The organism is Paenibacillus foliorum, assembly GCF_013141765.1.
Taxonomy (GTDB): domain Bacteria; phylum Bacillota; class Bacilli; order Paenibacillales; family NBRC-103111; genus Paenibacillus_S; species Paenibacillus_S foliorum.
In genome coordinates this window covers 288,358-344,190 of sequence record NZ_WHOD01000055.1, presented here as the reverse complement: position 1 = coordinate 344,190, position 55,833 = coordinate 288,358, and the positions used below count along the sequence as shown (strand labels likewise).

General features: G+C 41.7%; 63 protein-coding genes and 1 pseudogene (1 of these 64 only partly in view). 11 read left to right on the top strand and 53 right to left on the bottom strand.

What is annotated here, in order from left to right:
- Nucleotides 1-96 precede the first annotated feature (96 nt).
- The 19 genes from GC093_RS14830 to GC093_RS14740 form a co-directional block, all read right to left on the bottom strand.
- Complete coding sequence (locus tag GC093_RS14830; protein ID WP_171652640.1) at nt 97-732, bottom strand: 2OG-Fe(II) oxygenase; 636 nt, start codon at nt 730-732, stop codon at nt 97-99.
- A gap of 386 nt (nt 733-1,118) precedes the next feature.
- Entirely contained in the window at nt 1,119-1,787 is a 669-nt protein-coding gene (locus tag GC093_RS14825; protein ID WP_171652639.1) for a carboxylesterase family protein, read from the bottom strand.
- A 21-nt stretch (nt 1,788-1,808) separates the two neighbouring features.
- Nucleotides 1,809-3,344 carry an extracellular solute-binding protein gene (locus GC093_RS14820; protein WP_171652638.1) on the bottom strand — a complete coding sequence of 512 codons (1,536 nt, stop codon included), beginning with the start codon at nt 3,342-3,344 and terminating at the stop codon, nt 1,809-1,811.
- A 502-nt stretch (nt 3,345-3,846) separates the two neighbouring features.
- A complete protein-coding gene (locus GC093_RS14815; protein WP_171652637.1) occupies nt 3,847-4,620 on the bottom strand; it encodes a VanW family protein in 774 nt (257 codons plus the stop codon).
- Between the two features lie 716 nt (nt 4,621-5,336).
- Nucleotides 5,337-5,831: a DinB family protein gene (locus GC093_RS14810; protein ID WP_171652636.1), complete on the bottom strand. Its 495-nt coding sequence runs from the start codon at nt 5,829-5,831 to the stop codon at nt 5,337-5,339.
- Nucleotides 5,832-6,224: 393 nt separating this feature from the next.
- A complete protein-coding gene (locus GC093_RS14805) occupies nt 6,225-6,722 on the bottom strand; it encodes a VOC family protein (protein ID WP_171652635.1) in 498 nt (165 codons plus the stop codon).
- A 255-nt stretch (nt 6,723-6,977) separates the two neighbouring features.
- Nucleotides 6,978-7,745, bottom strand: coding sequence for a hypothetical protein (locus tag GC093_RS14800; protein WP_171652634.1), 768 nt, complete (start codon nt 7,743-7,745; stop codon nt 6,978-6,980).
- Between the two features lie 321 nt (nt 7,746-8,066).
- Complete coding sequence (locus GC093_RS14795) at nt 8,067-8,465, bottom strand: GNAT family N-acetyltransferase (protein WP_171652633.1); 399 nt, start codon at nt 8,463-8,465, stop codon at nt 8,067-8,069.
- 204 nt (nt 8,466-8,669) lie between these two features.
- Nucleotides 8,670-9,191: a redoxin domain-containing protein gene (locus tag GC093_RS14790; RefSeq protein WP_171652632.1), complete on the bottom strand. Its 522-nt coding sequence runs from the start codon at nt 9,189-9,191 to the stop codon at nt 8,670-8,672.
- Nucleotides 9,188-9,943, bottom strand: a complete 756-nt coding sequence (locus tag GC093_RS14785) for an ABC transporter ATP-binding protein (protein WP_171652631.1) — start codon at nt 9,941-9,943, stop codon at nt 9,188-9,190. The genes GC093_RS14790 and GC093_RS14785 overlap by 4 nt, the downstream gene beginning before the upstream one ends.
- The gene (locus GC093_RS14780) at nt 9,936-10,754 is read right to left on the bottom strand and encodes an ABC transporter permease (RefSeq protein WP_171652630.1); all 819 of its coding nucleotides are present in this window, start codon (nt 10,752-10,754) and stop codon (nt 9,936-9,938) included. The genes GC093_RS14785 and GC093_RS14780 overlap by 8 nt, the downstream gene beginning before the upstream one ends.
- The gene (locus GC093_RS14775) at nt 10,751-11,302 is read right to left on the bottom strand and encodes a nitrous oxide reductase accessory protein NosL (RefSeq protein ID WP_171652629.1); all 552 of its coding nucleotides are present in this window, start codon (nt 11,300-11,302) and stop codon (nt 10,751-10,753) included. The genes GC093_RS14780 and GC093_RS14775 overlap by 4 nt, the downstream gene beginning before the upstream one ends.
- Nucleotides 11,299-12,651: a right-handed parallel beta-helix repeat-containing protein gene (locus GC093_RS14770; protein ID WP_216624635.1), complete on the bottom strand. Its 1,353-nt coding sequence runs from the start codon at nt 12,649-12,651 to the stop codon at nt 11,299-11,301. The genes GC093_RS14775 and GC093_RS14770 overlap by 4 nt, the downstream gene beginning before the upstream one ends.
- Nucleotides 12,648-13,031, bottom strand: coding sequence for a FixH family protein (locus GC093_RS14765; protein ID WP_171652627.1), 384 nt, complete (start codon nt 13,029-13,031; stop codon nt 12,648-12,650). Before GC093_RS14765 ends, GC093_RS14770 begins: the two co-directional genes overlap by 4 nt.
- Nucleotides 13,032-13,075: 44 nt before the next feature.
- A complete protein-coding gene (locus GC093_RS14760; RefSeq protein WP_171652626.1) occupies nt 13,076-14,941 on the bottom strand; it encodes a CopD family protein in 1,866 nt (621 codons plus the stop codon).
- Complete coding sequence (locus tag GC093_RS14755; RefSeq protein WP_171652625.1) at nt 14,935-15,213, bottom strand: hypothetical protein; 279 nt, start codon at nt 15,211-15,213, stop codon at nt 14,935-14,937. The genes GC093_RS14760 and GC093_RS14755 overlap by 7 nt, the downstream gene beginning before the upstream one ends.
- Nucleotides 15,214-15,361: 148 nt before the next feature.
- Nucleotides 15,362-15,721, bottom strand: coding sequence for a c-type cytochrome (locus GC093_RS14750; RefSeq protein ID WP_171652624.1), 360 nt, complete (start codon nt 15,719-15,721; stop codon nt 15,362-15,364).
- A gap of 20 nt (nt 15,722-15,741) precedes the next feature.
- Entirely contained in the window at nt 15,742-16,395 is a 654-nt protein-coding gene (locus tag GC093_RS14745; protein ID WP_171652623.1) for a response regulator, read from the bottom strand.
- A 2-nt stretch (nt 16,396-16,397) separates the two neighbouring features.
- On the bottom strand, nt 16,398-17,219 hold the full coding sequence (locus GC093_RS14740) for a sensor histidine kinase (protein ID WP_171652622.1): 822 nt from the start codon (nt 17,217-17,219) through the stop codon (nt 16,398-16,400).
- Between the two features lie 206 nt (nt 17,220-17,425).
- On the opposite strand from GC093_RS14740, the gene GC093_RS14735 reads away from it, so the two are divergent.
- Nucleotides 17,426-17,791 carry a c-type cytochrome gene (locus tag GC093_RS14735; RefSeq protein ID WP_171652621.1) on the top strand — a complete coding sequence of 122 codons (366 nt, stop codon included), beginning with the start codon at nt 17,426-17,428 and terminating at the stop codon, nt 17,789-17,791.
- A 465-nt stretch (nt 17,792-18,256) separates the two neighbouring features.
- The gene (locus tag GC093_RS14730; RefSeq protein WP_171652620.1) at nt 18,257-18,874 is read left to right on the top strand and encodes an SCO family protein; all 618 of its coding nucleotides are present in this window, start codon (nt 18,257-18,259) and stop codon (nt 18,872-18,874) included.
- 33 nt (nt 18,875-18,907) lie between these two features.
- Here GC093_RS14730 and GC093_RS14725 read toward each other — a convergent pair whose 3' ends face one another.
- On the bottom strand, nt 18,908-19,759 hold the full coding sequence (locus tag GC093_RS14725) for a cytochrome c oxidase assembly protein (RefSeq protein WP_171652619.1): 852 nt from the start codon (nt 19,757-19,759) through the stop codon (nt 18,908-18,910).
- A 205-nt stretch (nt 19,760-19,964) separates the two neighbouring features.
- Between GC093_RS14725 and GC093_RS14720 the strand changes: the two genes are divergently transcribed.
- Nucleotides 19,965-20,258: a response regulator gene (locus tag GC093_RS14720; protein WP_171652618.1), complete on the top strand. Its 294-nt coding sequence runs from the start codon at nt 19,965-19,967 to the stop codon at nt 20,256-20,258.
- A 536-nt stretch (nt 20,259-20,794) separates the two neighbouring features.
- On the top strand, nt 20,795-20,971 hold the full coding sequence (locus tag GC093_RS14715; protein WP_171652617.1) for a hypothetical protein: 177 nt from the start codon (nt 20,795-20,797) through the stop codon (nt 20,969-20,971).
- 341 nt (nt 20,972-21,312) lie between these two features.
- Here GC093_RS14715 and GC093_RS14710 read toward each other — a convergent pair whose 3' ends face one another.
- The 5 genes from GC093_RS14710 to GC093_RS36905 all read right to left on the bottom strand — a co-directional run bounded on the left by GC093_RS14710 (nt 21,313) and on the right by GC093_RS36905 (nt 24,419).
- Nucleotides 21,313-22,179, bottom strand: coding sequence for a DUF6454 family protein (locus GC093_RS14710; protein ID WP_216624634.1), 867 nt, complete (start codon nt 22,177-22,179; stop codon nt 21,313-21,315).
- A 67-nt stretch (nt 22,180-22,246) separates the two neighbouring features.
- The gene (locus tag GC093_RS14705; RefSeq protein ID WP_171652616.1) at nt 22,247-22,393 is read right to left on the bottom strand and encodes a hypothetical protein; all 147 of its coding nucleotides are present in this window, start codon (nt 22,391-22,393) and stop codon (nt 22,247-22,249) included.
- Between the two features lie 112 nt (nt 22,394-22,505).
- A complete protein-coding gene (locus tag GC093_RS14700; RefSeq protein ID WP_171652615.1) occupies nt 22,506-22,952 on the bottom strand; it encodes an NUDIX hydrolase in 447 nt (148 codons plus the stop codon).
- Nucleotides 22,953-23,348: 396 nt separating this feature from the next.
- Nucleotides 23,349-23,582, bottom strand: a complete 234-nt coding sequence (locus GC093_RS14695) for a hypothetical protein (protein ID WP_171652614.1) — start codon at nt 23,580-23,582, stop codon at nt 23,349-23,351.
- A gap of 762 nt (nt 23,583-24,344) precedes the next feature.
- Nucleotides 24,345-24,419, bottom strand: coding sequence for a hypothetical protein (locus GC093_RS36905; protein ID WP_376768653.1), 75 nt, complete (start codon nt 24,417-24,419; stop codon nt 24,345-24,347).
- 229 nt (nt 24,420-24,648) lie between these two features.
- Here GC093_RS36905 and GC093_RS14685 point away from each other — a divergent pair, with 229 nt between their 5' ends.
- Complete coding sequence (locus GC093_RS14685) at nt 24,649-25,404, top strand: hypothetical protein (protein ID WP_171652613.1); 756 nt, start codon at nt 24,649-24,651, stop codon at nt 25,402-25,404.
- A 102-nt stretch (nt 25,405-25,506) separates the two neighbouring features.
- On the opposite strand, the gene GC093_RS14680 is transcribed toward GC093_RS14685, so the two are convergent.
- The 4 genes from GC093_RS14680 to GC093_RS14665 all read right to left on the bottom strand — a co-directional run bounded on the left by GC093_RS14680 (nt 25,507) and on the right by GC093_RS14665 (nt 28,199).
- The gene (locus tag GC093_RS14680) at nt 25,507-25,971 is read right to left on the bottom strand and encodes a GNAT family N-acetyltransferase (RefSeq protein ID WP_216624633.1); all 465 of its coding nucleotides are present in this window, start codon (nt 25,969-25,971) and stop codon (nt 25,507-25,509) included.
- A 223-nt stretch (nt 25,972-26,194) separates the two neighbouring features.
- Nucleotides 26,195-26,749, bottom strand: coding sequence for a DinB family protein (locus GC093_RS14675; protein ID WP_171652611.1), 555 nt, complete (start codon nt 26,747-26,749; stop codon nt 26,195-26,197).
- Between the two features lie 146 nt (nt 26,750-26,895).
- Complete coding sequence (locus GC093_RS14670) at nt 26,896-27,321, bottom strand: ester cyclase (RefSeq protein ID WP_171652610.1); 426 nt, start codon at nt 27,319-27,321, stop codon at nt 26,896-26,898.
- 182 nt (nt 27,322-27,503) lie between these two features.
- On the bottom strand, nt 27,504-28,199 hold the full coding sequence (locus tag GC093_RS14665; RefSeq protein ID WP_171652609.1) for an SH3 domain-containing protein: 696 nt from the start codon (nt 28,197-28,199) through the stop codon (nt 27,504-27,506).
- 310 nt (nt 28,200-28,509) lie between these two features.
- On the opposite strand from GC093_RS14665, the gene GC093_RS36635 reads away from it, so the two are divergent.
- On the top strand, nt 28,510-29,706 hold the full coding sequence (locus tag GC093_RS36635) for a sensor histidine kinase (RefSeq protein ID WP_216624632.1): 1,197 nt from the start codon (nt 28,510-28,512) through the stop codon (nt 29,704-29,706).
- 184 nt (nt 29,707-29,890) lie between these two features.
- On the opposite strand, the gene GC093_RS14655 is transcribed toward GC093_RS36635, so the two are convergent.
- The 9 genes and pseudogenes from GC093_RS14655 to GC093_RS36900 form a co-directional block, all read right to left on the bottom strand.
- Nucleotides 29,891-30,484: a YdeI/OmpD-associated family protein gene (locus GC093_RS14655; protein ID WP_171652607.1), complete on the bottom strand. Its 594-nt coding sequence runs from the start codon at nt 30,482-30,484 to the stop codon at nt 29,891-29,893.
- 443 nt (nt 30,485-30,927) lie between these two features.
- The gene (locus GC093_RS14650; protein ID WP_171652606.1) at nt 30,928-33,183 is read right to left on the bottom strand and encodes an ATP-binding cassette domain-containing protein; all 2,256 of its coding nucleotides are present in this window, start codon (nt 33,181-33,183) and stop codon (nt 30,928-30,930) included.
- Between the two features lie 402 nt (nt 33,184-33,585).
- A complete protein-coding gene (locus GC093_RS14645) occupies nt 33,586-34,008 on the bottom strand; it encodes an SRPBCC family protein (RefSeq protein ID WP_171652605.1) in 423 nt (140 codons plus the stop codon).
- Nucleotides 34,005-34,225 (bottom strand): annotated as a pseudogene (locus GC093_RS14640) (ArsR/SmtB family transcription factor); the annotation flags it as partial. The pseudogene GC093_RS14640 and the gene GC093_RS14645, both read right to left, overlap by 4 nt.
- 672 nt (nt 34,226-34,897) lie before the next feature.
- On the bottom strand, nt 34,898-35,467 hold the full coding sequence (locus GC093_RS14635) for an MBL fold metallo-hydrolase (protein ID WP_171652604.1): 570 nt from the start codon (nt 35,465-35,467) through the stop codon (nt 34,898-34,900).
- Nucleotides 35,468-36,066: 599 nt separating this feature from the next.
- Entirely contained in the window at nt 36,067-36,165 is a 99-nt protein-coding gene (locus GC093_RS35950; RefSeq protein WP_246314304.1) for a YjcZ family sporulation protein, read from the bottom strand.
- 270 nt (nt 36,166-36,435) lie between these two features.
- A complete protein-coding gene (locus GC093_RS14630; RefSeq protein WP_171652603.1) occupies nt 36,436-37,047 on the bottom strand; it encodes a zinc dependent phospholipase C family protein in 612 nt (203 codons plus the stop codon).
- 725 nt (nt 37,048-37,772) lie between these two features.
- Nucleotides 37,773-37,985, bottom strand: a complete 213-nt coding sequence (locus GC093_RS14625) for a sporulation protein Cse60 (protein WP_171652602.1) — start codon at nt 37,983-37,985, stop codon at nt 37,773-37,775.
- A gap of 50 nt (nt 37,986-38,035) precedes the next feature.
- Nucleotides 38,036-38,215, bottom strand: a complete 180-nt coding sequence (locus GC093_RS36900) for a sigma factor-like helix-turn-helix DNA-binding protein (RefSeq protein WP_376768651.1) — start codon at nt 38,213-38,215, stop codon at nt 38,036-38,038.
- Nucleotides 38,216-38,449: 234 nt separating this feature from the next.
- On the opposite strand from GC093_RS36900, the gene GC093_RS14620 reads away from it, so the two are divergent.
- Together GC093_RS14620 and GC093_RS14615 are read left to right on the top strand one after the other, a co-directional pair.
- Entirely contained in the window at nt 38,450-38,566 is a 117-nt protein-coding gene (locus GC093_RS14620; protein ID WP_171652601.1) for a paeninodin family lasso peptide, read from the top strand.
- Nucleotides 38,567-38,859: 293 nt separating this feature from the next.
- On the top strand, nt 38,860-39,009 hold the full coding sequence (locus tag GC093_RS14615; RefSeq protein WP_171652600.1) for a hypothetical protein: 150 nt from the start codon (nt 38,860-38,862) through the stop codon (nt 39,007-39,009).
- Between the two features lie 687 nt (nt 39,010-39,696).
- Here the strand turns inward: GC093_RS14615 and rpiA are convergent.
- The 4 genes from rpiA to GC093_RS14600 form a co-directional block, all read right to left on the bottom strand.
- The gene (gene rpiA, locus GC093_RS14610; RefSeq protein ID WP_171652599.1) at nt 39,697-40,383 is read right to left on the bottom strand and encodes a ribose-5-phosphate isomerase RpiA; all 687 of its coding nucleotides are present in this window, start codon (nt 40,381-40,383) and stop codon (nt 39,697-39,699) included.
- A gap of 290 nt (nt 40,384-40,673) precedes the next feature.
- Nucleotides 40,674-41,120 carry a DinB family protein gene (locus tag GC093_RS14605; RefSeq protein ID WP_171652598.1) on the bottom strand — a complete coding sequence of 149 codons (447 nt, stop codon included), beginning with the start codon at nt 41,118-41,120 and terminating at the stop codon, nt 40,674-40,676.
- A gap of 121 nt (nt 41,121-41,241) precedes the next feature.
- Nucleotides 41,242-41,376 (bottom strand): hypothetical protein, encoded by a 135-nt coding sequence (locus GC093_RS36410; protein ID WP_281365241.1) that lies wholly within the window; start codon nt 41,374-41,376, stop codon nt 41,242-41,244.
- Complete coding sequence (locus tag GC093_RS14600) at nt 41,376-42,161, bottom strand: DUF817 domain-containing protein (RefSeq protein WP_171652597.1); 786 nt, start codon at nt 42,159-42,161, stop codon at nt 41,376-41,378. Before GC093_RS14600 ends, GC093_RS36410 begins: the two co-directional genes overlap by 1 nt.
- Nucleotides 42,162-42,550: 389 nt before the next feature.
- Here GC093_RS14600 and GC093_RS14595 point away from each other — a divergent pair, with 389 nt between their 5' ends.
- A complete protein-coding gene (locus GC093_RS14595; protein ID WP_171652596.1) occupies nt 42,551-42,982 on the top strand; it encodes an SRPBCC family protein in 432 nt (143 codons plus the stop codon).
- 494 nt (nt 42,983-43,476) lie between these two features.
- Here the strand turns inward: GC093_RS14595 and GC093_RS14590 are convergent, their stop codons facing one another.
- The 5 genes from GC093_RS14590 to GC093_RS14570 all read right to left on the bottom strand — a co-directional run bounded on the left by GC093_RS14590 (nt 43,477) and on the right by GC093_RS14570 (nt 47,413).
- Nucleotides 43,477-44,037, bottom strand: a complete 561-nt coding sequence (locus GC093_RS14590; protein WP_246314301.1) for a P-loop nucleotide/nucleoside kinase family protein — start codon at nt 44,035-44,037, stop codon at nt 43,477-43,479.
- A 33-nt stretch (nt 44,038-44,070) separates the two neighbouring features.
- Nucleotides 44,071-44,544: a pentapeptide repeat-containing protein gene (locus tag GC093_RS14585; protein ID WP_171652594.1), complete on the bottom strand. Its 474-nt coding sequence runs from the start codon at nt 44,542-44,544 to the stop codon at nt 44,071-44,073.
- A gap of 172 nt (nt 44,545-44,716) precedes the next feature.
- The gene (locus tag GC093_RS14580; RefSeq protein ID WP_171652593.1) at nt 44,717-45,367 is read right to left on the bottom strand and encodes an HAD family hydrolase; all 651 of its coding nucleotides are present in this window, start codon (nt 45,365-45,367) and stop codon (nt 44,717-44,719) included.
- A 98-nt stretch (nt 45,368-45,465) separates the two neighbouring features.
- Nucleotides 45,466-46,596 (bottom strand): stalk domain-containing protein, encoded by a 1,131-nt coding sequence (locus GC093_RS14575; RefSeq protein WP_171652592.1) that lies wholly within the window; start codon nt 46,594-46,596, stop codon nt 45,466-45,468.
- 634 nt (nt 46,597-47,230) lie between these two features.
- The gene (locus GC093_RS14570; protein WP_171652591.1) at nt 47,231-47,413 is read right to left on the bottom strand and encodes an aspartyl-phosphate phosphatase Spo0E family protein; all 183 of its coding nucleotides are present in this window, start codon (nt 47,411-47,413) and stop codon (nt 47,231-47,233) included.
- 589 nt (nt 47,414-48,002) lie between these two features.
- Between GC093_RS14570 and GC093_RS14565 the strand changes: the two genes are divergently transcribed.
- Nucleotides 48,003-49,205 carry a macrolide family glycosyltransferase gene (locus GC093_RS14565; protein WP_171652590.1) on the top strand — a complete coding sequence of 401 codons (1,203 nt, stop codon included), beginning with the start codon at nt 48,003-48,005 and terminating at the stop codon, nt 49,203-49,205.
- 249 nt (nt 49,206-49,454) lie between these two features.
- Here GC093_RS14565 and GC093_RS14560 read toward each other — a convergent pair whose 3' ends face one another.
- The 6 genes from GC093_RS14560 to GC093_RS14535 form a co-directional block, all read right to left on the bottom strand.
- The gene (locus GC093_RS14560; protein ID WP_171652589.1) at nt 49,455-50,465 is read right to left on the bottom strand and encodes a zinc-dependent alcohol dehydrogenase family protein; all 1,011 of its coding nucleotides are present in this window, start codon (nt 50,463-50,465) and stop codon (nt 49,455-49,457) included.
- Between the two features lie 110 nt (nt 50,466-50,575).
- The gene (locus GC093_RS14555; protein ID WP_171652588.1) at nt 50,576-51,019 is read right to left on the bottom strand and encodes an SRPBCC family protein; all 444 of its coding nucleotides are present in this window, start codon (nt 51,017-51,019) and stop codon (nt 50,576-50,578) included.
- Nucleotides 51,020-51,609: 590 nt separating this feature from the next.
- Entirely contained in the window at nt 51,610-52,380 is a 771-nt protein-coding gene (locus tag GC093_RS14550) for a DUF1868 domain-containing protein (RefSeq protein ID WP_171652587.1), read from the bottom strand.
- Between the two features lie 81 nt (nt 52,381-52,461).
- Complete coding sequence (locus GC093_RS14545) at nt 52,462-53,280, bottom strand: carbohydrate ABC transporter permease (RefSeq protein WP_171652586.1); 819 nt, start codon at nt 53,278-53,280, stop codon at nt 52,462-52,464.
- On the bottom strand, nt 53,273-54,166 hold the full coding sequence (locus GC093_RS14540) for a carbohydrate ABC transporter permease (protein WP_216624631.1): 894 nt from the start codon (nt 54,164-54,166) through the stop codon (nt 53,273-53,275). The genes GC093_RS14545 and GC093_RS14540 overlap by 8 nt, the downstream gene beginning before the upstream one ends.
- 43 nt (nt 54,167-54,209) lie before the next feature.
- Entirely contained in the window at nt 54,210-55,520 is a 1,311-nt protein-coding gene (locus GC093_RS14535) for an ABC transporter substrate-binding protein (RefSeq protein WP_171652585.1), read from the bottom strand.
- Nucleotides 55,521-55,743: 223 nt separating this feature from the next.
- Between GC093_RS14535 and GC093_RS14530 the strand changes: the two genes are divergently transcribed.
- Nucleotides 55,744-55,833: the 5' portion of a cache domain-containing sensor histidine kinase gene (locus GC093_RS14530; RefSeq protein ID WP_171652584.1), read on the top strand. The gene runs 1,677 nt beyond the window's last position; 90 of the gene's 1,767 nt are visible here — the first part of the coding sequence; its start codon is at nt 55,744-55,746; its stop codon lies beyond the right edge, outside the window.

Here is a 55,833-nt window from a genome sequence, read left to right as displayed (position 1 = left end):
GAAAAAAAGGAGCTGCTTAAAGCAACTCCTCCACTCTCTTTCTCCGTTGGTTGAATCAAATATCCAGGATGACTGATGAATTTGAATTTCGTACTTTTAAATGTTGCGATGTCTTTGTCTTCTCATCCACTGGGTGGCTACCCACTTTTCCCCGATTGCGACGGGATTTCCTGCATGTAATGTTAGTTCATTTAAGCTATCATCGTTATAAAAATATTCAAAATAGACGGCACTGCCTTTTTTCGGTGTTACTGCAAAACGAAGCGAAGGGAAATACGTTTCGCCACCTTTTTCCACGTCATTTAAATACATCACCAGTGTGCTGATGCGATTGTTTTGAACATTTCCGGAATTAAAATAGTCGAAATGAGGCTGATACTGTTCCCCAGCTTTATAATGTAAAATTTGCAGCGGTTCAGCATGTGAAATCGGTATATTCATCAGTTCAGAAACTCTTGTCTCAATTTTTTGAATCAATTCATTTTCGCTTTCCTCAAAAAACATGTTTCGGCTTGTTCTAATATCGCTTACAACGTGAGATTTGCCGATTTTAGCTCGCTGCATTCTGTTGTTAGCTAATTCAATCAACGCGTCACATTCTGTGTAACTAAGTACATTGTCCAATATTAAAATAAGTGGTTCATCCATTTTGCCGACAATATGAATCTCTTTATCCTTAGCAATAATTTTGTTTCCAAATGAATTGAATATCGTCTGCTCTATAATGGCCATCGTTGCATCCTCCAGTATTGATTACTGAGGAAGTAATCGTTGATCTAAACAGTTCTTCATAGAATCGGAAATACCTTCCATATTTTTTAAAAATTATTATATTGCAATTTTATTTAGAACATATCAGGTTGTTCTTAGCGATTCGAGCGACTCCTTCTTTGGCAATATTTACTAGACGGCAGAAAGAAGGCTGTATTGGAGTATGATTCCTAACACACCTGAGGAAATTAATTACAGAAATCGAGGTTGAAGCGGAGGAACAGATTAAAAAAGGAAATTTCGGTGCAATAAAAAAACGGTAATTCGGGTCTTTACAACCCAAGATTACCGCTTTTTTTATGTAAGGCCTCTTTTATGATCTCAAGTCTGCTTTCAGTGCCATCCAATTACCTGATGGGTGGATTATTCCTGCTGTATTGCAGGAACCAGTCGTAAATCTCCATATTGTAGAAAACGGGCGTCAAAGCAGCATGGTCAGCTTCCGGATAAATCGTCAGACGAGGATTGCCCCCGCATGCTTTGAGCTTCTCAACCATCTCTTCTGCATGATGAACGGGGACAGTCGTATCTTTTGAACCATGAAACACCCATACCGGAACATCCTTGAGCATATGGACTTTTTCCGTTGGTCCTGTGGAACAAATCGGGGCGATTGCTGCGAATCTATCCGGGTCTTCCGTTGCCAAATTCCACGTTCCGAAGCCACCCATGCTAATTCCCGTCAAATAAATCCGCCCTCTATCAACCGCGTATCGCGCAGACACATCATCAAGCAGTGCTAGTAAAGCATCGTTTTCTAAACCCCATGTCGTGTATGCTGGACATTGCGGCGATACCACGATAAATGGAAAACCCTCCTGTTCCTCGACGAGCTTCGGGAGTCCGTATTGTTGTAGACGGTTCACATCGGTGCCTCGCTCACCGCGTCCATGCAGGAACAGAATGAGCGGCCATTCGCGGTTCGTTTCTTCGTAACCGGCTGGCAAATACAGCAGGTAATCAAGACTTACTTTTTTCGTGATTTCTTTTTCAAGTTTGCATGCTTGCTGTTTCACAATTGTTGTCTCCTCCCTATTCTACTTGCCGCTCGCTTTAACACGGTCCTGATAGGCTTTGTTATATTCCTGAATAATCTTCATATAGTTGGCATCCGCCTTCAACACTTTCACAAAGTTATCCCAGGCTTCAATTGGTTCTCTGCCCATGATCACTTTTACTTTCAAATCGCTAATTTTTTTCGTATAATCGGCTCCGAGCTTTTGATTCGTTTCCGACACAAGGCCAATCGAAGGATCCGCAATGCTCACCTTTAAGCGCTCGTCGATAATTTTTTTGTTGCGTTCAAATACGTCTTTAGGCATTCCCGTCCGGTAAGCCCACAAATATTTGTCATACCGCTCGAAAATTTTCCCAAAAGAGCTTTGAGCTACGCTGTCCTTCAACGCCTGTTCAGTTGTTATTTTAAATCCGTCCTCAACCCTATAGTGCACACCCTCGACCCCATAGCAGGCCAACATAAATCCTTCCTCCGTCGCTCCGTAATCCATCAGCGCGAGAATTTTTTTCACTTTGTCCTCGGGAACCTTTTTCGGAATTAGGAAAAGCCCGGAGAAACCCGAAGATTGGAAAGAGACATTGCCAGACGGGCCCTTTAAATAGGAGAAAGGAAGGAAATCTGCTTTCGGGTTCGTTTTTACCAAGACGGCCGTCGAACGCCAGATGCCTTCTACCGTATCTATATGCAATCCTGCATTCCCTCCCTTTGCCATATCCTCCGTTTGCGAACTCTTCATTGCGGCGAAATCTTCGGGTATCAGCTTTTCCTTGTACAGCCTGTTCAACCAGATCAATGCGTCGTGTGTACCCGGTTCGAGTTCGGTGTTGATCATCTTGCCATCCTGCAACTTCCATTTGCCGTTGCTTTCATTCAGCACATTTTGCACAAAACTATAATCATTCATCGTATAGCCAATCGTGTTGGGCTTACCGTCTCCATCCGGGTCATTGAGTGTAAAGGCCTTTAGTACCTCGTACAATTCATTCAAAGTTTCCGGCATTTTCAAATTCAGCTTGTCCAACCAATCCTTACGGATGGATGGTAGTGCGTTTCCGCCTTCAAGCGGACGTACCGACGGGATGATGTAATTTTTTCCGTTGATTTTCGTTTTCTCCCATACTTCCTTCGGATACTCCATCAAATGCGGATAATCCTTCAGAAAAGGCGTCAAATCCCAAAATGCCCCCTGATCGACCATCTGACGCATAAGCGGGTTGATTAAATCACTGACTTTCATCAGATCCGGTATATCCCCCGAGGCCAGCACGGTATTCTGCTTTTCCACGTAATTATTCGGTGATACCCATGTAATCGTCAACTTCGTGTTCGTGCGTTTCTCAAATTCCTTTAACACCGGATTATCACCACTTGGTGCCTCTGACGTGTTAAATTCGGTGAAAATGCTGATTTCCGCAGGTTTTTCCTTGATTCCAGTTTTCGCCGCCGTCCCCCCGTCTATCTTGTCACCGCCGCAGGCAGTAAGCAGCGCTGCAATCAAACTGACTGCAGTACTCACCTTAATGTTTTTGTGAAACCACTGTTCGTATTGAATCATGAAAAATCCTCCCCTTTCGATGAACCCTATATTTTTTTGAAGTGAGCGCTTTTTTTTGAACCAACCGCCGGTCCCCCCTTCACGGAACCTAGCCCTATTAAATAAAAACTTTATTCGTACACGACAAAGGCTTGAACGGCTTTTACGCTGATAACACTACTGTTAAAACGCTTTCAGAATATCCGAACCAAGGAGCTGTCACAATTCGATCTAGATCATCTTCCGGCTTTTGTCTCCCTTCCAAAATTACTGATACCGATAGTTGATCAACTTGGGTTACATTTATTATAGATCGTGAACTATAGTTCGATAATGTGTACTTTTGACCTATTTGCAATTATTTTTACTTTATTCGGTTGCAGCATTGTCTATATTAAAATTTGGACTATCACGACTCTTGACACAGAAAAAAACGTTCCTTCGCTAAAGGAACGTGAGTGGCAACTCTTAATCTGACATTTATGTGGCGATTTTCCACTGACGTAATGCTTTACAATGATTACTAACAAAACACTTCATATTTTACCTCTGAGTAATTGTGAATCATTAATTTTTCCTGAACGACATCCCCAGTTCGTTTATCAATGACTCTTCTCCATATCTCGTTTTCTCTATAGTTCTTGCCTTCAATATGATGAAATTGATGGTTTCTTTCTTCCAAATGGTATGAATATGGTAACTCGTTATCACAATATACTATTCCTTTTAAATGTTGGTCTGTTAACCATACATGAAAATGAAACTTATGATTGGTGGGATTAAAAAAACGTAAATCAATATAATTAAAAAATACACTTGCACCGCTTCCAAAAGGTAAGACTCTTTTCTCATCTGGAAATGGGTCAAAACTATGATGATGTCTTTCTTTAATTTCTAAAGGTGTATGTAAGGCTAGCCAAAAAAGTAAATTAGCTAATTGACATAAACCTCCCCCTATCCCTGTTTTCACTTCACCTTGAGATAACAACAATCCGTTAATATAACCTTTGCTTGCTTTAGGCCTCCCAATTAAATGCCAAAAGGAAAATGTTTCACCTGGGTTTAATACAATTCCATCAATGGATTTTAGGGCAATACTTAAATTTGTAATTTTGTTCTCTTGTAACACAGGATCAGAAGATCCTAATTTTCTTCTTAGCAGAGATTGATGTCGTTTTATTGCATAAGGAAATGTTTCAACTACTTTTTCATTCGCAAACTTTGTGAAAAAATTATGAATAGTTCTCTTTATTTGAAGCTGAAGGATTCTAAATTTATAAACCATGGGTAATTTCATCAAGACCCGTTTTATGATTGTTAACCTCCCTATAAAAAATTTCCTTGAATCCAACCAAACTACATCTGAAATTAAGTGACATCAATAGCCGTGATAAAAGGGTTTATTCCTAACCTCCTTGTATAAACTCGTTCCTGTTATCAATACCTAACTTGTCACTTATAAGTGGTAATCCAATCTAATTTATTCCATAATCATCGCTAATATTAATAACACCTGCCATACTTATATTCAGATAAACACGGATCTATTTCAATAATCACAAACTAATATGTCAATGACAAAAGAATAACAAATAAACAAAGGCTACCGTTCGTTGCACCTCTTTATCTTTGATTTGTATAGTACTGGAAATATTTTATCACAACTTATACGCGGGTGTATTGCGTTAAACTACCCTTTAGTTTAATAAAAAAAGGAGCAGCTACCCTGGCAGATGTATTCCTTATTTCTTAGCTATTCCAGGGAACGAAGGTGGGGAGTGTTTGACGCTTAAGGGTATTTCAGAACGATTAAATACAGCAAGTGGCCGTCACTGCAACTCGACCAGATAACGTACAACAAGAAGCTAATTCTATCGGGCTCCAAGCTCGCACCTTGGTATTTCTACATTGCGAGCATCTTTTCGACGACAATAAGAACAGTCGCAGAGTACCGACGGTCATGCCGGTGCCCTGCGACTGCTTGACGCGTATCGAATCGAGAAACTTAGTTCATTAGGCTTCCTCGTCGGCCGAGGGACCGTATATGCCCGGCACCGGAATATCGAGAAGCCGCAAGTATACTCCGAGCTGCGCCCGGTGGTGGACCATGTGGCTTAATCCGAAGGTGCGGAGCGCGATCGCCCGCGGCTCGCGGAGGATGATATGGTTGCCGTGGCGCAGCGTCCATTCCTCACCGAGCGTTTTCTCGTCGCATTCGGCGAGAAGCTTTTCAAACTTACCGACGTTCGCGTCGAACTCCTCCAGAACGTCAGCGCGTTTTTCCAAAGGCTCCCGCCGCAGCGGCACGGTCGAAAGATCGAACTCCGAATACTGAAAAATCGCGATTTGCCAGTTCAGCAGGTTGACCAGGTGCGTGGCCAGCCCTCCGAGCGTCATCGATTTCTCGTGCGGCTTCCACGACATATGCTCCTCGGGCAAGCGTTCCAGAATACGACGCGTAGTGGCCAGTTCATGCGTTGCGTCGCCGACGATCAGTTGTTTAACCATAAATTCCACTCCTCCCTTTTGGTTTAGCATACTATAAATTCCGGTCAAAACAAAGTCACTATGTCATACCTAAACCACACACCTTTATCTGTTTAACGTAACCTGTTTTCTGGATGCAAATCGTGTGCACTAACTTTGTTTGGTGGTACTTTTTTACCCCAAGTATGGGTATAACCCTTTGGTGAACAAACGGCAATTTCAATTATAAATCCACCGCATCCTATCCGATTTTATTGGTTAACCTGAAACGGTTGTCAGTTTGGACATGGGATGGCAAAATAGCATTCGCAAGTATAAGATCCGAACGTACCTTGACATCACTTGCAGCATCCAATTTAGATTTCTTGGGGTTCTTCGTTTCCACAGTCTCCGTACGGGCAGTGGCGCGTCAGTTCAAGTATTATGACAATCTCCATATACTTTTTTCATGTTCTTTGTATAAAGTTCAACAATATTACCTTCTGTATCTTTGAAATATAAATTACTTGGTTCTGGGTTTTCTTTTGAAAATGCTAAAAAGTCAATATCCATTGATTTCAGTATAGAAATGGTATCTTCAAATAATTCTGGTTTGATATATAATGCAAAATGAACATGGATACCACCTTCATCATACAATCCATTCCTCCACTGACTAACTGAGGTATGTTTTATTTTTTGTTGTTCTTCAGAAAAGTTTCTTGGAAGCCATAATCCAAGCCTGGTATTTCCGCCGATGTATAACCAAGTAGCCCAAATACTTCCTGTACCGCTCGTATCAAATTGTCCATTGTTATAACCCCATTGATCTACAATGGGAAATCCCAATTTCTTAGACCAGAAGCTTACTGCTCTTTCCATTGATTGAACCTCTAATACTAATTCAGAAACACCTTCGACCTGTAGTTTCATATTCCCCTCCTCGATTATGGTGATAAATTTCGGAATCAAATAGAGTTTCTTTAATAAGGTCTAATTAGCTGTATTCGAGATGTCAATCTTATATTACCATAATTAGGAAGAATTCTGTACTTTTCAAGTTCACGTGGCCCTCTTTTCTACACTAAACTGCCTATTAGCTCAGCGAGGCTGCCGATTTCATGCCGGCAGCCTCGTCCTGATGATATTATTGAGCTCTCGTTACCTGGTTGTGAATATCTCAATTGTTTACGACATCCGCAACTTAGGAGTTTTACTATTACTCTTATATCCTGCCATATAAGCTTGATGTATTGCTTCGGCAAGTCTATCTGTGTAATTCGCACTTGTAACTTTGCCATTCAACAATACTGTTTTTTTATATTTCTCTGAGAAGTACAAAGTATCATCCGAATCGTTGGCCAGATAATATTGACGCTTAGACTCAACTGTACGGCTTTTTACCTTTGTGTTCAATATCACTCTAGACCTTCCCAGCTTGACCCCCTCATGAATGCCAATTCCCCAAACTTCTTGAGTGCTATTATCCAGTACTTCATACCCTACAACAACATCACCTTTTACACTATCAGATAAAATTAAAAGTTTTAGGAAAGTGCAATCTGTTTGTGGTATATATCTTCTCTTTTCCGAATTAGTCAAGATCTTACTTTTAACGTTTACTCTATTTCTAACGGTTACCTCTTTCTTCTTTTCCTTCACAGAACCTTTATTATCATTATTTAGCATAGTTTTTTGGTTTTTCAGTTTTTCCAAGAGTTCTAGTTGGACTTGTTGCTTCATCTTTTGCATTTCATCAGACATTTTTTTAGTTATTTTCTGTTCTAGCTTCTCTTGGAATTCCAGAGTGCTTTCAGTATTGCGTTTTAATTTTTTAGCTGTTGATGCCTTTCGTGGATTTGCTTTTTTGGAACTGCGTTTGGGTTTAGTTAGTGAATGAATAGTGGCTCTTATCTCCTGCAGTATAGACTTTTTTTTCTTAGTCTTCTGTGCCATTTCCTCCCTCCTTCAATGAATGGATGTGGAACTCTGAAGCTGATTATTTGATACCAGAATATATAGTTGCCAACAATGTTTTAGTTCTGGAAGCCATCCGAACCGCCTACAGCAGGTTCGAAGGGGCTTATATGTTACTGCTTCAGGTATCGAAGATGCTTGGATACAATCGATAGATAGTTGTCTTTTTAATACCTTGATTTTACCATAGTTCTTTTGTTTTTAATTAAATTATTCTGACTGTTTAGCACAAAGCGACCGCTAATCCATGCGTCTTTTTATTAAGCTATAGTTCTCCGTTTAGCTTAAATATGTAACGGGTTATTTAATAACTTGGTGCCATGTATCTTCGATATCTTTGAAATTATTAAATCCGATTTTTTCATAAAAACTTTTAGATTCAGGGGCGGTTATAAGGAACATCAATGTATCCTTTTCCAACTGTGTTTTTAAATACTCTACTAGTCCTTTGCCGATTCCCATTCCCTGGTACTCAGGGTCAACAGCAATGTCGTTAATGTAACAATCAAAGCAAAAGTCTGTGAATGCTCTCAGGAAACCCACTAACTTCCCGTTCTGCCAAGCGGATACTTTAATATTTGCATTTTTTAACATCAATTCCATTCGTCTCTCGTCGTTAGGTCGTCTTAAAGCAGCTTTGTTGTATAGTGCTATGACTTCCTTCAATGATGGTGTTTCATCGCTTTTATAAATTATCATTAGTTCAGACCTCATTCAAAAATTTATTAAGGATGACATAATTATACATGTATTTCCTTATTGAGCATATGTGTCATTGGACAGTCACAACTTGATTTCTAAGTTTCTGTACAAGGCGAACATCATTGAACTTTTCTATTGCCTTGGAAACAAAAACAGACCCCACTACACTCACAGCGACTGAGTGTAGTGGGGTTCGTCTTACTAGTGTTGAACTGATTTCAAAAGCTGGATCACGGATAGCTCATCAGGAAACTCACCTGCCACAGCCTTGACAAGCCTTCCATTCTTATCGATGAGGAATGTTGAGGGGAGGCCTGTTACCCGATAGCTGTCAGCAGCCTCCCCGCTCGGATCTAACCAAATAGGGAAATTAATCCCCTGCGAGGTAATAAAATCCCTCGCAGTTGCCCTGGAATCCCCTACGTTAACTGCAATTATTTCTACACCGGAAGTATTCAAATGGTAGGCTTTATTTATACGCGGCATTTCATCAACACAAGGCTCACACCAGGAAGCCCAGAAGTTCAGCAGTACTCCTTTCCCTCTGTAATCAGACAGTTTGATACTGGTTCCATCCATCGTGGTAGAGGTGAAATCAGGGCCTTTGTCACCGATCTTGAGATATCCAGTCTGAATTGATTGCGAATGAAGCAAGGTGTATAACAAAGCTGTTGCAATAAGAATGACAACTGATAAGGAAGTCAATCTACGCCAGTCCTTCATGGTTGTCTTATCTCCTTTGTTAACAATGGCAGATCAGGGAAAGCAAACAGCTTATCAAAGGCAGCAGATAAACCATAGGGGCCATAACGCTCAATAAACGAAGCCGTTGTTCCCTCCTCAGCGATCCTACCCTCCTTCAGAAATAGTACATAATCGGAAATCGCTTCTGCAATTTGAAGCTGATGAGTTGAGAAGATAATAGCATGCCCTTCATTTTTGACATACCGGATGAGCTCGACAAATGATCCCATCCAATAAGGATCAAGACCGTTAGTCGGCTCATCCATAATGAGCAAGGACGGCTTGGCTAGAAGGGCTTGCGCGAATAATAAACGCTGCCGCATTCCTTTGGAAAAGGAGCTTACCTTTCGTTTCCGTACCTGAATAAGACCAACCAACTCCAGTACCTCGCTCACACGGTCAGATGAAACTTTCCGCAATGAAGCCCAAAAAGCTAAAGTCTCCTCAGCGGATAAGCCTTGTCCAAATAAATAATCGTCCGGCATATAGCCTATTTGATGAGCATATTCCTTGCGGTCTTTCTTCCACGTTTTTCCTTTAATCCGAATCTCACCTGCTGTGGGCTGAAGAATGCCTGCGATCATTCTCAACAACGTGCTTTTGCCAGCGCCGTTACCTCCGCATAAAGCAATAACTTCCCCTTGAGCCAGCTTTAAGCTTGCATCATGTATGATTAGTTGGCCGCCTAGCTCCTTCTGGATATGGTTAAGCTCAAGTACTATTCTATCCACGCGACCTCCCCCGTTCCCAGATTAGATTGGCAAAACCAATCGAGATCAATATCCATGCAAGACTAAGCAGAGTGAACACAATGCCTCCAGAAGGCTGGTTCATCCAATGTACCCATTGATAATACTCCGGTCCTAGCACCGAGCCACCACCCAGCTTCACAACAACGAATAATCTTACAAGCTCTGCCGGATTCAGTAGCGTAAGTGTGGTTAACATCGGTTTAATCCAAACATAGGGTAGTACGCCTAAGAGAGAGATGAGCAGCGTTGGCCAACCGATTATAGCGAAAAACCAAACTGTGACGGCAAAGGTAAGCGCCTGCCAACGGTTACGTGACAGAGTACCAAGAATAATGGCAATAGCCAGGAACAAAAGCACCAAGCCGGCAGAGAAGGAAAAGAACAATCCAAAGGACTCAGCTGCGAGTCCTTTGCCTGTAAAGTATCCGGCAACACCTGTAATTCCATAGCCAAATGCTACGATTGTCAAAAGAACCGTACTAAGCCCCATATATTTGCCTGCTATAAATGATAAGGTTGAAATGGGATAGGTGGACAGGAGCTGCCAGCTGCCCTCCTCTTTTTCTGCCGTTAGAGAAAATGCCCCAAGCAGAAGTGTCATTAAAGGCAGCAAATACAAGGTTAAATTGAGCATTGAAGCCGTTGTGCTGGAATAGCCTTGGGAGAAATACTGAGCATTAATTATCAGAAGCGATAAGCTGAACACAGTAAACAAAGCTATAAAGGAATAAGACCATGGATTTCGAAAGCCGATTTTAATTTCCCTAAGTGCTATGTGGAGAGCATTCATTTACCGTGCATTCCTTTATTCTCATTCCCGGTTCCCTGATCTTTGCCTGCGTTGCCTTCCATTTTATGATCCCCCTCCATATGCTTGGAACCACTGCTTCGTTCCCATGTGTGTGTGCTTAAATCAGCCGCAGCCATCAGCTTGCCTTTCTTTTGGCTGTCGATGAACGCTTCAGCCTCCTTCTTGCTCTTAAAGGAATAGATGCCATAGGCCATTGGAGATTTAAACGATGGATGAAATACATAGCTGGCCTCCTCGAATTTGATCCATTCCTTTGTATTATAATCTCTGACAAATTGCCCCCCAATACTGTCCACGCCATTTTTTTGCTTCCATTCATTCATGCAGCCCAAATCATCAAACTTATAGTTTTTACCTTCCTTAGTCGTAAGCTGAACAGCAAATGCATCGTCTTTAACCTGCATGTTGCAGATGACACAAATATCTACATCTTCATTGATAGGCAGAGCTTTGTATTCGGTTTTGGCGCAAGCAGTAAGAAAGATAATCATACATAGAAAAGCTGATAGTACAAATAATCGTTTCATCTTCGTTTAACCCCCAAGAAATATATAGTAATTACTGAAAGCAATAATAACAGCGTGGATACCAATAATTGAGTACTAGAGCTATGAGCATCCGTATTAGTTCTTATAAGCTGCACTGGCTTCATAAGAGGAGCACGATCGATTGACCAATCGGACTGCTTCACTACTGACATACTTTCAAGAAATTGCATGCCCGGAGATTGAAAAAATAGCTGATAAGCTACATTCTTCGATGTCAAGCGTTGAAAAAAGGGGTTGATTCGATATGGAAGCTCACTAATCTTATCTCCATTGGTGTCAATTCCGCGAAAAGCATCCCAGAAGTTCCCCGAAAAGCTATTGTTCTGACTGTCTGTCGCCTGGGCTTCAATCACATTCCCGATGAAATCGTTCAACGTAAACCGGTTGGACTCGGACTCAATAAACTGGACTCCAACAAAGTTATAGCTCACCTCGTTATTCTCAAATTCATTGTCATGAGACTGCTCAATATATAATCCGACTCTGTTTCCCTCCACCTTATTATTTCTTATTCGTGAGCCTTGTACATCGAAAAACAGCAGTCCTTGCGAGTTGACGCTCTCATACTGCTTGATAAACGTATTTCCGCTTACCTCTGCCCCCTTAACCCCCATAACCATTGCACCTGTAATATTGAACATGCCGGTATTTCCCTTGACCAAAGTACCCTCTGTATACATGCAATGAACGCCATATCTGGAATGATCGATCCTGTTATTCTCCAGGCGATTCCTATGGCTGCTTTCCAAGTAAATGCCGTCAAACATGGAGGATATCGTGTTGCCAATAATGACATTGTCATGAGCATTAAACAAATCTATGCCATTACGCTTTTGCGTCAGCTTATAAGAGCCAGATTCTTGAGCGTTCCGCCGAATTGAAGTATTTTTGATTTCATTATAGCTTCCGTCTTGAATCTGTATTCCGAACGATTGAGTTCGAATGTCTAAAGAATCTATAATATTATGGCTGCTTTTCAACAATACAGCGCTTGTCTCTCCTCGGCCTTCCTGAACGACTGAAATTCCCTTTAACAGAACGTTGTCGGCTTCGATACGAATAGCTGGACGATCTTCAATTTTATTCACAATCGTTGCATTCGATTCTGAGATGATTGAAATGGGTTTCTTTACTATGACAGCTTCCTGATAGGTAACTGTCGGCAGCTTCAGTATTCCCCCAGCAGGAGTGGCATCGATCAGCTGCTGCAAGCTGACTGGTGAGGGCGGCTCTGCTGCAAAGGCGGAGTTTAGAGCAACCCCCCATCCCCAAAGACTCATTAAAAGGCAAAGATGAATGGCTACTCTCTTGTTTAATGGCTTGATCATGAAACTACGAGCTGCTTCTTCTTGGTCACATGCAGATCCTCCCGGTATATATGAATATAAATGGTATAAGTACCGGGCTTATCGAAGCTTTGTTCGGCTGTGTAGCTGTCTTTGCCTATCTCTTTGGTTTCCACATACCGGGGGCGCGCGTCCTTCTCTGGGGAACGGATGTCAAATTGAACCGTAGTTCCCTCCTTCTTAACCAGCCCTGTGACCTGTGCTGTTAAGGTAATCTTTTGCATAACAGCTGCGGATACTGGCTCCGATACCAGCTCGACTTGAATAGCTGCCGGGTCTTCTCCTTGTGTGCCAGCTGAGCATGCTGAAAGCAAGAAGAGCACAGGTATGATCCATGACATTCGTTTTAAATAATCCAGCATATTTTATCCATCCCTTAGGCATCTGAATTCGCCTGATTTTCAGGTCATTGAACTGTTAATGATTTGTTATAGATATGAACTTCACCGGTTGTATCTGTAATAGATATATCCATCACCCAATCCTTCAGCTCGGTATCCATAGTCAGTTTGGCTTCATAGATATATTTATCAAACCCTTCATAACCGTAGGGATCAGGCCCTCCTGCAACAAATTGAAAAGGTACTTCTAACCTCCGTTGTTTGTCTTCCTTGCTCAACAAAAATACATTCACCTGACTAGGGGCTCCTATTCCTGTAGGGAGCCAAATGTCGAGCTTAAAGGCTGCAGTGGGGTGCTTATCCGTAGACACACGCATGGACATATGAGCTTTGTCCCCCATAACATGCCAGTATATAGGCGGATTGATCGCCTTCTTGTCAGGTGGAGGCGTTGTTGACAGCAAGCCTGCAAGTACGAATAGTATAAGCGAGGCTGCAATCTCTATCTGAATGAAGAACACAAACCGGCTCATGCTTTTCATAGCGTTCTCTTGATGATGCTCGATGTAGGCTTTCATACGCGGAATCAATATTTTTCGATGAAAGGCCCCGATCCCAATAATAAGCATCAGCAACGTTGTTTTGGCTAGTAGGAAACGGCCGTAATCGATTTGATAAAGTTCCTCCCAGGAGGATATCATCATGATAGAAAGCACAGTTCCGCTAATCAGCACAATTAAAATAACTGGAAGCATAACGGTTGAAAAACGCCGGATCAGCCTGTTCAGTTCTCCTCCATAGCGAATGGAATACTCGGGTCTCCAAGTTTCTGAATAGATTCCAATCAAACCACCAAACCATAGAGCTGAACCCAGCAAATGAATAAGATGCAAAGAAACCGCTGTAACAACTGCAGATGAATCAGCCAAGGCATGGCCAGTAAGTGGAAAAGAGACGATTAATCCTATAGTGATTATCCATTTCGCAGTAATCGTCGGTTTCTTGTGAGTCTCTGGAAAAGAGGCAAGAATGATGAGCATACCTATCAATAGAGGTCGAAGCCAGGCAATATTCCCTACAATCGTGGAGCCTGCAATAGTTATGGATAGCTCGGCTGCATTGCGGCTTCCTATACCGCTAAGCTGATCCGATAACAAGCCAATATGAGCCGCACCGGTCACTATGTAAATCATAAAAGCTGCAAGGTAGAGCCAGCATTCGCACTGCCGTGAAAATAAGAGCGGTACAGCCTTAACATGATCGACCCAAATAACATGCCGGAAAAAGAGGAAGCCCGCAATACTCGCTGCAGCCAATATTTCTATAATGCGAAGCAAATAGTTGACAGAATTACGCGAATCACCAGCATAATGGTGAGCGCTATGATCCATATGATCTTGCAATTCTTGCAGCTGCGCTTGCAGGTTAACTTCAGCTGAAGGAACAGCATTTCCCGTCTCGGACTTGCTTGAAACTATATTGCTTGTAGTACCCTCAACAGGTTGAACCTGCTGCACGTTGGAATTCGGTTGAACAAGCGCCTCTTCGATCTTTCCAGGCTTTACGTATTCAGCCTCTTGCATGCTAAGGCCGCTTCTCGGATTTACTTGCTGTTGAAGAGGTTCCTGGTTATCCTTCGTTTCCATGCCAGGGGCAGCCAATATGGGGTCCCTTTCATTGGAAAAGGTCCTTGTTGTTTGCTCCTTTGGATCGGTAGTTACAGCAGCAGCACCTCCGAATAAAGGAGGGGGCGATTGAGAAGCTTCTACCTTAATTTTTGCCTCATTCAGCTTCGGCTTGACACTTTCCTCGGTAAGAGTTGCGTTCGACAAGCTATTTGAACGTTCCAGATTAGCATGAGCATGCCCAAGAAAAGGCAGACTGAACAGCAAGACTAACAAGAAAAGGGTCAATCTTAGCCATCTCAGCATATTAAACGGCATCTCCCTTCCATAAACCAACAAAACTGCCAATCGGGAGGCTCCTTTGCTGTTCTTGTTGTATTTTTACTTGGTGTAGACAAGTACAGCACCACGCGAATCTCCAACTGCAGGCAAAAATTCAACCGTAGCTCCCAAACCTTCAATTGTACTGCGAAGTAATACTGTACCCTCACCAGTAAAGATGCATCAACATGCTCACGAATGAATGAAGCATTCACATAGGTTGAGCCTTCTTTGATCGAAAGGTCAGATTCCTCCATTAAAATTAAGAATAACCTCCAGTTTGATGAACAGATCTACCTTACACGAAATTATATAAAAACCATTATTTACTTAAAATGACTATAAAGAGCTATTTTCACACCATTTGTGAAGGTTAATTGACATCAATATCTGTCTACTAAGTGTTTATTTCTTTGCTGACAACCACTCCGATAGCAATTGTATCTCCTTATCCTTCAATTTGCCATCGTAGCTTGGCATACCTCCACCACCATTTTGAATTTTGGTCACAATTTGCTCTTTGCCAAGCTTGGATCCTATCTTCTGCAGGCTGGGTCCGGCTTTCCCCTCCAGGTTTGCTCCGTGACAGGCAATACAGCTGCTTTTGTATAGGGTTTCTGCGTCTGTTGCACCGCTTAGCGTATTAGCAGCTGCCTGTTTATTGTTCTGAGTGCTCTCATTCACACTTCCGTGAGTGCTGCCACATGCCGTCATTCCGGCAATTACGATACAACCTGCTAACACCCGCATCCATTGTTTAACCATAAGATAGTTCCTCCTTTAGTTTAGGTACGTCCCCTGAACCAGCCCTTCTCATACGCGTATCGCATGAGCTGCACCCGATTGTCCAAGTGAAGCTTATGTAAAATATTTTTTAAATGATTTTTAACCGTATGCTCTGATATAGTAAGTGATTCTGAGATTTCCCGGTTGCTTTTTCCTTGGGCCACGCATTCCAATATTTGCTTCTCACGTGCTGTAAGCGGTGAATGTTCGGGAACGCTTGTCTTGATAGAAGAAAACTCCTGAAGCAGACGCACGGCGATCTCCCGTGACATAGGAGCTTCATCGATAGCTACCGCACGAAGATATTCATGCCAGGATACAGGATTTAAATTTTTCAATAAATACCCCTGTGCCCCCTTCTTCAAGGCTTCAAAAAGGTGTGTTATATCATCAGATACGGTCACCATTACAATTTTCACATAAGGAAACCGCTCTTTTATAATTTTGGTAGCCTCTAAACCATCCAGCTGCGGCATATTAATATCCATTAATATTAGATCGGGCATCCACTGTTCAGCCAACGCAATAGCATCCCGACCATTCGTGGCCTCACACACAATATCGAATTCGGGATCCATCTGAATTATTTCCCGCATGGCTTGACGTGCAAGTGCGTGATCATCGACCAGCATCAATCGTATGGGTTGAAGCATAGCTAGCCCCTCCTTCCAACCTCAACCGTTGTCCCACTACCCTCTTGATTAAAAGCTAAGAACCAGCCCATTTCCTGTGCTCTCTCCTTCATAATAGTAATACCAAACCCCTTAGCATTCATCATACTGTCTTCCTGAAAGCCGGTTCCGTCATCGGTAACCTTGCATCTCCAGCCGTAAGCTTCTTCTTCCCCGATTACCCATGCATGGCGTGCATTTGCATGCTTGTACACATTGATGAGAGCTTCCCGTAAGGTTGCGTACAGCTCCACTTTTTCTTTTAATGAAAGCCGTTCTTCACGAAGCTGCCAGTTCAATTCAGCTGCAATACCAGTATCTTTCTTGAAATCAAGGACCAGATTGTGAATGGACTCTCCCCATGGCTTGGATTTGGTCACAGGTGGATAACGCAAGCTGGCAATGGCATGTCGCACATATTCATTAACTTGATGGACGGTTTTTCGGAAGTTGTTTAATGGCTCTTTACGTTTCTCACTTCCCTGCTCCATTTGGTCTACTTTAACGGAAAGCAGAAATAAAGATTGTGCAATGCCATCATGAAGCTCCCTGGATATCTTCTCGCGTTCCATAAGAGCAGCTTTATCGCTTCTTTCCTGCTGCAGCATTTCTTGAAGAGCCTCCAGCATCCAGAACAGCTTACGCAATAAAGTAATGGTTACTACGAATACAAGCAGCGGAGCTAGCCAGTTCCCAAGCTCCATAGAAATGTAGGGCAACAGAAACGTATGACGCACATACTCCCATAAACCGATAGTCAAGGTAGGTATGATAAGAATAAGACTTTTGATGTTTTTGTATAGCATTGCAATACTCCTTTCTTGGTCTGCTTTTTATCTAACCATAATTTTCAATAAAAACCTATGACTCGTAAGAGCTATCTGATATCGGGTTCTTCACTTGACTGTAACGAAAAGGCCTGATTGCATACCAACCTGACTCAAAAGTGCTATATACAAGCATTCAATCAAAATGCTAGTATACTCGAGAAAAAACAGAAGGGAGACTACCTATGCTCAAATGGACAATGGCTTTGCTATGCGGCATTGCCTGTGTGGTTGGGATAAGTGTTCTGTTCATTCAAGTGAACAACCATCAAGGAGAAATAAAACAGGCAGCCACGGCACCCGCTATGCCGGATGCTCCGTTAAATGTCCAGGCAGCAGAGGCCATTTACAAGCAATCCTGCATCGCTTGTCATGGAACCGATTTGGAGGGAAAGATGGGACCTAACCTGCAGAAAGTCGGCGGCAAGCTGTCGGATCAACAGATCTACAAGCTCATTCAAAGTGGTAAAGGTGGAATGCCTTCTTTTAAAGGAACGATTAAAGATGAAGAAATAGCGAATTTGGCTCGTTGGTTGGCAGAGAAAAAATAACATGAAGTAAACAGGCCGTAAAGCTTTATCAGCTTTGCGGCCTGTTCCTTGTAATCTACAAACAAGCTTGATTAATTCTGTTTATTTCTCGGAGATTCCTTAACATATGGAGCCAAGTAAAGCTCTCTTACCTCATGCCTGATCCAACTCATTAAACTTAAAACGTTCTTGTAGTGTTCGAAGTCCGTTTTTAACACGACTCCAAGTGTTATGGCAGTGAAGGTTCGGAACAAAGTCGAAGGAATCCACAGGTCTCGATAAGAAAGGCGCTCCAAAAGGATAAGGTTTCGGCCCAAAAGTGTCAAAGTCAGGCTAGTTATGACAATAAAAAGGAGTTTCTGGACATACTTGTACGGTTGCAATGAGAATCTAGCCCTATCGAGTTATGGGGCTTCCCCATGGACTGTGCTATAATGATGCCAATTCTACAACAGCCCGATGAATACATCGATTAAGGAGATAAAGATGAATGCATTTTTACGAAAGAATGGATTTAAATTGCTGGTTACACTGCTCTTTGCTCTGTTTATAGGTAGTGTCATCTCATGGCTTAATCAAGATAGTCCCGCGCTGCCCGTGATCAAGCAGGCTCCTACATTTACCTTAAACAGTCTTGAAGGAGAAAAGGTCCAATTAAGCGACTCTGCTGGAAAAGTACGACTGATCGAGTTTTTATTTACCAGCTGCCCGGACGTTTGTCCCATGACCACCTACAATATGGTGAAGCTGCAGAATGAGCTTAAAATGGAAGGGATTTGGGGAAACAAGGTACAATTTTTATCGATTACCTTTGATCCGCTCAAGGATACACCTGAAGTATTCAAGAAGTATGGGGATCGTATGGGGATGGACTATGATGGATGGAAGCTGTTGACCGGAACTGAGGCAGAAACCGGAGAGGTTGCCAAAAGCTTTGGAGTCATGGTACAGAAGATGCCGGATGGCTCATTTGTCCATACCGTGACCTCTTTGTTTCTCGTCGATGGAGCAGGAAAAATTCGAAAAGTGTTTGCTATGGGCGAAGGTATGAACAATGAGGATATAATACAAAAAATCCGGCAAATTGCCGGATCAGTCAAGTAGCAGAACATTGCCTAAATAACAAAGCAGCTCTACTTATACAAGCAGAGGGTCCTCAGGGTCCTCTGCTTCTTCTTTTTCCTTCTTGTACCATTGAAAGAATACATATCCAAGTATAGTACCGTAAGCTATCTCCTGAACAATCTTCATCACGACCCCTCCTGCCTGCTGATCCGTAATCGGAGTCAGCCACGAAATGGAGATATCTGGTTTATCCACAGTAAGCGAATAGAAAGGCAAACAAAGCAAATGGGTAGCTCCAGTGTATATCTCATATAGCAGCTTGTCCGAAAAAATAATCAGCGCGCAAGCAGGTGTAAGCATAAATCCGTTTAGGAATATATAAGCCATCTTCTTCAAATCACTCATCGCATTCACGCTTCCTGAAGGGCAGAATACAGACCACCATAAACAAAACGCTGAAGCAAAAAGCAAGATGTGCAATGAGTTGTGGAGCGCATAATTGGACATAGCCGCATCAAAAATAATTGGTATGTGATAGAAGGAAAAGGCTCCATTAAAAACAAACAAGGCCAGCACAGGGTGTGCTGCAATACGGATGATTTGGCGTGACATCTTTTTTTCAGTCAGCCATAAAAACACTTTTGGAGATAATCCTCTATACAGCAGTGGAGGAACCACTAGATAAAGCACGGATTGCTGGAGCATGTGAATGCTGAACCAGAAATGCCCCATCAAATTCAAGGGACCTCCGAGCGCAACATAGGAACAGAGCAAACCGAAGACAAAACTAGTTTTCCCTTTATTATCAACCTCGCGACCCGAATAGCGTAAATAAAATACACAAGCAATGATCATCATGATCAGCAGCTCCGGACTAAACATAGCACGAAAGCCATAAGTATCAAGAAGCAGTCTTATTTCCATCCCCCAATTACTCTCTCCTCGCTTTATTAAGATTTATCCTCTCATCATACACATTTACAAGTATTCTTCCTATAGCACTAATGAGCTAGCTCCTGTTCACAAACTCTTCATGCTTTGTTCACTTTTCCGTTGCTGAAATAGCTATAAGTAGTCATGCTATTCATCAACTACACAGCTACAATAAAACTCAGGTGAGGTGATACAAATGTCAAATAACTCTAGAGTTCTTCTTGCTGATCTTGCTGATGACGAAGAGCGTATACGTAGATTAATTCGTATGTATTTGGAGAAAGATGGTGCTGAAGTGGAGGAATCCGACAATGGTGTGGATGCTTTGCGTAAAGCTCTGGATTCAGATTATGACATTATTGTACTTGATTGGATGATGCCTACTCTAACTGGGCTGAAAGTTTGCAAAATGGTCAGATATATTAGAGTAACTCCTTTGATTATGCTTATAGCCAAAGAAGATGAAATAGATAAAATCAAATGCTTTTGATGCAACTGCCGATGACTATATAACCAAGCCGTTTAGTCCAAAAGGCTTTGGCTAGATGTTCATTCTGAGTAATCACCAGAATACCCATATGCTCTCTTTTAGCATAATTAAGTACAATATCCCAGATCTGTGATTGAGTGATGACATCTAGCATAGTACTAATTTCATCAGTGATTATGAATCGGGTTTGTGGCTTGAGCACTCTCATGACACAAATCCTTTGAAGCTCTCCACCTGATAATTCATTAGGCCAACGGTTCCAATGCTGAGGCCGTCTTTGTATTTATTTTGAAGGCCGCCTTCACTATCTTCAAATAAGTTATTATTGTCATTAAATCCGTGGATTTAAAATAATATTAGAAACAAAGAATATTGGAGTTAAGCCAATGTTGTCCAAGGTCTCAGTCGTCCTGGTTTATAAGAAATAGGAAGGTATTAGACGACCCATCATTCAAAAAAATAAGGTGTCTTTCCCTTTGTTAAATAAGGGAAAAGACACCTTTTTAAATCACAGTTACATAAAAGGGGATCGGAAAATGAGAAATGAGCTTATTCATTTATTGTCTCATCTGGAAGACGAACATATCATGGCGTCCATCATCCAAAGCTTAAATACCGAAGACTTCGAAACATTCGTTTGCTACCTTGATTATACGAAGCCTGAAGTACGGGAGCGTTGGTTGGAGATGTGTAACAAAATTTTTCGCTTATAAGAAGGGTTCAAAAATTAGATTGGAAATCATGATCCATCCGTGTCTCCACATGAATGCTTCGAACATATCTGTTTCCTTTTTTGGAAGAGTGCTGCCTCGTACGCGTGGTGATACCATTCAAGACAAGGGAAATAATTTGAACAGAAGGACGATTTGAAGATTACAAATTAAAAAAAGTAATCTATTTTGATGATTATTGTCATAATAACTGGGTTGCTGGTCGGCTTTTATGGGGAAGAACATCAGTGATTTAACAAAATCAAATGTCTCATTAGGATATCCCACACTTAAAACGACCCCTCTAAATCAGAAATGAGTCTATGAGATATCCTACTGCAAGATTATAGCTTATTATTCAAATTGCTTGTTTCATATACCAGCATAGACCCGTAATCGTCATCCGGTACAGCATATAGCCGCAGCTCTTGACCGGCGTTCTCAATAAACACCGGATTACGGGTAATCACGTGTCCTTGTGGAGAAAACTCAGTGATGGGTGTTGCATGAATCATATCCAACGTTTTCATGTCTATCAGGGCTAATCCACCTAGCTCGTACGGCTTGGAATTGTGACTTGAAGGATTGGACAGCTCAGAGATACCGCTCAAAATCATTTTTCCATCGCCTACATAATGACCATCTTGATAATCCACATAGTGACTCGAGTTTTCTTTCACAAGCAGCTTCTGCCCGATTTGGTTCCATTCATAAAACTTACGTGAACCCCAGCTATAACCTATTAGCTTTCCATTTTGACCTTCACGGACCAATCCTCCGATATGATCATGGACTCGGAACGATTCTTCTGCTTTCATAGTCTTTGGATCTACTTTGTAAACAATAGATTCACTATTGGGTCTATATTCGGCGACAGGTACCCAAATATTATTTCCATCAAAATCAATACCGCCTGGGTGATAGATATTCCCTTCGCCCAAAGTCAAATCGTTCATAAGCTTCCCCTGTTGATCAAAGACAAATAGGTGACCGATTCCCTTTCCAGAAGTGCGGTCATAACCGAGCTTGGGCTGGTCATATTTAATTGGCATTTCGATAAGTTCTACCGAGGATAAATAAAAGAGGTCTCCAATTCGAACCATTCCTTGTGAGTGGTAGTTGTTAAATTGTAGATCGATTCTTTCTTTTCGCTCCCATTTCGTATTGCGTGTAAGATTTCGGAACTGAGCGATGAGTTTCTGACTATCCATATATACTTGTCCTTCCAAAGTTAGTTTGGGGTTTATTGATTGGTGTTATAGCACATATAGCCTCCATTTATCCATCTATCTCTCCATTCAACATAAACAGTCTTACCTTTAGCGTCATCATCATAGCCGAAGTGAAATCCGCAGCATGGACATATTTCGTCAGAAGCAACTCCTCGTTCATCGAAGGGTGGTTCGTACAAATCATCGTAGTCACAAACTAAACATGTATTTGCCATTATCCCCATCCTCAACGAAGTGTTCTAGAAAATTTCCCTCGCTCTTGAATAATCGTGTCTCGTTACTTCAATGAGCCTGTGACTAATAATTTAAGAAATGTAAAACCCTTCCACATCTAAATCGAATGAATGGTATCTCAATTCCCTATTTTGAATCCAAAATTCCAAGGGTATTACCCACGGGCGAAAATTTATATAATTGCGCAAATCCCTTATATTCACAAACTGCATCTCAATTATATCTTCGTCAGGTTCTTCAATTTCGTTTTGTTCTGAAGGGAAGCTGCCTGCATAATAAACTTGGAGATACTGTCCATATTTTTCAGAAGAATACTCCGAAACAAAAGCAACATCTCCGGCAGCTATTTTAATCCCCGTTTCCTCATATGATTCTCGTTCTGCAGCTTGTAAGAAAGTTTCACCGATTTCGGTCGAACCTTTCGGCAAACTCCAGCCAGATTTATCTTTTACTAATAAAACAGTATCGTCTTTTAAAACCACGATTCCAGCCGCGAGATTATGAGCCAATTTTCCCACCCCTTCTAGGATTATGTAAGTGCTTTCTAGCTTAATTATCTCATGGAATTTAATGGAATTTGGTGACGATTTTAAGACAATTATTTCGACCAATCTGCCCGCTAGGTGAGCAAAGACTGCCGCTTGAGCCGGCAGCCTAGTACTGGTTGTTTATTGAGTGATAATGTCCCATTAAATTATTTCTACATTAAATTCAAGAAGCCTTCTTGAAGATAGCTTCCCTTTATAAAAAAAGAAGCAGATACCTCGGCAGGTCTACTCCTTATTTGTTTGAGCTATCGTTGTCCGTCGTAACCTTCACGCCCATCATTTCGTTTCAAATCCCTCCAGCTAAATCGAGAGCTACACGTAATTACTTTCAGGAATAAAATTAGGAAAATATTAAAACTTATCACACTAGTTTAAGGATTGCTTATAGATGTTTAAAGCAATTCTTGTTGATTCTTTTCTTAGAGAATAATTCCGATCATCATCTGTTTGAGTGAAAAAGGTTTGACACTTAAAAAGATAATATAGTACTTCTTTGGAAGCTTGAAGTGCCATTGATTCACATCGAAGGATATACATACAAAGGCTATAGCATTCTGTTTCATAATTCTTTAAAATTGCTACACGTTGAGCTGTATCCATAATCTCCTCCTTTTTTAAAGGATCTATTATTTATTTAAATGGTTCAACACTTGGAAAAGTTGATTTATTGATAAGTTTCATTTCAAAGATCTTCTCTCCTGTATCATATATTGAGGAAACGTCTTATCTTTTATTTTAATTCAAGCTTATTGATTCTCTATAAATAAACTATTAACAAAATATAAACTCCGACAAAGGTTTTCCTTTAATAACTAGTCTCAATTGCGGAAAGTGATACATGTTCTTGTCCTGAATCGGCTAACGAAATATGTTCTTGTCAATCGACATATGATGTTGGATGACAAGAACATGTATCGCTGGCCAGATTCTCTATTTTACGTGGGCGTGCTTTACATTTCCTGCTCTTCTGAAGATTGGTAAAAATAGCATGATCCCATCCAACCAAGATGTGCCCGATATTCCACCTAATATTATTCGAAAACCCACAGGAATATCATCAAGAAGATTTTCTCCCATCCCAGAGATTCTACCAATTCAATTGTCCAGTTTCTCCCTACATATTATTAAACTCAGTTCCCTGCCTATTTTAGGGTCTCCTCGATGCGCTTATCGGCTTCATACAGTTTTCGCAATTGACTTATATTCATAATAAAACCTCTCATTAGTCCTATTAAATCTAGGTTTTCTTCTAATGAGAGGTTTTAATCTCTTGTATTGAACTTGCGTGTCCCGTTAACTTAACAACCTACATATTATCTTTATGGCAAGTTGTTTTTAGGCAGTTCAACATCTATAGATCGTCTAACCATATGAATGAATTCTTTTTTTGCATACACCAAACTGTCTATAATTTTCTTTCGCTTGCGTTAATGGAATATGATTTCCACCTATATTACTGGCTCTAAACCTGCAATCAACTTACACAGATTAATTTAATGAGATATACGTTCTTGTCCTCTTACTGTTCTGTTGTTATCTGGTCTACTTGTTTGTTTGGTTAGATTCTCGGTCGAGTTTATCCTAAAATATCCGCTAATAACTATACCCATTTTTTTGTTCACTCCATATGATACAGCAACTTACTAATAAGTTAGGAGGATGAGTGTTGTATCCATTAATTGCAAAGCGGAAACGACCATATGTTGATGCTGTCATCGTTTGTATTAGTGGTTTTAAGAGTGGTACTAATAATGGCATGTCAAACTTGAGCGATACTTTACGCAGTAGGCTGAATTCTAGTTTTACTATAAATCCTAATAATATTTTTCAAATAAGTTGGAATGAAAATAACGATAGTGATCTTACAAGTGTACCTTTAATAAGTGCAATACAGAGTAAGATTTATAGAAGAAGTCAGAATCCTAAGTACTTAGCTATTATCGGACATTCCTTTGGAGGATGGGCTGCTTGTAGATTGTCAAGAGTAACAACGAAAGTTCCGAATTACATCGCACTTATAGATCCAGTATTTGGGCCAACTAATACCCTTCGTAGACCTGTTGATGTACCAAGAGGAACCCGTATTACCGAATGGTTTCAAAACAATGGTATCGAAGGAATTAGAAATTGCCCTCCTATACTTAGAGTGCCCTGCTCATCCTCTAGGGATGGAATAGCTTGTGGCTACCAAGGAGTTCCAAGAGCAAGTCAAAGACGTGTTATTAATTTAAGGACTTGGACTGGTATTGTAAGGAGAATAAAATGTAATGGGAACAAAGTTCCACTTCGTGCATACCACACAAACATTGATGACGATCAATGGATTCACCGACAAATTTATAATCTAAAGAGAATCACAGAAACATCTACAGCCAAAAGAAAAAAGTCTATCACAACTTCCAATAATATTTTACAGATATAGAAGTAAATAAGCCCTTTAGCGTAGTGAGGCTGCCGATCATTTCCACGGCAGCCTCATAGTATTTTATTGAGCTCTCTCCGTTAGCTTGGAGATTATATATGTTTAATAGTCATTTAAAACCGCTATCATATTTTCAGTATTTTGGAAGAAGCCATGTCTTTGATAAAAGTTAACGCTTTTATTACTTGGCCAAACAATAAGTAGCTCTAGATTTTCATCTTTTGCATTCAATTTTGCTGTTTCAAGAATCTCTCCACAAATTCCTTTATTTCGATGCTCTGGTAGGGTATACACGTTTGTAACATATCCTAAAGGAGACATTTTTTTACCGGGTCTTGGAACTACATCAACTTGTTGAATAAAAACATGAGACAGTATTTTACCATCTCTTTCAGATAGCCAAATAATCCACCGGTGGTCATTTAAAGCTGATTTTAGAAACTCTCCATATACTACTAAAAATTCCTTATACACATGAGGTTGCACATCCTCATGTTCTAAAGTAAATTGCCAACGCATGTTGATTAATTGTGGTATGTCATCAAGACAGGCTAAACGTATATTCACCTTCTCACTCCCATAATCATTCAATTTGTTTATTAATACAAGATATCTTTTCGAAATCCTTTTTATGTAAATTATATTCCACCCTTTAGCGAAATGAAACTGCCGATTCTTTCCGCGCTAACCTCGTCTTGTAGCTATTTAGCCATCGTGTCCCGTTAATGATTTTTAGAAAGTACATAAATGTACCACAGAGTTACCCAGTAAATCACTTATAAGTAAATTATCACTGTAAATACCCCTTCCTCATTTTGGCGATGTATGTGATTTGTCCCGTGTGACCAGGCAAATGTCTAAATTGATGTAGAATCATTTCAAGGACAGTAGCTTGGTTGTTAACTCCTCTATTCGTCATAGGTGTCAAATTCAAATAAGGTTGTTCAAGAAACATTTCAGGATTGGCTTTCACCTTTTCCAGAACCTCAATGATACGGTCAAAAGACTTGGTAATAAGATCCAAAGCTTGCTCTTTCGATAGTTGGAGACCACGATCAAATTCCTTATCTCTATCTCTAGTATCTGGAACATTAAAGAATGCGGTTTCAATTCGTTGATGAACAGTTCCCCAAATGTGTACCACTAAATTGGCAATGCTGTTGCTCTCAGGTGTTGGAGCCCATACAATATCTTCATCTGATAATTGTTCAATTACTTGCAGTGTCTGTTTCTTTTCTGACTTATATTTCTTCGAAAGAAAGCCAATCAATAACGATGTGCTGTCCAATAAACTCACATCTCCTTCAATAGTTTGAATATTAATCGCCCCTATTCCAATTACCATTTCTCTTAAGATTAGCTTTCTCCTTTATTTGTAACTAAATTAGACTGCCAGTTACATCAATACAGAAAAGAGGAACTGCACTGCTGCAGATCCTCAACTATAGTGTTCCGTTAGGTTGATGAGTTTAAGTTTCCCATAAGCACTTATTAACGATCCTCTGCATTACGTTCCAACTGAACACGGATTCCTTCGCGGTCAATTTGAATCCAATATTCTACGATTTTGTCATTTTCAACGCGGTAGACGGCGCTCGCGATCTCTACAATTGGTTTACTGGTTGGTGAGAAACCGTCAACCTCTCCGATATGAACGCCAACTTGTTTCCAACGTACATATACTCTATCATCTTGGACTAGAAACTCTTCAATATTTAGACTAAACGTTCCGTAGGCTTCAATCATTTCACGGACATGATCCGCGTAGTTGTCGGGAAACCGTTCTACGGTTACCTCATTTTCCGCAGTTATCTGATGCGCAAGCACACGCTTCGCCATCAAATTGTGTGCAGCGTCTGGCTCTATGCCGGAACGAACCTTTTCAAAAAATTGTCGCACTACTTCTGCTGTTGTCATTGTGATTCCCCTAATCTTTGTTTCATAAATACCCTGCCTTGAGGGGGTTCCATCCATTTTTACACAATTTATTAAGAAACGTGATTCGCACATAACTGCCTGTTACTTCAATGGAAACAGGGAGCAACTGTTTCTTTCGTTAGGTTAACAACACTTCCCACCTTGATTACTGGCATGCCGGATCAAGAAGTTGGATTGGAATCATCAACTTTAACCCAAGCATCTCCAACCCAACTGCTTTTAATATGGAACCAGTTATCGATTTTCTCGAAAGCTTGAAGTGTCTGCGGCGAAAGTGCACCTAAAACTTTGGAACCATGTGATGGTGTTTGACGCATATCGGTAGTCCATAATAGATCAATTTTTTGGTTTACTTTTTCAATGTGCGTTATATCCGTCATTGCATAGCGATTTTCAAGTGGCGGCGATTTGATCCATTTGTCGCCTAGCCACGTGCTGATCTTATAATAGTCATTTGCTCGATCCAAGGTTTCAACAACTTGTGGGCTAATGGAAGCCTCTGTCCATTTATTAGAAAAGGGACCATCGAACAGATAAAAGGTATCGTAAAGCTGAAACTTCGTTTTAACATAATTGGGCTCGTGTGGAATCGCAGCTGGAGCATTTATCCACTTTTTCCCTAGCCACGTATCAATCTCATACCAATTTGGTGTGTAAATCCAAGCATCAGTAACATTAACTGTTTGTGGAGCCATTGTGGACGAAGTGAGAGTGGAAGGATCATTTTTATCATAAAGCGGTGTAGTTTCCGTAAGAATCAATTGCGTCGGATGATCGTGACGATATTCACCCGCGGCAAAAATCGTATTAGGCAGAATGAGTGCCGCGATTAAAGCAGGTACGACAAATCGAAACATTTTTCTCAATTTATTCACACATCTCCTTTCGCATAAATTTAGTGGGATTCAACCGCTTGTATATCGCTTTTTTCCGTTCTCGGTCATCGCACACCTCCACTATAGTAGACGGTGTATCTCAACATTATGTTTCTTCGTTACTTCCGGGTAACGTAACGAGGCTGCCACATCGTCGAGCCCGTGGCAGCCTCGTGGTGTTGCTTATTGACCTATCCTAATATCTCTGGTAAAACTGCCGAACTATAATAACCGCACCCGAGAGCGTTAATAATTTGTATATAGCAGGAATACATAAATTTATAGAGAAATAGTGAAAATCAACTCAGAAAGTTGGATGATTATGCAGCGCAATCATGATAGCCTTCGTTCGGTATTAATATATTCAATCCCGAAAATTTTAGATACGCATTTCGATGCTATCAGTAACCAAAGTCATGAAGCAGATATGTTTGTTCAGACACAGCAAGATTTATTAATCGCTACTATCACAGAGATTCAGACGGGTATGATCGATGCTTTATTTATGACTCCTCCTAAATATAGTGACTATCTGGTTTCATCGCAAGCACAAGGTTATGAGCAAGGAAAGTTTACAGCTAACACTTTAGGTGAGCACGATCAGATCGTTTTGGAAATAAGCAAAAACTTAAATTTAACTTCTCAAGGCATCATGATTGACATTATCGAAGAGTATGTGGATGATTCTAGCAACCGTGTGTTTTTTATCAACCGCTTAATGGAATGTAATTGGAATCGTTTTACCGGCTTTGCTCAAGGCTATCTGGCTAGTAAAGAACAACAGATTGATCATTTACATACGCAAAAAGTATCAGTAATGGGACAAATGGCAGCAGGTATGGCTCATGAGATACGGAATCCACTAGCGTCAATCAAAGGTTTCGCTCAACTAGCAAAGCACAGACTTCTGCAACCGGTAATCAAGGTGGACGAATTGACTCATTATCTTGATTTAAGTATTAATGAAATAGATTCCCTTAATAGGTTAGTTACGGACTTCCTGCTGTTGGCACGAAAAAGCGATAATGCAAATCATGACGAGACAGTTGTTGATGTTAAAAGGGTTTTACAAAGAGTTATCGGCATAGTAGATCAGATAGTATTAAGCGATGAGATTGATCTTTCAACAAATATTTCTGATCAAGAACTTTTCACCTATGGCGATGCTTCTCAACTTGAGCAAGTGTTCTTGAATATCTTGAAAAACGCTATCGATTCCATTTCAAAAACGAATGGTGTGATACAAATTTTGGCTACGATAGTTGCTAATAACATTTTCATTAAAATCGCTGATAATGGGACCGGCATGTCTCAGGAAACACTGGATCGAATCTATGATCCATTCTTTACGACTAAGGAAACCGGGACGGGCATAGGCTTATCTATTTGCAAACAGTTGATTGAACGCCTAAATGGCCGGATAGAGCACGAATCTGAAATTGGAAATGGAACAATCGCAACGATTGTTTTACCAATATATAAACAATAACATTCTGGACAAAATTTAAAATGGTGTTCAGTACTTTGAAACATCTTTGTCCTTCTGCCATGTTTAAATTTAATATCGTCATGTCCTTTTCTACTTTTCCATTTGAAATTATTTGATTGAGTGTTACCTGCGAAAGTGAGGTAATATCTAAAAGTTCGATTAATTTATTTTCTCATCGAATATACTAATCATTTAATCCCTTTCCATTGAGAATTTGCTGCATACATTTTTCAACCCTTGACTCTCGAGTTTTGGATTGTTTGGGTTCAGAAAAATAAAGAATGTAGGCTCTTTGCCTTCCCGGCGTCAATGCTTCAAAAGCAGTTTTTAAGGCAGGGATTTCATCAAATTTATTTTGTAATTCTTCAGGAATTATGAATTCTGTATTCTTTTTAAAATTCACTTCCAAACCGGCTTTTTCAACTTCAATGGCTTCAAAAATATAGGCTTTCAAGATGGTTACCATCTCAACTATTTCTTGAACATCGGTGAACCGAATCTGGCGCGCCGCCTGTACATTCTCCGTTTGTTGGATTAGAATCCCATGGGCATCCTGTAACAAGGCACCTTTGTGAAACAGAAGCGCACAATAATCTTTAAATCCATGTATTAAAACTATGTTTTTTTTCTCAAACGTGTAACAAGGATGCATCCACTTAAATTCTTCGGTCAGCTCACAGTCAAGAACAATCTGTCTCAACTTCTCATATTCGGCCTTCCACTTTTTGGCTTTACTTAAATATTCATCAACCTTAGGATTCATTCTACTATTTGTCATCAAGGAACACCCCTCTTCAATTTTTCGATCAACTGACAGTCAAGAATGATCATTCTCAATCTCTCCAATTCTTTCTGTCACTTTTCTGGCTTTACTTGACTTGTCACCCGACACTCATTTATAGCATTTGGTGTCAGACACTATATACGATAATTTTTTGCACTCTAAAAGCTGCCACTCTCCTACTGTAAAACACAGTACGAAGGTGATCTAGACCACGGCTTCGTTTCCACGCATCCTTGGGTTATATTAAGCCGTAAAGCCCCCATGCAGCCCCCAATAAAGTCCATAGAATTGCACATAACTGCCCTTTACTTAAGCGAAAGGCAGCCGATTCTACTGGCTGCCCTGGTTGAGCGTACGTAAGTTTAACCTATATAATATGTTCTCCTTGTCATGCTAAGAGATTACGAATCCTACATTACTAAGGTGGATTTAATGAATTACATCAAGTATCTTCCCGTGATCGACTGCTCCGCATGGATGATCTGCGGAGGTGTGCCCTCGAACACTAACTGGCCGCCTTTGCTGCCTCCGTCCGGTCCCATATCGATGATCCAATCCGCTTGGCTGATCACATCGAGGTTGTGCTCGATGACGATCACCGTATTGCCGGCATCAACGAGGCGGTTCATGATCCCCAGAAGGTGACCGATATCTGACATATGTAGGCCGGTCGTCGGCTCGTCCATCACGTAGATGCTGCCCTTCTTATGCAGCTCGCTTGCCAGCTTGATGCGCTGGCATTCCCCGCCCGAGAGCGTGCTGAGCGGCTGGCCGAGTGTAATATAGTTCAGCCCCACATCACTCATCGCCTGGAGCTTGCGCACAACCTCTTTTAGCTGAAAAAAATCCAATGCCTGCTCCACAGTCATCTCCAGCACTTCTGCAATTGACTTGCCGTTCAGCTTGTAAGCGAGCACCTCTGCCTTGAAACGTCTTCCTCCGCATACTTCGCATGGCAGCTTCACACTATCGAGGAATGCAAGGTCTGTATACACAACACCCAGCCCTTGACAGTTCTCGCAAGCCCCCTTGGAGTTGAAGCTGAACAAGCCTTGGTTGACCTTGTTCGCGGAAGCAAACGCCTTGCGCACATCATCCATAATGCCCGTGTAGGTCGCGGGATTCGAGCGTGTTGACACTCCTACCGCCGATTGGTCGATGACGATCGCATCCGGATGCTGACTGAGGAATACTTCGTTAATCAGCGTACTCTTGCCCGAGCCAGCGACACCCGTAACTACCGTCAGCACTCCGGTTGGAATATCTACACTAAAGTTCCGCAGGTTGTGAAGTGTGGCAGCCTTGATGGACAGCTTGCCGGATGGCTGCCTACAATCATGCTTCAGCTGTAGCGGCCGCTTCATATGGGTCCCTGTCAGTGTACCTGCCTCCAGCAGGCCTTGGAAGCTTCCTTCATACACGATGGTACCCCCACGGCTGCCGGCGTGAGGCCCGACGTCGACGATATGATCCGCCAACTTGATTACATCGGGATCATGCTCGACGACAATCACGGTATTGCCCTTGTCGCGCAGCTTTTGAAGCAATCCATTTAACCGGTGTACATCTCGGGGGTGCAAGCCAACGCTAGGCTCATCGAAGATGTAAGTGACATCCACCAGACTGCCGCTCAGGTGCTTCACCATCTTGACGCGCTGCGACTCACCGCCGGACAAGGTATCAGTCTCACGATCCAGCGTCAAATAGTCAAGTCCGATATCTACCAGATGCTGCAGCCGCTCCGTGAGCGACTTGACGACTGGCGCGGCGACAGGATCGTCAATCTCCCGAATGACGCGGATGAGCTGTCCGACCTCCATGGAGGACATTTCAGCAATGTTGAGTCCATTGATCCTGCAGTTGAGCGCGGCCTGACTGAGCCTCGCCCCGCGGCAGCTGGAGCAGGGCCCCTCGGAGATGTACGGCGCAACAGCTCGTTGTGTGCGCTCAGACATCGTCTTCACATCCCGCTTGATGTACTTGTTGGTGAACTTCTCGATGATGCCTTCCACTGTAATATTCACTGCCTTCCCAGCGAACTGCATCTCCACTTTCCTCGCCTTGCCGTACAGCAGTTGCTCCAGCTCCTCATCCGAATAATCGCTCAGCTTCTTGTCGGGAGCGAAGAACCCCGTCTGCACGATCATCGACCAATCCATGCTGTTCACCGTATAGTCCGGAAGCATGATTGCCCCTTCATTCAACGATCTTGACTTGTCCAGCGCCTTGCTCATGTCGACGCAAAGCCTGCGACCGATCCCGTTGCACTCGGGACACATACCTTGTGGATCGTTAAACGAGAACATGTACGCTTGTCCAACATAGGGCTGACCCACTCGGGAGAAGAGAAGACGGAGAATGGGAGAGATATCGGTAATAGTGCCCATCGTGGAATGGGAACCGCCGCCCAGCCGCTTCTGATCCACAATAACAGCCATGCTCAGGTTCTCGATCACGTCCGTATCCGGCTGCGGATAGCGGGGCAGGAAATTGCGCACGAACAAGCTGAAGTTCTCATTCAGCAATCGCGTGGATTCTGCAGCAATCGTATCGAAGACGATCGATGACTTACCGGATCCGGATACCCCGGTGAAGATCGTAATCTTCCGCTTGGGAATGCGCAATGATACGTTCTTGAGATTATTTTCCCTCGCACCAGAGATTACGATATACTCCTGATTCGATTCGCTCATGCTTAACATCCTTCCTATGTGTTAATTTCTACTTATATTCACATTGTACCATTCATCGTGCATAGAAAGTCAGGCAGCCCGAACTTGCACCTGTTATTGTTCTAACCAGGGAGGTGATGCGATAGCTTTTCTCGAATATTCGAAAGAATACCTTTTCACATTATCCACCTTTTCGGCTTGTGTTAGGCTTAGACAATAGGGCGATCACATACTAGCTTCATCCATACGCATTAGTGCGACCTTGACCCGAAACGACAAGAACTTGTCAGATTGTCCGAAGTAGACATAAACCGGCTGCAAACTACATGCAGCCGGTTTATGTCTACTTCGGGTCAAGCAGGGTTCAATTATCGTAACCATAATTTAGCATTAAGGAAAAAGATGTTTTAGTACCGAATGCGGTTATTGATCCAACACCTTTTCAAGCTCGCCACACCATTTACCCCAGCCATACTTAGCGCCTTCGACTCCTTGAGCATTTGAGAATCCCGTTTGATCGAGATGAAGGTTAACCTTTCCATCCCCTAAATCCTGCAGCATCCAGGTGACCATGTGCTTCTCCCCTCCGCTGGCCCAAGTATAGGACAACCGGTTAGGTGCGTCCACGATTAGCACTTCGCCGTCAACAATTCCATCCCACCACTCGGTCGGCTGAGTGCGAAACTGAAAATGGTGTCCTACGACGGGCTTAAAATCATTGTCCATCGCCTGACCGGTGTTGATGTTGACCACCCACTTGGCAAGCTTCCTTGAATCGGTTAAGGCGGACCAAAGCTTCTCGATCGATGCCGTGTACTGAAAATCCAAGGATAATGTTAAACTCATTCTTCTTCCTCCTCTAATAGTTGGTTCAAACGCAACAACTCGAACTCCAGAACTTGCTGTAGAAAGCCACAACATCTTTAATTTCTCTGAGTGGAGAAGCGTTTAGCCTAAATCGCGTTTCTCTGCCGACTATTCGGTCAAGGACCAATCCCGCCTCTTTAAGGATTGTCAAATGTTTGGATACCGCCGTACGGCCCATTTGAAGCTGTGCCGTTAACCTGGCTTAAAAATCAGGGTATCGATGTCGCTGTCAGCATAGAGAAACCCATGAGCTTCAAACCATTTCCTTTGTTTATCAACTTGTTACACAGATCGCTCAGAAAAGCTATATGTTTTACATCTAGCTAATTTGCATATCTTACTTCTACAAACATGGATTTGTTATCTGTTATCAAACACCACATATCAAAGTTAGTATCAATCCATTCATTTTATCAACGAATTCTTGACATTATTTCCATAACGTCCATTACGTCTTATTTAATTACTGGCAGAGTAAATATTAGGCTCATCCTCAATCAAGTTCTTCTTGGATATTTTCCCCATCTGTAGGATTTATAAACAGACAAAACTAAATCTATAATTATACTTATTTATTCTTTGGGGATGTAATGTTCTGTATAAGCTCTGTAATGTAATGTGCCGACCTTTATTTCTTTAACCAATGATGCTGCCTCGCATCTTACTGTAAATCACGTTTTCAATCACAATTGGACTAGGAAGTAATTTGGTCATACGTTCGAAATTCATCACAATTTTTTATTTGAAAAAGGGATTGGTCATGTAAGATTCACAATGACTAATCCCTTTTTTCTATTAACTTAACCAAAGGCACAATTCCAAGATCAACCTTTTATTATTCTATTTATTCCATATTCAACATGACCACTTACAATGAAGTAAGGCAAGCGTCAAATACTCCTACTTTCAACATCCCAATAGTAGGGCGCTCAGCACGAAAGCCCCTATTGAAGTCTCGAATCTCTCTAAAAGATGCCGGTTGCTCAGGGATTTCCTTCAACATGAAAGACACGAAGGCATCTTCGTCTTTAAACTGAAGCGCCTTATTGTTCTTCTTTTCAAAACCAATTGTCGATGAAGGCTTGCCGCTCAAGCTACGACCACATACTGATCCCGCGTAGGCACCCGCAAAAAGTTCTAAGTGATCGGGCATCTGAAGTAGTTTATTGTAAACGGAGTTATACAATTGCCTTGCCCCATCCTCTGCTGCGCCAGTAAGCTCCGTCCGACCAACATCACCGACCATAAGCGTGTGCCCCGTAATTAGGAACCAAGGATCGTCCCCTCGTACCCGATCAGTTACCAGGATGGAAAGATGCTCTGGTGTATGGTCTGGTGTAAGAAGAAATTTGAGAATGGTGTTACCAGCTACGATTTCATCTCCATCTTCAATTGACATGAATTCAAAAATTAGTCTCAGCAGACTGATGTAGCACATACTTAGTCATTATCACATTACCTTTATCCATCTTCTCCTTCAATTCATGTAATCCTAGGGTACGCACATCATGAAATTGATTAGATAATGACGCCTTTAAAATGCGGATATCGGCCAACTGCGACTCTGAAACGTGCCATAAAGTGTGAAGAAGCTAAGCGATGATAGGACTGGCAAGCTCGTAATATGCTTCCAATATTGTAGGGAGCCCTGCTTACGTTATGTTATTATCACACATCTGAATGAACCATTAAGTGTTTTGTACTTATGTATTTTGTGTGGTACAAATAAGAACCTCCGCGTAAGTTAAGGTTCTACTTTGGAAAGGGGTTTTGTTTATATGAGCGTTGGAGGTGCTTCATTACTATTTATATTCAAATTGTTGTATGGTTTGGAGCCTAAAAATAATTACTGCTGTAACGTGCCGTAAATCCGCCTGGATGTGCGCTCCCTTCCCTAAACCAAGTCGAGACACCATTTCTAAATAATTCATATGCACGCGTCCCTTGTTTGAATTGAATCATAATTTTGTAATAATCATCGAAGTAAAAAGGACAATTACCCGCAGGAATTGTCCTTTCTGTTTTAATAAAACATCATTAAATACAGAAACCAGCCGATAACACGATAACTAATAAAATGAAAAGAACCAATATTACTCCAGTAGAAGTAAACCCACTACCAAGAACACCAGTCATCTAATATCCCTCCTTTTGATTTCTACAAGTAAGATATTCGTTATATATGCTTACGGCATGGATTAGTACCCACTTCAGACAAAAAAATGGCTAAATATTCCTGTATTAGCCGGTTACTATGCAGGATTATAACAAAAAAGACCTAAGCTTTATGCTAAAGGTCTTTAATCCAAAATGGATAATTTTTATTATTAAAACGCGGTACCTAATGTTAATTTAGATAAGTCAGCCGATTTCTCCGGTAGTTGAATCATATATGGCTATTCATTATTAAGTTGAAGAATAGGATTTAATATTCAACATTCCCAAATCAACTGATGTCTCTATATAACCAACTATCTGATCAAATGTAAATACATTTAGTTTTTCATTTATGACTTCCGTATCGTACTCCATATCTCCTAATACATAAGGAATGAATTCTTCAACATTTTTGGACTTAACCTCTTGTAAATCAAAGATTGTTGGAGTATTACAAAGCGTTTTTCTTAATTCATCTTTAAAACCATAGTATTCTAATAATTTTCCATTTAGTAATCTGAAATCATTATGGTATAAATTCAGTACGTCTTTATTAGCTTCCATTCTGTTTCTCAACCAAGGTAAATAAAAACCTTTCAACCATAAATGATCAGCGATTAAATGTGTAAAGTATCCCAATACATAATGACTTTGTTCTTTTGAACTATATTTATATAAGAATCCTTTGTAATCAATGCTTCTTGAATAATCTCGTACATCACCTATAAAGAAATGTGATGCGTCTTTAGGTGAAACAGCATCTGGAGCAATGCTTCCAAGTAAAAATTGTGTTCTATTTTCTATCGACAGACACTCTGCAATTCTATTAGCAATAATCACGTGCATTATTCTTGAACCCACATCATCGTCCTCCCATTTTTCAAGTAATAAGAAATCTAATCTTACCACTATTTTCCTAACGGAGGTATACTGCTTTTAGTTGAGTACCGGTAACCAGCCAATTTAATTACCGATACTCTATTCTGGACTTAAGCTTTGCACTCGGTGGTGAAGTAGACTGCTCTCTGCTCGGACCCTTTCCCGTTTACAATTTCCAACAATTTTCCCAGTTGAGATCTTCAACGTTGGTTTTGTGTACCTCTCCAACGCGGCACCCCGTTACTTCATGGAAAGATAGGAGATCTTCAGATGAACCGTTGGGCTGGAGCTGGCAGAGTGGCAGTGTTTCTATTCTCATAATGCACCTCTTTGTGTTAAGTTGGATTTTCTTCAAGCTTAGATGATAGAAAAAACCATTGCTGTTTTCATATTTTTAAAGTAACTTAAACAAGTGACATAGAAGAAATATTATAAAAATGGGGTCGAAATTATTGAAAATCATTAAAATTTTGTTTCTTGCAATGTGTGGCAGTGTGCTATATTACTTATTTCTCGGGGGATCGTTCATTGATCTTTATAATCGATTAATGCAACTTATCCTCGTGTAATTAGCAAACATCAAAATGCTGTGCTCATGAGATTCAAATATTACAGAAGAGAGATGAGTACAGCACTTTCAATTCAACTCCCCTATCGACCTGATTTTCCTCTATTGTTCTTCGTAATTCTTGGAATAATAGCTCCATTCATTTTTTTTGAATCTGATAAATCACTAGTGCTGAGTATAATTCTAGCGTACCATCATTGCTTTTACTGTTTTTATCTAGACAAACAGCGCTGCTGTATTTAATATCTATAATCTCGCCTCCATTCAATTCTAAGCCACCTAAGAATTCATTTATTTCATTCTCGAGCAGTCCTTCTTGATAATGTGCAAGCAACCTAACTTTGGTTTTCAAACGTGACACCTCCATGATTTAATAATTATCTATACGCAAATAAAAACAGCCTATTCCAAAAGGAACAATCTGTTCATTTTCGTATCTTCAATTTTCTTTGTAGCTTGTTCGATAAAGTTCTGCACGGTACTCCTCCCCAGATGTAACTCTAAAACGATATCATACTCACTCATACAGTCCACATGGTACATCATGAAACACTGCTTCTCCCGATCCGTTAGGTCATGCATAGCCTAATCTATTCTAAATCTTTCGTCCACATTTAGTTACCTGCTCTCTTGCTGTATTGTCCAGCCATTTGGTGATTCTATCGATCAAGCCAGGCTGGCTCCCACGGACGCTCATACCTCCTCTCTACCTAGTCACCAGTTGTTGCCCTTGGGCATCGTATTTTTATTGACAATCATAAGCGAAAGGTTTAATGTTCTTTATTAAGAACAAGTATAATGAAAGGTGTTGATTTCATGAAAAAAGAATGGGCCCCTCCATCGTTGGAAGTGCTTGATGTGAGTATGACAATGGTACTTGTTGAACCTCCTCCTGGTCACGATGATCCTCGGATAGATCCATTTGGTAGCTAATACCATTGAGCATTTATGCAAATAGTAGCCAAATTTCTGAAATATTTTCCCAGCAGCTTCATAACTCGCTTCATCCTTTTCGGTATGGCCGAAATGGTATTAGGCCATCTAGAACGTCTTGGAAGCAAATCAAAAACCTTTTTTCTTTCACGGCACCTCCTTCCCATGTATTCCCGTGTTAGGCACAGAACTGTCCTAAGGCATTATCACTGTGCAAACGCTGAGATCAGTGTGAATATTTTAAGTAAAATTGTTCCAACATAAGACTTATAAAAACATAAGGAGTGTTATTCATGAAAGATACTGAAAACGATGAGCCGACAATCGCCCCAGGCATGAACACACACGATCCACTTGAAGAAAAGGCGAATGAAGAGGAAATTGAAAAAGGTGACTCCACTTCAGTAACTCGTCTATATTTGGACCGTACACCTGAAGACTAAGAAGATAGTTGGAGGGATCATTCGACCCAAGTTTGGCAAGGCTTAACTTAATATTCGTCCTTGAGTCTGCTCATTCGGTTGTTACACTCCATCTGGCTATGCCCTCTATATATTCTGGGGCATAGCCTATATTTGATTAAAATATCTGATAGCTGGCTATACTTTAAAATCATCTAAAACTAGAGGTTTAAAATGACCATTGTTTATCATTGGATTTCTGTTATACAAAACTCCTATTTATTAATTGGGGCAGCTATGGCTGTTTTGTTCGCTTTAAAGTCTCTTGCTGGTTATTTTAAATATAAGAGAAAAAGTAAATAGAGGCCTGAAGTATCTTAATATTCATCTTGTTACCTGACTCTAATCCATACAAAAGTAACCTTTATTAATCAATTCAATCAATCAATAATTTCAATTCAATTCAATCATCATCATCCTCCTGCTCTTCCTCTCCCCCCCGCTGCCGCTCGATATTCTTCGTCTGGTATCTGTTGTTGTCGGATTATGACAAGGACTTTATCTCAATCCCGAAAAGTCCCACAGCTGCCGTGGGGGCTAATACAAAGAAAAAAACACCACCTGTTTCGGGCGATGTTTTCAAAATTTGTAATTACATACACGTTTTTTGATTTATATTGTCAATGGCCGTTGTCAACAAGATCTGTTTACCAATCCCCGGCAGATCGCTCATTTAATCTTCATAGTGTCGCTTCTTTCTTTCCTTATGACCCCGTCATTAGTTCCAATGAATACGAGATCCGCCGCATGCAGAAACAGCCCTGTTTCCACGACCCCCGTTAGCATCTTCAGCGACCGATGTAAGGCAGAGGGATCGTCAATGCGGCCGAAATCGCAGTCCAGAATCCAATTTCCATTGTCGGTGGTGAAAGCCCGCTCATCCGTTTTTCGCAGCGTTGTTCTGCAGCCGAGCTTTTGGATTTGCCTCGCTGTCGGTTCCCAGCCGAAAGGAACGATTTCTACCGGCAAAGGAAAAGCGCCAAGTTGTTCAACCTGCTTCGAATCGTCGGCTACGATCATTACGATCTTGGATTGTTGCGCCACCACTTTCTCCCGATACAGCGCCCCGCCACCGCCTTTGATCAGATGGAAGTCCGGACTGATCTCGTCTGCGCCGTCTATTGTTACGTCCACATGTTCAATATCTGCAAAGGTCACGAGGGGAATATCGAGGTCCATCGCCATCTGTTTCGTATGCTCCGATGTCGGAACGGCCCGGATCTGGAGCCCCTCCTTGATTCGTTGGCTGAGCCTATGAATGGCCCAATAAGCCGTCGAACCCGTGCCCAGACCGACGACCATTCCGTCCTTAATCATCTCAGCAGCTTGATCAGCTGCTAGCATTTTTTTGTCCATTATTATCACCTAACAACACTATAACCTAAACCAAATGTGAACGCCATCGTCAGCTCGCCTTGGGATGATAAGAACTTTACTATCAATATTCACCTATTCGTACCATCAATAAAACGTTTTTACTGGAAATGCAACAAATTAGGTGAACTGTAATCTTCTCACCTTCGATTGCTCTTTTAATTAAACTCTCTATTAGAGTAATCAACCCAATAGCTTAATAAAAACAAGGAGCAGCTGCCATGCAGAACTGCTCCTTGTTTTGTTCAACTATAGTTTCCCGTTAGATACATCTATCTCACAAAAGTAATATAATCAGTGTTCACTGGTTCAAAACCTTCTGCTCGAATTCGTGAGTTAATCTGTCCCCGATGATACTGACCATGTAGTGCTACATGAGTTAAAATATCTCGTGTGGAAGTCTTAAACTCTTTACCTTTACTGTTTGTGTATGATATTAAGTTATCTAAGTCAGTCTTTGCTATTTCAGTGAGAAGTGTTTTGAAATTATCTTCATTTTGTTTAATAAGCTTTTCACAGACTTCTAGATCACCATCCGACCAGATGGGCATTTGTGAACTGTCCTTTCCTTTTATTCTAGTAATCCATACTTGTTCTGAATAGAGAATATGAGTAAATAAACTTACCTGTTGGTCCTTAACTTCAACATTTTGCAAGGCTTCTAGAATGCGTTGATTAGCCCAATTTAGATGTTCATACATCTTTTGGATTGTTTTCAATGGTACCGCCTCCTACATTATCAATCACTTATTTAGTATGAATTCTATAAAAAAGAGATCTTCCCCTTCTTATTCCTTTATTTCCACCCCCTGCTCCTTACCATTCTCCTTGAATGGCTCTTTAAAGTGTGAAGTTAACGTAAACCCCGTCTTCATCCTCAATTATGTTTATGGCTTTTTCAATGTTCTCCCTTTGCCATTCAAGAAATTTTTCGAGTGGCTTTTCATCTTCTGCAGCCCCCATTTCTTCTCTCATTAATGAAATAACTTCGCCTGTTTTAGTGTTTTGGCTTTAACATGTTTAAGCTGGGCAACGATGATGACGCTAATGATTACCAGAAGGAACCACGAGCTGATCTTACTGAAACTAACTAGTTGCCAGGTTTGGTGCTGGTCAGGGTATTTCCAAGCACCAAAAAATGTGGCAATATTTTCAGCTAACCAGATGAATAAACCTACAATGATAAAAGCGAACGTTAAGGGCATTCGATAAGTTACAGTCCGTACCCGATATATAATCCATGTTTTCCAAAAAATAATAAATACAAGCGCCGTCAGCCACCAACGAAAATCGGGAATAAAATGATGAGTAAAAAAGTTGAAATAGATAGCTCCACCTAGCAGCACCGAAGGTGTTAGCCCCGGCCACCCGGTCATGTCCATCCGTAGTCTTCGCCATACCTGACACATATAGCTTGCTACACTTGCATACATAAATCCGCTATAGAGCGGGACACCGAGCATTTTCGTATACCCAGGCTCAGGGTATGACCATGATCCCATCCATACCTTATATAACTCCAGCACCAAACCAATAAAGTGAAATGTACAGATTACTTTGATTTCATCATGTGTCTCTAATCCGCTGCGGTACATGAGGTATTGCACTCCAAGCAATATTATTAGAATGGCATCATAACGATGAATGAAAGGAACTTTTATTACGCTAGAGAGAGCTAAAGTTCCAAAGATAGCAACAGGAAATATGCAGCTCATCGCCTGATGATAGCCAAAATGAAGTAGCTGTATTATAGGTCTCAATTATGTTTATCTCCTCCCCATTCCCTTTTTAATCGCGTGATTCATCAATTTATATTAAGTAATCAAATTTGAGCTTTTATCTTTTACTAAATAATAAAGGTTTAATGCTTTGGAAAAAGAGAAAATAGCTTGTTTAAATTTGCTTATTTTCGATTCACATCAAGAATTAATTCGTGAAAACGTAATTTTAACACTTACATTTTGTGGAACTACATTCGATTTTACTCTAATGACCTATTGTTATAAAGTAGTACCGTTAGCGCAACAACGGCTACCGATCCATGCCAGCAGCCTCGTTGTGGTGATTATTGAGCATTGGTTCTCCTATAGTTTAATGGTATAATTAACCATAGATGATCTAAATTACATATAGTGAGGCGGTAATTATAATGGAAACAGGTAATCAGATAATAACGGTAGAAACCACAGTTCATGCACCAGTTGAAAAAGTGTGGGAATATTGGACAGAACCACAGCATATAACGAAATGGTCTTTTGCTTCTAATGACTGGCATGCACCAAATGCTGAAAATGATTTAAGAGTTGGTGGAAAATTCCTTACAAGAATGGAAGCAAAGGATGGAAGCTTTGGATTTGATTTTGGTGGAGTTTATGATGATGTGAGAACAAATGAATTTATTTCATACACTTTGGGAGATGGAAGAATAGTTACGATCACTTTTATTAGTCAAGAAAACGATACTAAGATAATTGAAACTTTTGACGCAGAAAGCACCAATTCCATTGAGATGCAAAAAGCAGGCTGGCAGGCGTTTCTAGACAATTTTGCTAAATATAGTGAAATTCCCAAAGAAGTTTAGGATAAAATGAATCGGACATGCAGGTTTAATCCAAATTATTGAAACATTAATTTAACCCTTCCTTTAGGAAGGGTTTTTTATTCTAGTTAACAGCGAACCGTGTCTGCAATTAAAACACATTATTGCGTTAAACTGCTATTTAGTTGCACCTGATTCATATTGGTTAGGAATCAATAAATCCGATGCCAAAATCCACTTACAATCACTGATCTCACTTTGTCTTCTTGAATTATGAAAACACTAGCAACCAATACGATTCCAGATTGTTTCATCTCCACAGTCCTCTCATATAAACAAGCACTTTCACTGGATCTATGCACTTTAAGTCAAGCAAGAGTCCTTCCACGACTCGGCTTAGATGCCGTAGTTCTCATCCAAAATGAAAAACCATCCAATGTTCATAAGGAATGTTCTTTAACATGCCCTTTTTCATGCCTCTGTCAGATTAATTTAAGAGAAAAATGTTGACAAGATGTTAGCTAGTTTTAGTTTATTCAATTATTTTGTTCCAAGATAAAAGCTTCGACTTGATCAATAAGTGATACTATTTCCTTTACCGTATCCAGAATCAATTCTCCTTCAAGATACTCCGTCTTTAAATTCTTATAATATTCTTTGAGTTCGGATAAATTAGTAATCAACTGATTAGGCAATGGATTTATACTTCGTTCAACAAGTCTCTCAGACCAAATTGACTCATCACTACATGTACATTGGAATGTTATTAATTCCCCGCCTCTTTCCTCAACCCAGGTCTTTAATCTTCGTACGCCATCAGTATTATTCAACCCAAAATCAAGTATAATCGTTGCACCAGAATCAATAACCGTTTGTAAGAAACGATACAGAAATTCGAAGCATATTTTGTTTCTTAAATCATGTTCGGGGATAAAACCAGCAACTGAATCGTAAATATCGTCCTTATGTAATACAGGTAGTTTGAGTCTTTTAGCAAGCTCATTTGATAAGGTCGATTTACCAGTTCCAGACTTACCCCTAAATAAGATGATTTTAGACATAACTTCCCCTTTAATTCTTGATGAAATTGGCATCATGATCTAATTAACTCGTGTCCCGATAGCATAATATCAAGCTCTGTTTTTGATTAAATCAACAAGTAGGATACCGTTTATTTTAAGTCCTGAAATGTCACAATCAACGATCTCAACATTTGATAAATCACAGTTTCTTAGCTGCCCGTTTGACAGATTACAGTTATGAAAACTTACTGGTTTATATTGTCCTTCGGGATTATAGTTTCCGTCTCCTTCCTGAGGAAGAACCACATTGTGAAATTGTGTCCCAAATAAATGGACATGATCAATAACAGCGTGACTAAAATTAGCATGCTGGATTCCTATGCCGGATAAATTAGCATTTGAAATATTAGTTCCACCCATGTTTACATCATTCAAATTCATTTTGCTCATGTTCGTGTTATTAATTTTTGTCTTTACCAAGCTGACATTATTGATATCAAGCTCTTCAGCTCTGACCTCCTGCAACTTCGAACCTGAAATATCCACCATTTTTAAATCCAACTTCTCCACATTTAAACCCATACTTATTTCCCCCTCCGTATATAGCAATTAAATCACATGCATTATTTCTCTTTAAAACCAAATTATCCTCTATTATCCATAAAACTATCCTGATCGTTACTATGAAAAGAGGAACTGCTCATCTGCAGATCCTCAAGTATAGTATTCCGTTAGAGCGGAACAACGAAGATTATTAAATTTGTTTCTGTAATTCCTTTATATTGAGTTCATTAAAACTAAAGAATAACATGTCAGAACCCTCCATGTTTTCATTTACATGGCTCAATCCCTTAAATCCAAGACACTTCATACCTGCTTTCTTAGCAGCAATTTTTCCATTTTCTGAGTCTTCAATTACCAAACATTCAACAGGTTCAACAGCAAGTTTTTGGCTCGCCAATAGGAATATCTGAGGATCGGGTTTGGACGCCACCACTTCTTCGTCACAGACGATTACATCAAAAAGTGTACGGAGCCCAAACAGATCAATCACAGCATCCATTCTTTTTTTAGTAGCGCTAGTGGCTAAAGCGATCTTTACCTGATTTCTTTTGATGTCGTGTAGAAATTCTTTTACTCCTGGGACAGGTTCCATAAATTTGTAAAGTTCTATTTCCCTATCTTGATTGTAGCTCGTGATCAATAAAGAAATATCATGTGGCAGGTTATATTGTTCTTTCACTCTTGTCCAAAACTGCCTAGAACTAAGACTTCCCCAGATCTTGATCTTCTCAATGGTTAAGTTGCAACCAAATGTATTAGCTGTCTCACATAAAAGCTGATAAGCAACCGAGTGAGAGTCAATAATGACGCCGTCCATATCAAAAATGATCGCTTTAATCATACTTTCCTCCACTCATTTATAATCTGCCCGTTAGCACAACGCGGCTGCTGATCCATGCCGTCAGCCTCATCCTTGTTTTTATTTAGCTATATAGTTTTTCATGTTGGTTTTAAAATAGGGATGATACTGAGTAAGTAATGCTTTTGGCCGTCGCTGCATCCATCAAGAGAAAGTAGCTTCCCACTCCATGGTTTTTCCTCCCATATCATGGATTTGCAGGAGACCTTATAGGCTTTCTCAACCGTCATTTTGTCCCGTATGGGATCGAATTTCATCCAGATGCTAACGCTATCATCCCGATAGTCCAAGTCAATATAGATGGGGCCCGAATCTATGGAATAACGAACAATGCGCATGTTATCAGGCACATTCTTGCTAATATTTCTCTGGAAAGCTTCCAGCTTACTGAAGTTTTCTATTTTATTCGGCAGGCTGACAACGGCATTGTTATCGTTGAGCGTAATGGAACGATCCTGTTCATTCCAGACTACGCTAAAATCCAATTCCTCCATAAGGTCACGAAGAGGCGCGTAAACGATACCAATGTCCCGAATGCTTATCGAATCCATATATTTGGGTCCATTTTTCAGCAATAGGATGTTGCTTCCCGTAAAGACGGTTACCTCCTTATTCCCTTTGGCTAAACGGATTTGCTCGTGGTCGTCCGGATTACTCAATCGCTCAATTCCCACTTCCTTAAACAAGTGATCCTGAAGGGGTATTAGCGCCTTATCTCTCGGGTCGATACGGACAGCACCGATTTCTTCGTAATGATAACGCAGTTTGATGTCATTAAGGCCCAACGAGGAGACATGCTCATACGTCTGCAATGGTTTACCCAGACGTTCGTCAAGCGGCTTCTCATCATTTATGGCTCCGGTTCCCGAACAGAATGAAGTCGTCCCATCCGAATTTTTGAATACAAGATACGATTTGCCAAACTGAAAAGAAATACCGCACTTCGTACTAATAGTACTGGAAAAAACATGTGTTACCGAAGGAACATCCCCTTTATAAATGCTCGTAACCTCAAACTCCACTTTAGCTTGATCCAACTTTTTATTGTGCCAGATCCCCACCACCTTGCCGGTAAAAATCTGCTCCGCTCTCTCGATCTTCTGCTCCAAGGTTAGCGATATACAACTGCAGGCATAGCAGGTCGCTCCTGACACTAACAGAGAAACAAATAGTCCAATCAGCAGTGTCAGTACAAATCGTTTAATATTCAATTCCCTCACCCCCACTTCCTTTTACTTCCAGATCATGGTAAAAGTTTCGCGGGAACATTGAAAAATATGCCCTTTAGAGTAACAAAGCCGCCGAATTCTGACGGCAGCCTTTTTGTGGTTGTTTATTGATCTCTCGTGTCACAATGAATCATTGTATTTCGTGGGAAATCTCTTCCGAATCTATTGTACTTGTACCCGTATCCTACTCACGGCAAATCATCAACTTGTTGCCGTTTCAGATCCTTCACGACGAACCAATGGTAATGCTCGATTTCTGTCATATAGTTAAGCTAGCCTTGACTCAGGTAGCAATGTATATCGATAATGATATTAAGCGGAAAGCAAGGAAAAAAATGAACGACTAGTTTGGTGAAGGGTTTGATCCGAGTGTTGTTGAAAGTAGGTTTTAAGAGGATGGTCCATGATAGAGGCTTTATCATTGAACACTGACTGCCGCAATGGGAATTTCAGACCCTTTTTCATCAGAAGAACGCCAGACAGTTCCATTCACTTTAAACTTAATTTCTCCATTTTAATGGAATGATTTAAGCATGGGTTAGCATGGGTTAGCATGGGTTAGCATGGGCTAAGTGGGCAGAAAGACAAATACCAAGAAATTGATGTAATTATCGTTTCATGTTAATGCAGTATGAAGAGAAATTTTCTTAGCATGATAGAATTTCATGTAATTATTTAATTGCTTATCAAGTCTTTGTGATAACTCTATTACGTCTGGATGAACAAAGTTATAATTATGTTCTTGAGCTTTATTTATCATATCTATTTTTAATTGTTCAATTAGTATGTGTAAGTCCATCTTAAGAACTCCTTTGAGGGAATAATAGTAAGTGACGCTGTATGATATTTAATTAACCCATATATCCCATAATATAACAATTCGTAAAATTTATCGTTGCAATTAACTTGCACACTAACGCAAATTTTTTACACTATTATGTAATATGCTGTCGAATGTTTTGGTAAAGCAATAAAAGAACTTGCAAGCCTTCTGTGATAAATGATATGTCAATGTATTTCATTAGTTTGTGTTGTTTTTAGGTTGATCTAAAAATAAAAAAAGCCTAAGGGACGCTTTCCCTCAGGCTCTTTGTACCGATGCTTCGGCTTTGTGGATCAGCCGGATATAACATATCCATCCAAATCTCGAACAAACCTACAGTAATGTCCCGGCTTGTCTTTTTCTTACTGGGGTGATGCCAAAGTTCTGGCGACACCCTATGGACTGACATATACAGTTGGTTTCGCTACAGAATTGTCTGTTAGAAAATCTATGGGCAACCGATTGTTCAAATGATATCCTGAAAATACTAAGATAGGCGAATTCGTGTTTTCGTAGGTCGAGGTACTTATGAATGCGATATCACAAACTCTGAAAGGTGATGACTATGGCACGTGTTTTGTTGATCAATGGAGGTTCAGAAGGACATATCAATCCAACCCTCGGTGTGGTTCAAGAACTTATTCGTCGTGGCGAAGAGGTGGTTTACTTTATAGCGGATCAATTTCGTGATCGCGTCGATCCAACGGGCGCAGAGGTGATCACGTTCGATGTCGGCAAATTTTTGGAGGCGTTCCTTGCCGGAGGAAGAAATCCTTGGGCTCGAGTGAATGGACTTTTGCGCACTGCAGACATCATCATTCCTAGTGTCCTGGAGCAAACAAAAGGAGAACGTTTTGATTACATAATTCATGACTCGATGTTCGGCTGTGGACGTTTACTTGCCCAAATCCTAAACCTGCCTTCAATCAACTCGTGCACGAGTTTTGCATCTCAACAAAACAGCTTTGACAGTCTGCAAGATCACCTCTCGCGCCATTTTCCAGCAGACGTGATTGAACATGCACAGCAGGAGTTTCAACAGCTGGTCAGTAATGTGAAAGCGAAGTATAATGTGCAGGTTGGCTCCGCCTACGAGGTTTTCTGCAATCCCGCTCCATTAACCATCGTCTACACGTCGAAACGCCTCCAACCCGATGGAGAAAGCTTCGACGAGACGTACAAGTTTGTTGGACCGTCTGTCGTGCCTCGCTCACACGGTCAATTTGATTTCTCTGAAGTGGACACGGATCACCTGATTTACATATCACTCGGCACCGTTTTCAATCAAGCTGCGGATTTTTACAAGCTCTGTTTTGCGGCGTTCTCGGAAACGAAATATACCGTGATTCTATCCGTCGGTAGACAAACCCGGATTGAGGAATTGGGAGACATTCCTGCAAATTTTATCGTTCGCAACTATGTACCGCAACTTGAAGTACTGCAACGCGCCAAATTGTTTATCACACACGGCGGCATGAACAGCACTAGTGAAGGCCTTTATTATGGAGTGCCGCTGATTGTACTTCCCCAAAGCGCCGATCAACCTCTGGTAGCTCGACGTGTTGCTGAAATGGGTGCAGGTATCCACCTCAATCAAGTAGGCTTAACCGCGGGAGATCTCAGAGCGTCTGCGGAACTCCTGCTCAAGAATGCGTCAATTCGAAAGGCATGCGTTGGAATTGGCGATTCGTTCCGAGCTGCGGGTGGGTATCATCGAGCCGTCGAGGAGATCTTCGCTTATAAACGAAGTTTAGGCATGACTAAGTAATCGAGTTTGTAACTATTCTTCCCGTTAGTGCAACGCGGCTGCCGATACATGCCGACAGCCGCGTTTAGGTAGTTTATTGAGCTATCGTTTTACGTTAGTTGAACGATCTAGCTTTTCTATGTGGCGTCGGGTTCAATTTTGCTATCTGTACCCTATTAATCGCCTATGTATCCCACGAATTGATCATTTTTTTCCGCTTCTTGGACCTGCCGCGGCAGATCCCTTTTCTTGTTATCGAACAGCGGCGTGTCAAAATACGATGCAAATCTTTCCGAAATGCGCGCCTGTGCCTCTGTAACGAAGCGCATCGATGGCGTGATCGAACGGGAACACGCGGTCAACGACTGGACGAAGCTCGCAGCGTTCGATCGCACGGTTCATCGCCTCGAACATGTCTCGGCTACCGATGTTAATCGCTTGAAGCCGCGCTTTCCTCAAGATGGCGGGGCCGATGTCCAATTCCGCGCGGGCTCCTGACAGTAGGCCGATGATACTGATCCGCCCGCCTACCCGTAATGCCGAGATCGACCGGTTCAGCGTAGCCGCTCCACCAACATCGACGATATGATCGGCCCCGACGCCCTTCGTCCAATCAAGAACGGCTTTGTCCCAATCGGGCGTTTGCTTGTAATTGATGCAGAAATCGGCATCTAGCGCTTTCGCCTGCTCGAGTTTCTTGTCGCTGCTCGACGTAATGATTACAGCGGCGCCATGGAGTTTAGCGAATTGAAGAACGAACAAGGAGACGCCGCCGGTTCCTTGGACGACGACTGTTTCACCGGCTTTAATCTTGCCCTCCTCGACGATGGCATGCCACGCCGTCACACCTGCGCAAGGGAGAGAGGCTGCTTCTTCATCCGTTAAATACCCGGGTACGCGAACCAATCCTTCCTCGGGCAAGACGGCATATTCCACTAGAAGCCCGTTGAGCGGATATCCAAGCGTACTGATCCAGTTAGCTCTCGTCGGTTCGCCGGAAATCCAGCTCTGGGTAAAAATCGCGCTCACACGGTCGCCAACCTTGAACTTAGATGCCCGCTTCCCCAAGCCGACAACTTCACCAACGCCGTCCGATACAGGGATAAGTGGTAGCTTCATGTTCGGGTCATACAATCCGTCGATCACGCCCTGTTCACGGGAGTTAAGCGAAACCGCCAGCATCTTGACGAGTACTTCGTTAGGACCGGGAACCGGGACGGGACGTTCGGCCGCCTTCACATTTTCAATTCCGAAACCGCCTTGGATTTCATATGCTTTCAATGGACATCTCTCCTTCGAATCACCTTAGATTATACGAAACGGCATCTTGGAACGTAGATCGACCGAATGAAAAGCAAATTATAGTAGAATTAGCCTAAACAAATGTTAAACTAAAAGGCTGACAGGATTTTGCCTGTTTCCAGCAAGCTCTTTAAATTGCTAAGAATGACAGGCCAGCCGTTATTGAATCCTTCCATCTTACCTTCATCTTTGCGAATATCCTTTTCTAATAAATCCTCGTGCCGGAGTGTCAATTTTATGGTGCCGTTCATGGGTGTTAATTCATATGTAACCTTGGATACTCGCTCCCCTTCACCGTCTTTAACGCTCCAAGTAACTGAGAGCAACCGATACGGCTCGCATACAAGAACTTCACCATGATGTTCAACCTTATCTTTATTCATCAATTTAAAGCTGGAACCAACTTGCCAATCCGAATCGATTTCACGACCGAAAAAATACTGCTTGGTGAATTCGCTGTTCGTTAGGGCTGCCCAAAGCTTCTCGGGTGTAGTTGCGATGTAAGTCGTATAAATGAATGACGTCTTATTCATGATTTGAATCCTCCTCTAAGGTTTGCTTTAGGGTGTTTAATGCCTCAATCCGGTGACGCTCGAACTTACCGATCCAACGTTGATAAATTTCCCCGATAGGTACTGGGTTTAGATAATGAAGCTTTTCGCGGCCTTGCCAGACGACAGTAACAAGACTTGCCTCTTCCAGCAGCAGAAGGTGCTTCGTAACCGCTGACGACTCATTATCATTTGTTGCAGAGCTCGCCCAAGGATTGTACGTTATTCACAAACAAGAGGTCGAGCAGTTCTCTGCGTGTTCCATCGGCAAGTGCTTTAAACAATTTCTCCATGCCTTTATTATATGCAACTATTTAGTTGCATGTCAAGCTCGATGGGATTTGATTATGGGAGAGGACAAAGCCTTTGCATTAAACGTAATGTTAAGCCCAAAACCAGGCTCGGGCTTTGATGCAGACAGTCTCGACCAAAACGGTTCTTCAGACCTGAATTCAAACAAGCTTAAATATAAACAAAGAAGCCTTCATAACCACTACAAAAGTAGAGATGAATGCTTCTTTCATACGATGAAATCAACCCATTTTCTCAGCGGATACCTCCTGACAATGGATTCAAGTCACAGTAGCGTCGGCGAATTTAAACATATCCTTGAAAAAAACAAGCTTCGGCGGGACAGACGCGTATACGCCGAAATGCTCCCCAAGCTCTCTCTCGGTCTGCTCCTTAAATCGGAGCAGCTCCTCTTCCTCCTCGCCTGTCAGATCCATGATCCGGTAGCCGATCGATATGTGGAAGTGATAGTCATCGTGATTGGGAAAACGAAGTCCAAGCTTAACGGAAACGTCATCACGGAACATCTTCAGCTCGTGTGCATCATCTTCCGTCAGCGGCTGCAGATTAACGGTCAGAGCGACCCCCTCAGCATGCAGGTAGTGAAACTTCATGTTAAAACCGTCCGGAATACGAACTGTTTCCCACTTTTCCCGGAATAACCGGTCCGTTTCCTCAAGCGGCGCATCCAGCGGCAAGAAGCGCGTCCACAGCTCCGTCTTGCGGTCTTCATCGCAAACTCCTTGAATAACAGTCATATGATAGCTAGAAGGCGGAAGCAACGTAAAAGAACGCGAGCAGCTCAGCTTTTGGAACCCGTCGGCTAACCGGAGCAACTGCGCATATACAGCGCTTGAAGGATCAACGGGGCATATAATTGTATTGCCCGGAAAGTAACGTACGGAGCCGTCCTCATGAAATTTGCGCCCAACCACCTTGGTATATGTCCGTTGGTGAGAGGATACAGCGGCAGTGAATGGTTTGTTTTCGATATTCTCAGTGCCCGGATGTTTGCCGTCCGTTCCTGAATTGCTTGGTTTCGAATGGTTCATAGGTATATTTGCCCCTTTCCTCAATAAAAGCGGAAGTTCAGTAAAACAGGTTTACGTTTCTGTTTTAATTCATTTTTACAGCTACTTAACCGAGCCGTCAACCATCCCTTTAACAAAATGCTTCTGCAGTGACAAGTACAAAACCGTAGCAGGAATGATTGCGAGCAAGGCAGCTGCGGCTGCAGCGTTCAGATTCGTGTTGTTTTGACTGAAAAAAGAGGAAATCGCCAATGTAACGGTACGCTTGAGCGGCGACTGCATGAAATACAGAGAAAATGAAAAATCATTCCAGATCGATACACTGTTCATAATAATGACCGTGGCGGTGACCGGCATCATCGAGGGCAGCAGGATTCGGTAAAATACACTGAATCTGCTGCACCCGTCGATCGTAGCGGCTTCGTCCAGTGCTCTTGGAATCGTCGAGATAAAATTCGAATACAGGAAGATGCAGGCCGATAGCTTGTAGGTAGTGATCAGCAATACGATTCCCCAATACGTGCTTACCCCGCCGAGCCCGGCAACAAGGCTGTACAGAGGAACGAGCACCGTCAGCTTGGGGACCATCATAACAGACAATATAAGGCTCATCATGGTCAGGTTGAACCTGCTCTTAACACGTGCCAATGGATAGGCGGCCATCGCACCAAGCAAAGCAATCAGCATTACGGAGCTGACCGTTACAATCATGCTGTTCGACATTGCCTGCAGCAGCTTGCCACTGCTCATGGCTACACGAAAATTATCCAAAAAGATGTAATCCGGAAGCTTCCATCGCGAGGAGAAATCGTTTGATTTTTTTAATGCCATCGTAATCAGAATATAGAAAGGCACGAAATGAATAAGCGCAATAACGAGCCCAGTCATGTTTTTCAGAAAGTCTGCAAAGCGCTTATCCATACTCCACCTCTCGCTTTCTGAAAATTTTCAGCATGATGTAGCTGATCGTGATGACCAAGACAAATGTAGCGAACCCGATCGCAGCCGCAAAACCGGCATTCTGATTTTCAAAATAAAAATAATTGATCAAAGACGACATCGAATGCGTTTCGAACCCCGGTCCCCCGGATGTCAACGAAATGACGATAGCGAACAGCTCCAGACCGCCGATTAAATTGAGCATAAAGCTTGTTGTAACGGCTGGAATAAGCAAAGGCAGCGTAATATGACGGAACCGGTTCCACGCATTCGCACCGTCAATAGTGGCCGCCTCCTGCAGCGATTGCGGTATACCCTGTATCCCCGCCAAATAAATAATCATGGATGTGCCGATATACTGAAAAGCGTTGATGCCTGTAATCATCCAGACGGCGCGTGTACCTTCAGCCATCCAGTCAACCGGCGCGAAACCGAGTAACTGAAGGGCATCATTCATCGCACCACCGTCATATTGGACAAGAAAATACCAAATATAGCCCATAATCAGCTGTGCTACGATAACTGGCATGTAAACAACGGTACGCACCAAAATACGGCTTCTAAATTTCATATTCAGAAGCAATGCATACAAAATGCCGAACAGATTTTGCAGGATTGCGCTTCCAAACCCGTAAACAAACGTATTCAACAGAGCTTTTTTCATTCGTACGTCCGTAAATAATTTACTGTAATTTTCAAGTCCGATATACGTGTACTTTTGTGAATAACCGTTCCAGTTCGTAAACGATATATGGATACCCGATAAGAGCGGGTAGGCTACAAACAGTAGAAATAAACATAAAGCAGGCACATACATTAGGGATAACCCCTTATCTGAGTTGACTAACCTTGCCACTTTCTGTCTCATTGCGCGCTCCCCTTCAAAAAAATTGCAACAATAACTCCCTCCACTATTTTTGTGAGCGCAGCTTCTTGTAATCATCGCTCATCATCCGTGAGGCTTCCTCTACCTTCATATCACCTGTCAAAAGCGCAGGGCCGATGATTTTCAACGTGCTCCACATACCGTTCGGCAAATATTCCCGGTCAAATACCGGAATTGTCCGTAGATTGCCGTACTTGGCAAAGTCAGCTGTCAAGCTCCCCAAGTCGTATTTGACGTTTTTGATTCCGGCAGGCATTCCCGTTGCGGCAGCTATTTTCGCGATATTATCGTTCTTAGCCATATAACCCAGCAATAGCAGCGCAGCCTCCGTGTTTTTCGATTGCTTCCATACTCCGAATGCTTCCCGCTCTCCGCCGTTGAGGATCGGTTCATCGCCTTTGTAGAAGGCCGGTACCGGCATCATCCCGATCTCGGCATCCGGATTGATCTTTTTTGCTTCAGCGACAACAGCGTTGTTTTCAAACAGAAAAGCCGCTTTGCCTGTTGCAATTTTCTCCGCTGCGCTCAAAGGATCTGCTGTGACGACATCCTTATTGAGATACCCCTCATTTTTCAGGTTTACGAGCTGCTGCGAGACCAGATTCCATTTGCTCCAGTCAAACGTGCCGTCCTTCAACGAATCTCCGTAATTATTCGATTTGTCCGATATGAGTACAGTGGGAGCCAGCTTGTTGAAAAAGCCTGCCAGCTTCGTTGTGTCCTTGCCCCCGATGTGGATCGGAGTAATATTTGCATTTTTGATTACCTTGCTAGCCGCTAATAGCTCCTCCCATGTATTCGGGACCTCCAGCTTCAGGTCCGCCAGTACCTTCTTGTTGTAAACGATACCGGATTGGTCGATATTAAGCGGTAGCACATAGACATTGCCTTTTTTATCGGAAATCGTCGGTTTGATCGTGTCCGTAAGGCTGCTAAACCATGGCTGATCATTGAGGGGACGCAAATATTCACTGTACCGGTTCACCGACCAGCCGTGTGTTGCGAACAGATCCGGCAGATCGTTGGAAGCCATCTTGGCTTTCATCAGCTGCTCATAGTCCTTGCCCTGCGTACTAAAATCAACGGTAATGTGTGGATTTTCTTTAGTGAAGCCATCAATAATCAACTGGATCGTATCGAACGTAGTGCCTGTCGCATTAGTCATCATAGTGAGCTTGACCGCTTTTACTTCCTTAGCCGGAGCCGTGCCTATACCCGCTGGTGCCGCTCCTGTTCCTGCTCCCGCTACGGGATTGCTGCTCCCCCCATTCGAGCATCCGGCTGCTGCGATAAGCGCCGACAAGCTGATCGCACAAAGCTTCGTCATTTTTTTCATAAGTCGAGTTCTCCCCTTTATCGGTTAATTGGTGTGCTGCATTGCCAGTATAACGGATTTAAAGCGCTTCCCTTGTGCTCAAAACTACACTAATCGCGCTGCTTTCTATCATTTCGCTTTTTGCATATAAGGACAGGCTTTCTTAAGGAAGGAAGATTACCGGACATGTCGAATAAGTTGCACAAGAAGGCTTCAGTTAGATCGGGAAAGGTGGAGTCATTTTATGAAAGGTTTCGGAGCCAGAATGTACCGGCCTCTTAACATGAAGCTCGTTTTTATATTCATCATCAGCACTATGCTGCCACTCCTGATT

What these genes read in the sequence shown, in the direction of transcription:
- GC093_RS14740 (WP_171652622.1), bottom strand. Translation starts at nt 17,219, where the DNA reads ATGCTATACAAAAACATCAAAAGTCTTATTCTTATCATACCTACCTTG.
- GC093_RS14795 (WP_171652633.1), bottom strand. Translation starts at nt 8,465, where the DNA reads ATGATAATTTATAAAAGCGATGAAACACCATCATTGAAGGAAGTCATA.
- GC093_RS14545 (WP_171652586.1), bottom strand. Translation starts at nt 53,280, where the DNA reads ATGGATAAGCGCTTTGCAGACTTTCTGAAAAACATGACTGGGCTCGTT.
- GC093_RS14695 (WP_171652614.1), bottom strand. Translation starts at nt 23,582, where the DNA reads ATGGATACAGCTCAACGTGTAGCAATTTTAAAGAATTATGAAACAGAA.
- GC093_RS14765 (WP_171652627.1), bottom strand. Translation starts at nt 13,031, where the DNA reads ATGCTGGATTATTTAAAACGAATGTCATGGATCATACCTGTGCTCTTC.
- GC093_RS14805 (WP_171652635.1), bottom strand. Translation starts at nt 6,722, where the DNA reads ATGAAACTACAGGTCGAAGGTGTTTCTGAATTAGTATTAGAGGTTCAA.
- GC093_RS14590 (WP_246314301.1), bottom strand. Translation starts at nt 44,037, where the DNA reads ATGATGCCAATTTCATCAAGAATTAAAGGGGAAGTTATGTCTAAAATC.
- GC093_RS14585 (WP_171652594.1), bottom strand. Translation starts at nt 44,544, where the DNA reads ATGGGTTTAAATGTGGAGAAGTTGGATTTAAAAATGGTGGATATTTCA.
- rpiA (WP_171652599.1), bottom strand. Translation starts at nt 40,383, where the DNA reads ATGGACAAAAAAATGCTAGCAGCTGATCAAGCTGCTGAGATGATTAAG.
- GC093_RS14675 (WP_171652611.1), bottom strand. Translation starts at nt 26,749, where the DNA reads ATGGTAATTGGAATAGGGGCGATTAATATTCAAACTATTGAAGGAGAT.
- GC093_RS14720 (WP_171652618.1), top strand. Translation starts at nt 19,965, where the DNA reads ATGTCAAATAACTCTAGAGTTCTTCTTGCTGATCTTGCTGATGACGAA.
- GC093_RS36410 (WP_281365241.1), bottom strand. Translation starts at nt 41,376, where the DNA reads ATGAGAGAAGAAATGGGGGCTGCAGAAGATGAAAAGCCACTCGAAAAA.
- GC093_RS14750 (WP_171652624.1), bottom strand. Translation starts at nt 15,721, where the DNA reads ATGGTTAAACAATGGATGCGGGTGTTAGCAGGTTGTATCGTAATTGCC.
- GC093_RS14710 (WP_216624634.1), bottom strand. Translation starts at nt 22,179, where the DNA reads ATGGATAGTCAGAAACTCATCGCTCAGTTCCGAAATCTTACACGCAAT.
- GC093_RS14655 (WP_171652607.1), bottom strand. Translation starts at nt 30,484, where the DNA reads ATGACAAATAGTAGAATGAATCCTAAGGTTGATGAATATTTAAGTAAA.
- GC093_RS14665 (WP_171652609.1), bottom strand. Translation starts at nt 28,199, where the DNA reads ATGTTTCGATTTGTCGTACCTGCTTTAATCGCGGCACTCATTCTGCCT.
- GC093_RS14650 (WP_171652606.1), bottom strand. Translation starts at nt 33,183, where the DNA reads ATGAGCGAATCGAATCAGGAGTATATCGTAATCTCTGGTGCGAGGGAA.
- GC093_RS14565 (WP_171652590.1), top strand. Translation starts at nt 48,003, where the DNA reads ATGGCACGTGTTTTGTTGATCAATGGAGGTTCAGAAGGACATATCAAT.
- GC093_RS14815 (WP_171652637.1), bottom strand. Translation starts at nt 4,620, where the DNA reads ATGAAATTACCCATGGTTTATAAATTTAGAATCCTTCAGCTTCAAATA.
- GC093_RS35950 (WP_246314304.1), bottom strand. Translation starts at nt 36,165, where the DNA reads ATGACTGGTGTTCTTGGTAGTGGGTTTACTTCTACTGGAGTAATATTG.
- GC093_RS14715 (WP_171652617.1), top strand. Translation starts at nt 20,795, where the DNA reads ATGAGAAATGAGCTTATTCATTTATTGTCTCATCTGGAAGACGAACAT.
- GC093_RS14635 (WP_171652604.1), bottom strand. Translation starts at nt 35,467, where the DNA reads ATGTGCTACATCAGTCTGCTGAGACTAATTTTTGAATTCATGTCAATT.
- GC093_RS14770 (WP_216624635.1), bottom strand. Translation starts at nt 12,651, where the DNA reads ATGATCAAGCCATTAAACAAGAGAGTAGCCATTCATCTTTGCCTTTTA.
- GC093_RS14540 (WP_216624631.1), bottom strand. Translation starts at nt 54,166, where the DNA reads ATGAGACAGAAAGTGGCAAGGTTAGTCAACTCAGATAAGGGGTTATCC.
- GC093_RS14820 (WP_171652638.1), bottom strand. Translation starts at nt 3,344, where the DNA reads ATGATTCAATACGAACAGTGGTTTCACAAAAACATTAAGGTGAGTACT.
- GC093_RS14595 (WP_171652596.1), top strand. Translation starts at nt 42,551, where the DNA reads ATGGAAACAGGTAATCAGATAATAACGGTAGAAACCACAGTTCATGCA.
- GC093_RS14755 (WP_171652625.1), bottom strand. Translation starts at nt 15,213, where the DNA reads ATGGAGGAATCTGACCTTTCGATCAAAGAAGGCTCAACCTATGTGAAT.
- GC093_RS14800 (WP_171652634.1), bottom strand. Translation starts at nt 7,745, where the DNA reads ATGGCACAGAAGACTAAGAAAAAAAAGTCTATACTGCAGGAGATAAGA.
- GC093_RS14730 (WP_171652620.1), top strand. Translation starts at nt 18,257, where the DNA reads ATGAATGCATTTTTACGAAAGAATGGATTTAAATTGCTGGTTACACTG.
- GC093_RS14790 (WP_171652632.1), bottom strand. Translation starts at nt 9,191, where the DNA reads ATGAAGGACTGGCGTAGATTGACTTCCTTATCAGTTGTCATTCTTATT.
- GC093_RS14745 (WP_171652623.1), bottom strand. Translation starts at nt 16,395, where the DNA reads ATGCTTCAACCCATACGATTGATGCTGGTCGATGATCACGCACTTGCA.
- GC093_RS14550 (WP_171652587.1), bottom strand. Translation starts at nt 52,380, where the DNA reads ATGAACCATTCGAAACCAAGCAATTCAGGAACGGACGGCAAACATCCG.
- GC093_RS14620 (WP_171652601.1), top strand. Translation starts at nt 38,450, where the DNA reads ATGAAAAAAGAATGGGCCCCTCCATCGTTGGAAGTGCTTGATGTGAGT.
- GC093_RS14670 (WP_171652610.1), bottom strand. Translation starts at nt 27,321, where the DNA reads ATGACAACAGCAGAAGTAGTGCGACAATTTTTTGAAAAGGTTCGTTCC.
- GC093_RS14570 (WP_171652591.1), bottom strand. Translation starts at nt 47,413, where the DNA reads ATGGACTTACACATACTAATTGAACAATTAAAAATAGATATGATAAAT.
- GC093_RS14535 (WP_171652585.1), bottom strand. Translation starts at nt 55,520, where the DNA reads ATGAAAAAAATGACGAAGCTTTGTGCGATCAGCTTGTCGGCGCTTATC.
- GC093_RS14725 (WP_171652619.1), bottom strand. Translation starts at nt 19,759, where the DNA reads ATGGAAATAAGACTGCTTCTTGATACTTATGGCTTTCGTGCTATGTTT.
- GC093_RS14615 (WP_171652600.1), top strand. Translation starts at nt 38,860, where the DNA reads ATGAAAGATACTGAAAACGATGAGCCGACAATCGCCCCAGGCATGAAC.
- GC093_RS14760 (WP_171652626.1), bottom strand. Translation starts at nt 14,941, where the DNA reads ATGCTGAGATGGCTAAGATTGACCCTTTTCTTGTTAGTCTTGCTGTTC.
- GC093_RS14735 (WP_171652621.1), top strand. Translation starts at nt 17,426, where the DNA reads ATGCTCAAATGGACAATGGCTTTGCTATGCGGCATTGCCTGTGTGGTT.
- GC093_RS14830 (WP_171652640.1), bottom strand. Translation starts at nt 732, where the DNA reads ATGGCCATTATAGAGCAGACGATATTCAATTCATTTGGAAACAAAATT.
- GC093_RS14645 (WP_171652605.1), bottom strand. Translation starts at nt 34,008, where the DNA reads ATGAGTTTAACATTATCCTTGGATTTTCAGTACACGGCATCGATCGAG.
- GC093_RS14775 (WP_171652629.1), bottom strand. Translation starts at nt 11,302, where the DNA reads ATGAAACGATTATTTGTACTATCAGCTTTTCTATGTATGATTATCTTT.
- GC093_RS14580 (WP_171652593.1), bottom strand. Translation starts at nt 45,367, where the DNA reads ATGATTAAAGCGATCATTTTTGATATGGACGGCGTCATTATTGACTCT.
- GC093_RS36900 (WP_376768651.1), bottom strand. Translation starts at nt 38,215, where the DNA reads ATGCATGACCTAACGGATCGGGAGAAGCAGTGTTTCATGATGTACCAT.
- GC093_RS14780 (WP_171652630.1), bottom strand. Translation starts at nt 10,754, where the DNA reads ATGAATGCTCTCCACATAGCACTTAGGGAAATTAAAATCGGCTTTCGA.
- GC093_RS14810 (WP_171652636.1), bottom strand. Translation starts at nt 5,831, where the DNA reads ATGGTTAAACAACTGATCGTCGGCGACGCAACGCATGAACTGGCCACT.
- GC093_RS14555 (WP_171652588.1), bottom strand. Translation starts at nt 51,019, where the DNA reads ATGAATAAGACGTCATTCATTTATACGACTTACATCGCAACTACACCC.